Annotated in this window: 48 protein-coding genes and 1 pseudogene (1 of these 49 only partly in view); 38 read left to right on the top strand and 11 right to left on the bottom strand. The window is 62.9% G+C overall.

The window, feature by feature from the left end; genetic code table 11:
* A protein-coding gene (locus tag ASF66_RS22805) for a hypothetical protein (protein WP_082484360.1) crosses the window boundary here: on the top strand, nucleotides 1-477 show its 3' portion. It extends 9 nt beyond the left edge of the window; 477 of the gene's 486 nt are visible here — the last part of the coding sequence; its start codon lies beyond the left edge, outside the window; it ends in the stop codon at nucleotides 475-477.
* A 19-nt stretch (nucleotides 478-496) separates the two neighbouring features.
* Here the strand turns inward: ASF66_RS22805 and ASF66_RS01310 are convergent, their stop codons facing one another.
* Nucleotides 497-1,090, bottom strand: a complete 594-nt coding sequence (locus ASF66_RS01310) for a helix-turn-helix domain-containing protein (RefSeq protein WP_236707057.1) — start codon at nucleotides 1,088-1,090, stop codon at nucleotides 497-499.
* Nucleotides 1,091-1,162: 72 nt separating this feature from the next.
* On the opposite strand from ASF66_RS01310, the gene ASF66_RS22380 reads away from it, so the two are divergent.
* The gene (locus ASF66_RS22380; protein ID WP_156463107.1) at nucleotides 1,163-1,339 is read left to right on the top strand and encodes a hypothetical protein; all 177 of its coding nucleotides are present in this window, start codon (nucleotides 1,163-1,165) and stop codon (nucleotides 1,337-1,339) included.
* Nucleotides 1,340-1,475: 136 nt separating this feature from the next.
* Here ASF66_RS22380 and ASF66_RS01320 read toward each other — a convergent pair whose 3' ends face one another.
* Together ASF66_RS01320 and ASF66_RS01325 are read right to left on the bottom strand one after the other, a co-directional pair.
* Nucleotides 1,476-1,712, bottom strand: a complete 237-nt coding sequence (locus ASF66_RS01320) for a hypothetical protein (RefSeq protein WP_156463108.1) — start codon at nucleotides 1,710-1,712, stop codon at nucleotides 1,476-1,478.
* On the bottom strand, nucleotides 1,702-2,559 hold the full coding sequence (locus ASF66_RS01325) for a LysR substrate-binding domain-containing protein (RefSeq protein WP_056842408.1): 858 nt from the start codon (nucleotides 2,557-2,559) through the stop codon (nucleotides 1,702-1,704). Before ASF66_RS01325 ends, ASF66_RS01320 begins: the two co-directional genes overlap by 11 nt.
* A 238-nt stretch (nucleotides 2,560-2,797) precedes the next feature.
* Here ASF66_RS01325 and ASF66_RS01330 point away from each other — a divergent pair, with 238 nt between their 5' ends.
* The 13 genes from ASF66_RS01330 to ASF66_RS01390 all read left to right on the top strand — a co-directional run bounded on the left by ASF66_RS01330 (nucleotide 2,798) and on the right by ASF66_RS01390 (nucleotide 16,570).
* Complete coding sequence (locus ASF66_RS01330) at nucleotides 2,798-3,637, top strand: transporter substrate-binding domain-containing protein (protein ID WP_056842409.1); 840 nt, start codon at nucleotides 2,798-2,800, stop codon at nucleotides 3,635-3,637.
* Between the two features lie 26 nt (nucleotides 3,638-3,663).
* Nucleotides 3,664-3,936, top strand: a complete 273-nt coding sequence (locus ASF66_RS23125) for a hypothetical protein (protein WP_056842410.1) — start codon at nucleotides 3,664-3,666, stop codon at nucleotides 3,934-3,936.
* Nucleotides 3,933-4,697: an amino acid ABC transporter permease gene (locus tag ASF66_RS01340; protein ID WP_082484363.1), complete on the top strand. Its 765-nt coding sequence runs from the start codon at nucleotides 3,933-3,935 to the stop codon at nucleotides 4,695-4,697. The genes ASF66_RS23125 and ASF66_RS01340 overlap by 4 nt, the downstream gene beginning before the upstream one ends.
* Complete coding sequence (locus ASF66_RS01345) at nucleotides 4,687-5,367, top strand: amino acid ABC transporter permease (RefSeq protein WP_082484365.1); 681 nt, start codon at nucleotides 4,687-4,689, stop codon at nucleotides 5,365-5,367. Before ASF66_RS01340 ends, ASF66_RS01345 begins: the two co-directional genes overlap by 11 nt.
* Nucleotides 5,357-6,175: an amino acid ABC transporter ATP-binding protein gene (locus tag ASF66_RS01350; protein WP_056842412.1), complete on the top strand. Its 819-nt coding sequence runs from the start codon at nucleotides 5,357-5,359 to the stop codon at nucleotides 6,173-6,175. Before ASF66_RS01345 ends, ASF66_RS01350 begins: the two co-directional genes overlap by 11 nt.
* A gap of 41 nt (nucleotides 6,176-6,216) precedes the next feature.
* A complete protein-coding gene (locus ASF66_RS01355) occupies nucleotides 6,217-6,816 on the top strand; it encodes a hypothetical protein (RefSeq protein ID WP_056843391.1) in 600 nt (199 codons plus the stop codon).
* A gap of 47 nt (nucleotides 6,817-6,863) precedes the next feature.
* The gene (gene metC, locus ASF66_RS01360) at nucleotides 6,864-9,572 is read left to right on the top strand and encodes a cystathionine beta-lyase (RefSeq protein WP_056843392.1); all 2,709 of its coding nucleotides are present in this window, start codon (nucleotides 6,864-6,866) and stop codon (nucleotides 9,570-9,572) included.
* 210 nt (nucleotides 9,573-9,782) lie between these two features.
* Nucleotides 9,783-10,700: an ABC transporter substrate-binding protein gene (locus ASF66_RS01365; protein ID WP_056842413.1), complete on the top strand. Its 918-nt coding sequence runs from the start codon at nucleotides 9,783-9,785 to the stop codon at nucleotides 10,698-10,700.
* A complete protein-coding gene (locus ASF66_RS01370; RefSeq protein WP_056842414.1) occupies nucleotides 10,700-11,866 on the top strand; it encodes a phosphotransferase enzyme family protein in 1,167 nt (388 codons plus the stop codon). The genes ASF66_RS01365 and ASF66_RS01370 overlap by 1 nt, the downstream gene beginning before the upstream one ends.
* Nucleotides 11,863-12,735, top strand: a complete 873-nt coding sequence (locus tag ASF66_RS01375) for a sulfurtransferase (RefSeq protein WP_056842415.1) — start codon at nucleotides 11,863-11,865, stop codon at nucleotides 12,733-12,735. Before ASF66_RS01370 ends, ASF66_RS01375 begins: the two co-directional genes overlap by 4 nt.
* A gap of 118 nt (nucleotides 12,736-12,853) precedes the next feature.
* Nucleotides 12,854-15,067 (top strand): TonB-dependent siderophore receptor, encoded by a 2,214-nt coding sequence (locus tag ASF66_RS01380; protein WP_056842416.1) that lies wholly within the window; start codon nucleotides 12,854-12,856, stop codon nucleotides 15,065-15,067.
* Nucleotides 15,068-15,131: 64 nt separating this feature from the next.
* On the top strand, nucleotides 15,132-15,719 hold the full coding sequence (gene pnuC, locus ASF66_RS01385) for a nicotinamide riboside transporter PnuC (RefSeq protein WP_056842417.1): 588 nt from the start codon (nucleotides 15,132-15,134) through the stop codon (nucleotides 15,717-15,719).
* Nucleotides 15,720-15,820: 101 nt separating this feature from the next.
* Complete coding sequence (locus ASF66_RS01390) at nucleotides 15,821-16,570, top strand: UTRA domain-containing protein (RefSeq protein WP_056842418.1); 750 nt, start codon at nucleotides 15,821-15,823, stop codon at nucleotides 16,568-16,570.
* A gap of 51 nt (nucleotides 16,571-16,621) precedes the next feature.
* Here the strand turns inward: ASF66_RS01390 and ASF66_RS01395 are convergent, their stop codons facing one another.
* The 3 genes from ASF66_RS01395 to ASF66_RS01405 all read right to left on the bottom strand — a co-directional run bounded on the left by ASF66_RS01395 (nucleotide 16,622) and on the right by ASF66_RS01405 (nucleotide 21,203).
* A complete protein-coding gene (locus ASF66_RS01395) occupies nucleotides 16,622-18,859 on the bottom strand; it encodes a sensor domain-containing protein (RefSeq protein WP_056842419.1) in 2,238 nt (745 codons plus the stop codon).
* Nucleotides 18,860-19,073: 214 nt separating this feature from the next.
* Complete coding sequence (locus ASF66_RS01400; protein ID WP_177331287.1) at nucleotides 19,074-20,195, bottom strand: DUF1624 domain-containing protein; 1,122 nt, start codon at nucleotides 20,193-20,195, stop codon at nucleotides 19,074-19,076.
* Between the two features lie 315 nt (nucleotides 20,196-20,510).
* On the bottom strand, nucleotides 20,511-21,203 hold the full coding sequence (locus ASF66_RS01405; RefSeq protein ID WP_056842420.1) for a type 1 glutamine amidotransferase domain-containing protein: 693 nt from the start codon (nucleotides 21,201-21,203) through the stop codon (nucleotides 20,511-20,513).
* Between the two features lie 246 nt (nucleotides 21,204-21,449).
* Between ASF66_RS01405 and ASF66_RS01410 the strand changes: the two genes are divergently transcribed.
* A complete protein-coding gene (locus tag ASF66_RS01410) occupies nucleotides 21,450-21,686 on the top strand; it encodes a hypothetical protein (RefSeq protein ID WP_056842421.1) in 237 nt (78 codons plus the stop codon).
* Here the strand turns inward: ASF66_RS01410 and ASF66_RS01415 are convergent.
* Nucleotides 21,683-22,801, bottom strand: coding sequence for an HPP family protein (locus tag ASF66_RS01415; RefSeq protein WP_056842422.1), 1,119 nt, complete (start codon nucleotides 22,799-22,801; stop codon nucleotides 21,683-21,685). The two genes, ASF66_RS01410 and ASF66_RS01415, sit on opposite strands and share 4 nt — an antisense overlap.
* A 217-nt stretch (nucleotides 22,802-23,018) precedes the next feature.
* Nucleotides 23,019-25,016 (bottom strand): peptidase U32 family protein, encoded by a 1,998-nt coding sequence (locus ASF66_RS01420; protein ID WP_056842423.1) that lies wholly within the window; start codon nucleotides 25,014-25,016, stop codon nucleotides 23,019-23,021.
* A gap of 174 nt (nucleotides 25,017-25,190) precedes the next feature.
* On the opposite strand from ASF66_RS01420, the gene ASF66_RS01425 reads away from it, so the two are divergent.
* A complete protein-coding gene (locus ASF66_RS01425; RefSeq protein ID WP_056842424.1) occupies nucleotides 25,191-25,616 on the top strand; it encodes a hypothetical protein in 426 nt (141 codons plus the stop codon).
* Nucleotides 25,617-25,633: 17 nt separating this feature from the next.
* The gene (locus ASF66_RS01430; RefSeq protein WP_236707029.1) at nucleotides 25,634-26,347 is read left to right on the top strand and encodes a DUF72 domain-containing protein; all 714 of its coding nucleotides are present in this window, start codon (nucleotides 25,634-25,636) and stop codon (nucleotides 26,345-26,347) included.
* Between the two features lie 257 nt (nucleotides 26,348-26,604).
* Here the strand turns inward: ASF66_RS01430 and ASF66_RS01435 are convergent, their stop codons facing one another.
* Nucleotides 26,605-27,759, bottom strand: a complete 1,155-nt coding sequence (locus ASF66_RS01435) for a MalY/PatB family protein (RefSeq protein ID WP_056842426.1) — start codon at nucleotides 27,757-27,759, stop codon at nucleotides 26,605-26,607.
* 215 nt (nucleotides 27,760-27,974) lie between these two features.
* Here ASF66_RS01435 and ASF66_RS01440 point away from each other — a divergent pair, with 215 nt between their 5' ends.
* Nucleotides 27,975-29,003 (top strand): hypothetical protein, encoded by a 1,029-nt coding sequence (locus ASF66_RS01440; protein ID WP_049860019.1) that lies wholly within the window; start codon nucleotides 27,975-27,977, stop codon nucleotides 29,001-29,003.
* Here ASF66_RS01440 and ASF66_RS01445 read toward each other — a convergent pair.
* Nucleotides 29,000-29,275: a hypothetical protein gene (locus ASF66_RS01445; RefSeq protein ID WP_056842427.1), complete on the bottom strand. Its 276-nt coding sequence runs from the start codon at nucleotides 29,273-29,275 to the stop codon at nucleotides 29,000-29,002. The two genes, ASF66_RS01440 and ASF66_RS01445, sit on opposite strands and share 4 nt — an antisense overlap.
* Here ASF66_RS01445 and ASF66_RS01450 point away from each other — a divergent pair.
* From ASF66_RS01450 to ASF66_RS22815, 3 genes and pseudogenes are all read left to right on the top strand, one after another.
* Entirely contained in the window at nucleotides 29,274-31,373 is a 2,100-nt protein-coding gene (locus ASF66_RS01450) for a TonB-dependent receptor family protein (protein WP_056842428.1), read from the top strand. The two genes, ASF66_RS01445 and ASF66_RS01450, sit on opposite strands and share 2 nt — an antisense overlap.
* A gap of 166 nt (nucleotides 31,374-31,539) precedes the next feature.
* Nucleotides 31,540-31,965, top strand: a pseudogene (locus tag ASF66_RS22810) (GNAT family N-acetyltransferase); the annotation flags it as partial.
* 72 nt (nucleotides 31,966-32,037) lie between these two features.
* Entirely contained in the window at nucleotides 32,038-32,565 is a 528-nt protein-coding gene (locus ASF66_RS22815) for a GNAT family N-acetyltransferase (protein WP_056843394.1), read from the top strand.
* A gap of 111 nt (nucleotides 32,566-32,676) precedes the next feature.
* On the opposite strand, the gene ASF66_RS01460 is transcribed toward ASF66_RS22815, so the two are convergent.
* Nucleotides 32,677-33,351, bottom strand: a complete 675-nt coding sequence (locus tag ASF66_RS01460) for an MgtC/SapB family protein (protein WP_043190299.1) — start codon at nucleotides 33,349-33,351, stop codon at nucleotides 32,677-32,679.
* 487 nt (nucleotides 33,352-33,838) lie between these two features.
* On the opposite strand from ASF66_RS01460, the gene ASF66_RS01465 reads away from it, so the two are divergent.
* From ASF66_RS01465 to ASF66_RS01540, 16 genes are all read left to right on the top strand, one after another.
* Nucleotides 33,839-36,034, top strand: a complete 2,196-nt coding sequence (locus ASF66_RS01465; protein ID WP_236707030.1) for a TonB-dependent receptor family protein — start codon at nucleotides 33,839-33,841, stop codon at nucleotides 36,032-36,034.
* A 331-nt stretch (nucleotides 36,035-36,365) separates the two neighbouring features.
* Nucleotides 36,366-38,513: a TonB-dependent receptor family protein gene (locus ASF66_RS01470; protein ID WP_236707031.1), complete on the top strand. Its 2,148-nt coding sequence runs from the start codon at nucleotides 36,366-36,368 to the stop codon at nucleotides 38,511-38,513.
* 13 nt (nucleotides 38,514-38,526) lie between these two features.
* Nucleotides 38,527-40,260, top strand: a complete 1,734-nt coding sequence (locus ASF66_RS01475) for an ABC transporter substrate-binding protein (protein ID WP_056842430.1) — start codon at nucleotides 38,527-38,529, stop codon at nucleotides 40,258-40,260.
* Entirely contained in the window at nucleotides 40,257-41,192 is a 936-nt protein-coding gene (locus tag ASF66_RS01480; protein WP_056842431.1) for an ABC transporter permease, read from the top strand. Before ASF66_RS01475 ends, ASF66_RS01480 begins: the two co-directional genes overlap by 4 nt.
* A 48-nt stretch (nucleotides 41,193-41,240) precedes the next feature.
* Entirely contained in the window at nucleotides 41,241-42,527 is a 1,287-nt protein-coding gene (locus ASF66_RS01485; RefSeq protein WP_056842432.1) for an acyl-CoA dehydrogenase family protein, read from the top strand.
* Between the two features lie 20 nt (nucleotides 42,528-42,547).
* Nucleotides 42,548-43,879 (top strand): LLM class flavin-dependent oxidoreductase, encoded by a 1,332-nt coding sequence (locus ASF66_RS01490; protein ID WP_056842433.1) that lies wholly within the window; start codon nucleotides 42,548-42,550, stop codon nucleotides 43,877-43,879.
* A 33-nt stretch (nucleotides 43,880-43,912) separates the two neighbouring features.
* Nucleotides 43,913-44,965 (top strand): NADP(H)-dependent aldo-keto reductase, encoded by a 1,053-nt coding sequence (locus ASF66_RS01495; protein WP_056842434.1) that lies wholly within the window; start codon nucleotides 43,913-43,915, stop codon nucleotides 44,963-44,965.
* 52 nt (nucleotides 44,966-45,017) lie between these two features.
* The gene (locus ASF66_RS01500) at nucleotides 45,018-45,884 is read left to right on the top strand and encodes an ABC transporter permease (protein ID WP_056843396.1); all 867 of its coding nucleotides are present in this window, start codon (nucleotides 45,018-45,020) and stop codon (nucleotides 45,882-45,884) included.
* Nucleotides 45,881-47,539 (top strand): dipeptide ABC transporter ATP-binding protein, encoded by a 1,659-nt coding sequence (locus ASF66_RS01505; RefSeq protein WP_056842435.1) that lies wholly within the window; start codon nucleotides 45,881-45,883, stop codon nucleotides 47,537-47,539. The genes ASF66_RS01500 and ASF66_RS01505 overlap by 4 nt, the downstream gene beginning before the upstream one ends.
* A gap of 200 nt (nucleotides 47,540-47,739) precedes the next feature.
* Nucleotides 47,740-49,563 carry an ABC transporter ATP-binding protein gene (locus ASF66_RS01510; protein ID WP_236707032.1) on the top strand — a complete coding sequence of 608 codons (1,824 nt, stop codon included), beginning with the start codon at nucleotides 47,740-47,742 and terminating at the stop codon, nucleotides 49,561-49,563.
* A 508-nt stretch (nucleotides 49,564-50,071) separates the two neighbouring features.
* Nucleotides 50,072-50,527: an REP-associated tyrosine transposase gene (locus ASF66_RS01515; RefSeq protein WP_056842436.1), complete on the top strand. Its 456-nt coding sequence runs from the start codon at nucleotides 50,072-50,074 to the stop codon at nucleotides 50,525-50,527.
* A 396-nt stretch (nucleotides 50,528-50,923) separates the two neighbouring features.
* Nucleotides 50,924-52,591, top strand: a complete 1,668-nt coding sequence (locus tag ASF66_RS01520) for an ABC transporter substrate-binding protein (protein WP_082484379.1) — start codon at nucleotides 50,924-50,926, stop codon at nucleotides 52,589-52,591.
* Nucleotides 52,588-53,580 carry an ABC transporter permease gene (locus tag ASF66_RS01525; RefSeq protein WP_056842437.1) on the top strand — a complete coding sequence of 331 codons (993 nt, stop codon included), beginning with the start codon at nucleotides 52,588-52,590 and terminating at the stop codon, nucleotides 53,578-53,580. The genes ASF66_RS01520 and ASF66_RS01525 overlap by 4 nt, the downstream gene beginning before the upstream one ends.
* Entirely contained in the window at nucleotides 53,577-54,440 is an 864-nt protein-coding gene (locus tag ASF66_RS01530) for an ABC transporter permease (RefSeq protein WP_056842438.1), read from the top strand. The genes ASF66_RS01525 and ASF66_RS01530 overlap by 4 nt, the downstream gene beginning before the upstream one ends.
* Complete coding sequence (locus ASF66_RS01535) at nucleotides 54,437-56,149, top strand: dipeptide ABC transporter ATP-binding protein (RefSeq protein WP_056842439.1); 1,713 nt, start codon at nucleotides 54,437-54,439, stop codon at nucleotides 56,147-56,149. Before ASF66_RS01530 ends, ASF66_RS01535 begins: the two co-directional genes overlap by 4 nt.
* Before the next feature lie 46 nt (nucleotides 56,150-56,195).
* Complete coding sequence (locus ASF66_RS01540; RefSeq protein WP_056842440.1) at nucleotides 56,196-57,416, top strand: acyl-CoA dehydrogenase family protein; 1,221 nt, start codon at nucleotides 56,196-56,198, stop codon at nucleotides 57,414-57,416.
* Nucleotides 57,417-57,526: the final 110 nt, after the last annotated feature.

The following is a 57,526-nucleotide window of genomic DNA, read 5'->3' on the forward strand; positions in this document are numbered from 1 at the left end:
GCCATGCAAATGCAAATGCCGATGTCGATGAATGCCGCCAACATGCCGATGATGCCAATGATGGGCATGCCGATGATGATGGCGACCATGACCTGCGAGATGATGGAAGAGGGCATGCAGTGCATGATGAAGCCTGCTGCCGGCATGGACATGGCAATGTTCAAGAACAGCTGCGACATGGTTCAGATGATGATGAACTGCGGTATGCCGATGATGATGCAGTGCGGCAACCTGTCGATGATGTGCATGAATCAGATGAGCATGGCTGCACCGATGATGGCCATGCCTATGATGAAGTGCATGATGGAATGCACCATGATGGCAGACGGCATGATGTGCAAGATGATGCCTGTGGCTGGAATGAGCATGGACCTGATGAGCAACTGCTGCATGCTGATGAACAAGATGATGAACGATTGCAGCATGCCGATGATGATGAGCTGCAATGGCATGCCGATGATGTGCTGCACCTGCTGAGCCGGGTGAAGGCGGCGGCTCAATCCAGCCGTTCCGGATACGTCACGACAAGATAGGCCAGCGCTTCGCTGTCGGCTGGGTTGCGATAGCGATGCGGCTGGTCTGCATAGAACAGAATCGAATCTCCCGTGGAAAGCAGAAAGCGTTCTTCGTTGACGCTGACCTCCAGCACACCCTGCGCGACGACCAGGTTTTCCTGGACACCGGGTCCATGGCCGTGGGCCTGCTCCTCGCCCAATGGCGCGATCCGAAGCTCGTAGAATTCGGTCTGCCGGGCCTTTTCGAACGGAAACAGCGCACGGCTGACGAACTCGCCGTTGGCACTGACCAATCGCTTGCTGCGGCGTGCCGACAGCACGGCGACACCCTCGAATTCGCGGCTGTCCAGAAACGCGGCTACCGATACCTTCAATGCCTTGGCAATCTTACTCAGGACCTTGATCGACGGCACGCTGCGGCCCGACTCGATCTGCGCGAGCATTGTCCGACTGACCCCGCTGGCTCGTGCCAGGCCGTCCAGCGAAAGCTGACGTTTGCAGCGCAGGCGTTGCAAATGAATGGCCACGCGTTGCGCAATGGTGTCATCTTCGTCGGCGTCCGCACTGGTTGTCATGTCCACCAAAGGCGACAAGCTGGTTTCCAGGAAACCGGTGGGCGTACTCATGAACTAGGCCTGGCGATGTTCTTGAGCCTGACGAGCAGCCTGCGCCCATTGCTGCGCCGCTACACCAGCCTGCTGCGCGTACAGCGCCCACATCAGGCGTCCTGCCTGCTGCGCCTGTTTGCGTTTTCGGTAGTGGGCGAGGTCGACGACGTGTTCGGTAGGTGGCATGACGGATCCTTGCTGGCGGGTGGTTCGTGAAGCGAGACTACCCAAGCGGCTATAGAACCAGAAATACTTTTTTAGCCTTTGCTAATTCGATTCTGCGATGAAGGATTCGTGACGCGATGCATCCCGACATTGGCCACACCCGCGCGCACCGAAGCGAGTACCGGATTCAGTTCTGCCCCAGCTTGAACTTGATGTTCTCCAGTGGCCGCCACGAGAAAGAAGGAGGCGGCGAATAGCAACCTGGTTGGTTTGCCGGCGTTGCGTCGCAGCGTACCGTGTAGCCATGGTTGCCGATCTCGCGACCGCCTTCACCGGTGCCTCTTTCACTATAGGCGGCACAGCCACCCAGCGTGGCGAAGGCAAGCAGTGCAGTGACTTTTTTCATCGTGGTTTCAGACTCCATGGTTGACCTTGATCAGTTGGTAGGCGCGGTGTACCAGCGGGTTCACTGCGTTGGGTCGGATCCACAGATGATACGTGACATCAGGCAGGCGCGGCAGGCCGTCGCTTTCGCCAAGCACGCGCATGTCCGGGCCGACCATTTCCATGCTGCGCGCGGTGACCCCCAGACCTGCGCGGACAGCGGCCTTGATACCGATCAGATTACTCGCCAGGTACGCCTGTCGCCAGGCGATGTCGTGGGCCTCCAGCGCTTGCAGGGCCATTCGTCGATAGATACTGGGCTCGTCGACCAGTACCAGCGGCAGCGGTTGGGCAGCGTCGTGCTGGTAATGCGCGGCGCAGATCCACCACACCGGTGAGGTGCGCAGTGCGAACCCTTCGAGGGTCGGGTCGGTGCGGGTGGAAATCACCATGTCGACCTTGCCGCGGTGCAGGTCGTCCATCAGGAACGGGCTGCGGCCGACGTCGATCTCCAGACGCAGGTTAGGCGCCGATCGGGCGATGTGGCTGAGCATCGGCGGCAGTATGGTCTCGGCGATGTCATGTGGAGAGCCGATGCGCAACACACCGCTAAGATTGTTGTCGCGCAGTCGATCGAGCGCTTCGTCGTTGAGCGCCAGCATCTGCCGTGCGTGCCTGAGCAGTTGGCGTCCAGCGTCGGTCAGCGCTTTGTGCCTTCCCTGCTTGTGCAGCAGGCTGACGCCCACCTGCTGTTCCAGGCGCTGAAGATGCTGGGTGACCGATGATTGGGTACGGCCAAGGTGCTGTCCGGCTGCGCCGAAACTGCCGTGGTCGGCAACGGCGACGAAGGTTTTCAGCAGTTCGAGATCCAGTGTGCTAGAGCTCATGACAGAGCCGGGCCATCAACTTTCAATGTTAATTGATTAGACATCGTTATGTGTTCTCCAGTAAAGGCTTCTGCTGCAGCGTTTAATGTGCCGTAAATTCGGGATCGCGCACGAATGCGTCATTCGATACAGGCTTTGAGTTATAACAATATGAGATATTTGCATTTCCTTCCCGACCTGCCAATCCCTAGCATGCCCCTTCATCGCGCCGGCTGTTCCGGCTCTAGGGGAGTACTTCATGTCGCCACGTTTCACGTTTCGCCTCCGGGCCGTTCCTGCGCTGGCTGCTGTCGCAGGCTTGACCATTGCCGCTGTCTCGCACGCTGATGCGACTCTGGACAAGATCCATGAACGTAGCCGTCTGGTGGTTGGCGTCATGCTCTCCGGGGGACCATTCGGTGCCATAGACCCGGCAACGCAGCAGCCGGTGGGTTTCAATGTCGACATGGCCAACGACCTCGGTCGCCAATTGGGCGTCAAGGTGGAGCTGGTCTCGGTGCTGCCGGCCAACCGCGTGCAGTTCCTGCAACAGGGCAAGGTCGATCTCCTGATCGCCAACATGGAATGGACACCGGAGCGCGACAAGCTTCTGGGGCATGTGCCGACGCCGTTCTATACCGTGGGCGGCACGGCCGCGGTGTTGGCAGACAGTCCCTACCGCACATGGGCCGACCTCAAGGGCCAGCCGGTGTGCACGTCGCAAGGCAGCAGCTATACCCAAGCCTTGGTGCAGCTGGGTGTGGATCTCAAAGCGTTCAAGAGCTCTGCCGAATCGTTGCTGGCCCTGCGCGGCAACAACTGCGTCGCTGCAGTGCATGACGCCACCCTGATCAACCCACTGCTGGCCCGCGGCGGCGAGTGGCAGGGCTATCGCGCCCTGACGCCGGAACTCAATCCAGCGCCTTCGGTGATCTGGACTCGCCTCGGCGAGGCGGACACCCAGGCGCGCCTGGACCCGATCGTCAAGGGCTGGCACCGCAGCGGCTGGCTGATCGAACGCGAGCGCGACAACCACATCACGCCCGCCTCGCCGACCCTGGTGAAGCTGAACAAAGAGCTGAGCGCAGACGGCGCCTGATCGGCCATCCTTTCAGGAACCCAATAATGAAGAACCGTTTCGCGTGTGCGCAGTACACCGACGAGCGCGTGCATATCCTGGACGACGTGTCGACGTCATGCGCAGAGGTGGGTAGGGCCGCATTGATGCGCAAGAGCGAGGGTTACATCCGGGCGCGCATCGATGCGATCGTGCGCGATTGGCGTCGCTCCGGCTGGCTGCTGGCATGGGGCGAGCGAACCGGCATGCGCCCGTCGGCGGCGCTACGTGCGCTGCATGAAAATGATAAAGGCACGCCTGCCTTGCAGGCGGCGAAATGACCGACTCGACCGTGGTCGCCGCCTTTCAATCGCTGGGTCTGCAGGGGTTAGTCGATGCCGCCCGGAAACTCGGTTTGAACTATCAATTTCTGCTCGACGCCTATCAGCGCGGCAACCTTATCGAAGGCGCGCAGACCACCCTCTACCTGTGCGTGCTGACCATCGTCGGCAGCCTGTTGGCAGGTGTCGGATTAGCTGCAGCAATGAGCAGCGGCAAACGCTGGCTGGCGCTACCGGCGCGGGTCTTCATCGAAGTCACTCGCAATACGCCGACCCTGGTGCAGCTGTACTGCGCTTTTCTAGTGCTGAACATGCTCCTGAACCAGGCGGTAGGTGCGGCCAATCCGCTGACTCCGTTTGCCTGGGTGGTGATCGTGATTTCCCTGCACAAGGGCGCCTTTCATGCCGAGTCCCTGCGTTCGGGTATCGAGGCAGTCCCTGCGGTCACGGTCGAAGCCGCCAGTTCGCTGGCGTTCGACCGGCGTCAGTTGCTGTGGAACGTGCAGTTGCCGCTGGCGGTGCGCTTTGCCTTGCCCGCGCTGGTCAACAACCTGATCGACTTGGTCAAGATGACGGCCGTGGCCTCGGCCATTGCGGTGAACGACATCACTTATGCCTCGATCATGATCTGGACCCAGAGCGACAACGTCATCGAGTTGATGATCCTGATGCTGTCGTTCTTCGGCCTGTTGAGTTTTCTCGTCAACTGCGCCGGTCGCGCCCTGGAAAAACGCTTGAGGATGCCTGGCTATGGTCACTGAAGTGTTGTCGGCGCTGTGGCAGTGGTCGCCAGCCCTGGGCGTCGGGCTGCTGCAGAACATCTTGATCAGCGTCACCGCGATCGCTGTGGGTACCTTTGCCGGACTGTTGGTGGGGGCCTTGGCCATGTCGCCACTGGGGCCGCTGCGCCTGTTGGCCAAGCTTTGGGTTCAGGTGTTTCGCAACGCGCCCTGGCTGGTGTTGATCTACTTCACCACCTACGTGTTCCCTTTCGAGATTCATGTGGGCAGCCACTATTTACCGTTTCCCGATTGGCTGAAGGTGACCGTCGGCCTAGCCCTGCCGGCCAGTGCCAATGTGGCGGAGATCTTTCGCGGAGCGATCGGTTCGATTCCCAGCACCCAGTGGGAGGCGGCACGCTCGCTGGCGTTCGACCGTGGGCAGATCTTCCGCTCGATCATCCTGCCGCAGTGTTTCAAACGCATGCTGCCGCCCTGGATGAACCTCTATGCAGTGGTGACCATGGGCACGGCGCTGTCTTCGCTGGTGGGCGTGCACGATGTGATCGACACCGCGCAGATCGCCAGCAACACGGTCAACCTGACCGGCTTCACGGTGCTGATCTACTTCAGCCTGCTGGCGCTGTTCTTCGCCTACTGCTATCCGATTTCCCGCCTGACCCAACGTCTGGAGCGTCGCTATGCCTTCTGAACCCTTGATCAGCCTGCGAGACGTGCATTTGGCGTTCGCCGATAACCCCGTCCTCAAAGGTATCGACCTTGACGTGCATCGTGGCCAGGCAGTTTCGATCATCGGCCCTTCGGGTTCGGGCAAGTCGACGATCCTGCGCTGTATCACTGGGCTACTCAGACCCCAGGCAGGTACTCTGCGTGTCGCTGACACGGCTGTGCATGCCCTGAGCAGCGAGGCCGAGTTCATTGCCCTGCGCAAGCGTGTGGGTTTCGTGTTCCAGCAGTACAACCTCTTTCCCCATCTTTCGGTGCTGGAAAACCTGGTGATCGCGCCGCGCAAGGTGTTGGGGCGTGCCCGTGCCGATGCCGAGCACGAGGCGCGGCAGCTACTGGCCAAGGTGCGCTTGGATCACAAGGCTGATGCCTACCCGGGCGAGCTGTCGGGCGGGCAGCAGCAGCGCGTGGCGATTGCTCGCGCTCTGGCGATGCGACCGGAGCTGATCCTGTTCGACGAGGTCACCTCCGCACTCGACCCCGAAACCGTAGGCGAAGTACTGACGGTGATCCGCGAACTGACCGAGGAGGGCATGACGTGTGTGTTGGTGACTCACGAGATGCGCTTCGCCGAGGACATCAGCGACGTGGTGTATTTCACCGAGCACGGGCGGATCGCCGAATCCGGCAGCGCCGAGCAAATCTTCCAGCGGCCCCGCAACGAACGTACCCAGGCATTCCTGCGCCATGCCCTGGGTGAGGGAGCGCGCCGATATTACCCGCCAGCCCCGGATGTACTGAGCAACCTACGCAGCTACAGCGTGTCCGTGTGATGACGCAAACCGAACCGATGCCCGACCAGAGAGCCCCGATCATGACCGTGACTACTGCCGATTCCGTAGTACAACCCTTCCTTCAGAAAGTTCGTGCCATCCACCAGCGTGGTGTCGACCGCCCGGCGCTGGAGCAGATCGTTGCCTTGCTCGAAGGCTTGGCCGAGCGCCGCGACCTGTTCAACTTCGAGCGCTTCCCCGCACCCACCGCAGGCGAGGGCAATACCCAGTTTCGCTACCGCCTCAACGACGATGGCGACACACCGACGCTGTACGTCAACTCCTTGCTGCCCGGCAAAAGCACCATTGCCCATAACCACGAGACCTGGGCAGTGATCGTGGCGGTCGAGGGGCAGGAGTCGAACCAGGTGTTCAGCCGTGTCGACGATGGCAGCGATCCGTCGCGCGCCGAGCTGCGGCTGGACCGGGAAGTGATCGTGCAGCCCGGCACGTCCATATCGTTCCTGGGCGACGACCTGCACGGCATCCGGGTCGACGGTGAGCAGGCGACCCTGCATTTCCATTTGTACGGCCGACCGCTGGAAGCGCTGGAAAACCGCTACGGGGTCAAGCCCGATGGGTCCGTTCTGAACTACAACAAATCGCAGATGGCGCCGTCCATCGAGGCTTACGGGCTGTAATGCAGCGTGGCCTCGGCACTTCTTTATCCAGCTTCGACGGTAATGACATGAGCCAGACCCTGACCCCCGCGCAACTCGAAAATTGGCTGTTCGACGGCCAGGAAATCGCCCTGTTCGATGTACGTGAGCATGGCCAATATGGAGAGGCGCATCTGTTTCATGCAGTCAATCTGCCGTACAGCCGTCTGGAAATCGAGGTGCCGCGCCTGGCGCCCAATCCAAGGGTACGGCTGGTGGTCTACGACCGCGACGGCGGCGAACTTGCTCAACGGGCATTGGCACGCCTGGCTGAGCTGGGCTACGGCAATGCCTGGAGCCTGCACGGCGGCGCCGAGCACTGGAAAAGGGCAGGCAAGGAACTGTTCGCAGGCGTGCACCTGCCCTCCAAGGCCTTCGGCGAGATCGTCGAGCATGCCTGCCATACGCCTGCGGTGAGCGCGCCGCAGTTGCTGGCGTGGCAGCAAAGCGAGCAGCCCCCTCTGGTGCTCGATGGACGACCGTTGGACGAGTTTCGCAAGATGAACATCCCTGGCGCCGTGTGTTGCCCCAATGGCGAATTGAGCCTGCGGCTGGAGGATCTCCTGGTCGACGACCACACGCCCATCGTGATCAACTGCGCCGGCCGCACGCGCAGTATCATCGGGGCACAGACCCTGATCAATCTGGGCGTTAAAAACCCGGTGTATGCGCTGGAAAATGGCACTCAAGGCTGGTTTCTGGCCGATCAGCAGCTAGGCCACGGCAGTCAAGCGCAGTACCCGGCGCGCCCGGTAGGGCCGGCCGAAGCCCAGCAGTTGGCACGTGCCCGTGCGCTGGCTCAGCGCGCGGGTGTGGGGTGGGTAACGGCCGAGCAGGTCCGGCAATGGGCAGACGATGCGGGACGCAGCCTGTTTCTGGGCGATGTGCGTACCCCTGAAGAGTTCGCCGCCGGCAGCCTTACTGGTGCCCAGCACACCCCAGGTGGTCAGCTGATTCAAGGCACAGACCTGTATGTCGGTGTGCGCGGTGCGCGGGTCGTCCTGTTCGACGATGACGGCGCGCGTGCGGCCGTGGTGGCCAGTTGGTTGCGACAAATGGGTCATGAGGCCTATGTGCTGGAAGAGGGCACGCACAGCGGCCTGGCGCTGCCGGGCGTCGTCCCGGTGGCAGTCGATCTGCCGCTGGCGACCGCAGCCGACCTCAGACAAGCGGCAATCATTGATGTCCGCTCGAGCACGGCCTATCGCAAAGGTCATCTGCAAAACGCGCAGTGGTCGATTCGACCGCTATTGGCCGATCAGGTGGTCACGGAACGTCGCCCTCTGGTACTGGTGGCCGACGAACCGGCGGTGGCCGAGCTGGCGGCCCGTGAACTGACGTCCGAGCAGCGCTCGCGCACACGCTTGCTGCTCGACTGGCAGGCCTGTGGCGTACCCCAGGTGGACGGCGCCGGTTCGTTGCGCGATGAGCAGTGCATCGACTTCCTGTTCTTCGTGCACGACCGTCACGCTGGCAACAAAGAAGCGGCTCGCCGCTACCTGGCGTGGGAGACGGGTCTCATCGCGCAGATGAGCGAGCGGGAAATCGCCAGTTTCGCTCCGCTGGTCACGGCAGAGCCGTTGCGCACGCGTTTGATCCACGGCGGTCGGGGGCCGCGCACCGCGGGTGCTCAAGGGGTGAATCCGCCAGTGGTGCGCTTGAGCACCGTGCTGTTCGATAACTTGGCGCAGATGCGCGATGCGCGTACGCGACGCGATCAGCAGCGGGTCCTCAGTTACGGCGCCCGAGGCAATCCGACGGCGTTCGCGCTGGAAGACCTGATCACCGATCTGGAAGGCGGTTATCGCACCAAGCTGTTCGCCTCCGGGCTTGCGGCCATTGCGCAGACGTTCCTGGCCTACCTGCGCCCAGGCGACCATGTACTGGTGTGCGACGGTGCCTACGGTCCGGTCCGCCGACTGGTGCGCGAATTCCTCGAACCCTTCGGCATCACTGTGGACTATTTCCAAGCCGACGGCGCCGGTCTTGCGCAGGCATTCAAAACCAATACGCGCATGGTCTATGCAGAAAGCCCGGGTTCGCTGCTGTACGAGATGCTCGATCTGCCGGCCATGGCCGCGCTGTGCAAAGCGCGTAACGCATTGCTGGCTGTGGACAACACTTGGGGCAGCGGCTATCTCTACCGGCCGCTGGCGCTGGGTGCCGATATTTCTATCATGGCCTTGACCAAATACGTGGCCGGTCACAGCGATGTGATGATGGGCAGCGTGTGCACCACAGAAGCGGTGTTTGCGCCACTGTCGCGGATGAACGACACGTTCGGCCAGACGGTCAGCCCCGACGACGCCTGGCTGGTGCTGCGCGGTGCACGCAGCCTCGCCAGTCGCCTGGAGGTGCACGAACGTCAGGGTTTGGAAATCGCCCATTGGTTGCAGGCACGGCCGGAAGTGTCTCGCGTCTTCCATCCGGCCTTGCCGCAGCACTCGGGACATGCCTTGTGGTTGCGCGACTGCAGTGGCAGCAACGGCCTGTTGTCGTTCGAATTTGCCGAACCGGGACTGGCCCGCGCCGAAGTCTTCATCGATGCGTTGCAAGTGTTCGGCCTGGGCGCATCCTGGGGCGGATTCGAAAGTCTCGTGACATTGGCCGATACCAGCGAGCGTCGCTTTGCGCTCGACATCCGAGGCGCCGTCGTGCGGTTGCATGTCGGCCTGGAGGACGTGCGTTCTCTGACCCTCGATCTCCAGCGTGGATTCGATGCCGTGCCAGCGATCTGATCGTTCCCGTTGCTACCTTCAGGTCTCGTTGCCCGTGGCGAACAGCTCAATGACTCGTCGCGCGCCGGATTTCACGCACTTGCAGGAAGACTGATGAAACGGCTATATCCATAGCGACAATCGATATTGGTATATACCAGATTTCACCGTTATAAATCGCCCACTCAAAAACAGCGCTCGCTATCGATGATGGCGAGCAGGAGCGTGGTGATGACTGGTGTACGGGTAATGCTCGAGTACTTCCATCCTTGGCCGAATTCGGCAGGCTTGTATCTGGCTCGCGAGCGGGGCTGGTACGCTGACGCAGGTCTGGATGTCGAGCTGATCGTGCACGACCCCTGGCGCGGCGATACCCTGGAACACCTGCTGGGCAAAGCCGTGCACTTCGGGATCTTTCCAAGCAATCGATTACTGGTGCGGCGTTCGCTGGGCCAGCCATTGCGCGGCCTTGCAGCCATCAATCACCGCGGCCTCGAGGCCATTCAGACCCTTACCGATTCCGGTATTTCCCGCCCCCGCGAGCTTCAAGGACGGCGCGTGGCGCTGAATCCGACTCCACGCGGATTGGCCATGGTTCGCCATCTGGTTAAAGCCGACGGGGGCGATCCTGACGCGGTGATCATTGTCGACAAGGGGGTGCGCGAGCTGCGTCCCGAGCAACTTGCAATGGGTGAAGCCGATGCCAGTTTTGGTGGTTACTGGGCGTGGGAGGCCCTGATGACCAGCGCCGTCGATGAAAGCCGTCGTATTGTCTGGCCAGTTGACGAGATCGGCGCACCGGCCTATCACAGCTACCTGCTGGGTGCCCATGAAGACCTGCTCGACAACGATCCCGACCTGATCAAGGCGTTTCTCAAGGCGACCGCCCGGGGCTTCATGGCAGCCGCGCAGGACCCGTTGAGCGCGTTACAGGCCTACGAGCAAGTGACACCCTACTTCCCCAGCGAGTTGCTGGCCCAGTCGCTACAACGCATTGCTCCGACATGGCTGCATGACGGCGCTTGGGGGACGCAGCGCCGAAGCCTGCTCGAACCCTATTCACACTGGCTGCATGAGCATCAGGTACTCAACAACGCGGACGCTTGGCGCGGCGCCACCACCAACGCTTTTCTGCCGGAAACTGCCTGATGAGTGAAGCACATAATGTAGGCCACGGTGTGGGTCTGGAGCGGGTGCAGGCAGACTGGCCGGCAATCACGATCGAGGATGTCGAGCAGTTGCTCGGGCGCTATGTGGCTCTGGACCAGGTTCGTGAACTGACGTGGCACAGCCCGCGACCCTTTTCCGCAGCCTGCCTGGTCAGCACCGAAGGCCAGCCGCTGTTCATCAAACGCCATCATCGCTCAGTGCGTGAACCGGCCTGGCTGCGCGAGGAGCATCGATTCATGGCGCACTTGCGCCAGCAGGGAACGCCGGTAGCCGAAGTCCTGGCCGACGCGCAGGGCGACACCGCCATTGCGCAGGGGGAGTGGACGTACGAAGTTCACCGGGTCGCGCCAGGGCAGGATATCTACCGCGATGCCTTGTCATGGACGCCGTTTGCAGACTTGAACCATGCCTACACGGCAGGTGCAGCCTTGGCGCGCCTGCATGACGCTGCTGGCGATTATTCGGCCACCCCTCGACAGGCGTCAGTGCTGCTGGCCAATTTCCGCCTGTTCAGCCAGGCTGATCCGATCGCCGCAGTTGAAGCCGCCGCTGCTGCCGATCCGGGGCTCGACGCGTATTTGAGGGGGCGCTGCTGGAAAGCGGATCTGCTCGAGCTGCACATGCCCTACCACCAGGCGTTGTACCCGCTGCTGGCAAACCAGACGCCACTGTGGACTCACAACGACTGGCACGCTTCGAATCTGCTTTGGAGTGGGGATGCGGAAGATGCCCGGATCGCCAGCGTGCTCGACTTCGGATTGTCGGATCAGACGTTCGCGCTGTTTGATGTGGCCACTGCCATAGAGCGAAATGCCATTGCGTGGCTTGAGCAGGAAAAAGGCGAAACGGTGGTCGCGTCGTTGGAAACGGTGGACGCTCTGCTGGCAGGCTATCAAAGCGTGCGGCGCCTGCTCTCCGAGGACCTGCTGACTCTGGCTGCGCTGTTGCCTTTGGTCCATGTCGATTTTGCCCTGTCGGAGGTTGCCTACTACCAAGGTATCGTGGGTTCCAGTGAAAACGCCGACGTTGCCTACGAGCGCTACCTGCTGGGCCACACGCAGTGGTTCGCAAGCAGTCACGGTCGGCAGTTGCTCGAACACCTGCGCCGGCGCGCCGCCGATCTGGAAGGGAGGCGCGATCGGTGAACAACACATCGGTACTCATCACGGCCCAAGAGCTTCTCGGCCGGCTGGCGGATCCCCAACTGCTGATTCTCGATGCCACGGTCGAGCTGCTCGCGCCTCGCTTCGATGGCGATTATCTAGTGGACAGCGGACGTGCAGGCTGGCTGCAGAGCCACCTTCCCGGCGCACTGCACGCCGACCTCTATCAGGCACTGAGCGACACCCAAGCGTCTTTCAGCTTTGCCTTGCCCACGGCTGCTGCGTTGAGCGCGGCCCTGGCGAAACTGGGTGTCAGTGCACAGCGACGCATCGTGGTGTACGACCGAAAGGACGGATTCTGGGCGGCACGCCTGTGGTGGATGCTGCGCAGCCTTGGCGTTCAGGCACAGGTGCTCGACGGCGGGATCCAGGCTTGGCGAAGGGCAGGATTACCCGAAGAGTGCGGACCTGTGCTGGCGCGACCGGCCATGTGGCAGAGCAGATTCGAGAAAGGTTTCTGGATCGATCGTGCCGGGGTAGAGGCGGTCATGGCAGGCGAGCAGCCAGGTACCCTGGTCTGTGCACTGTCGAGTGGGCTGTTCGATGGCACGGCTGTCACTCGATACGCCCGGCGCGGCCATATTCCCGGCAGTCGAAATCTGCCGGTCCGGATGCTCTTCGATGAGCAGGGGTGCTATCGGGCGACCCCCGCGTTGCGCAATGCATTGGAACCATTACTAGCATCCAAAGCGGCGCTGATTCTGTACTGTGGCGGCGGTATTTCCGCCGCCGCACAGGCTTTGGCGCTGACCTTGATCGGCTTCACGGATGTCCTGATCTATGACGGTTCTCTTCAGGAGTGGGCCGCCGACCTCAGCTTGCCAATGACCACCGGAGCAGCTCCGGCCTGACGCCTTCGGGTACTCGACATTCAATTCAGCTGGGCCGGGGCGTTCCTGCGTCTGCGGTTCATGCGCGACTGGCTGTCCGGCAATCGGCCGGAAGCCGGTGGCCAGTCAAGGAGTTTTAATGGTCATTTCGTATCGAACATCCCGGTTGCCTGCCGTCCGGTTTTCTCCAACCGTGCTCAGCGCTGGCCTCTTGATGACCTGTGGTATGAGCGGCAGTCTGTTGTCCACCGCGGCCTGGTCCGACGACTCGGACAATACCGTGGAGCTGCACGCTATCACGGTGGTCGGCGAGCAGGACACGGGATACCAGGCGCGCAAGGCAGCGGTAGGAGGCTTCGACTCTGCGCCCCTGATCGACTCGCCGTCATCGATTGCAGTGATTACCGAGCAGCGACTCAAGGATCAGCAGGCCCGCCTGCTCAGTGAAGTGCTACGCAATGACGCGTCGATAGGCGAAAGTTATGCGCCGGTTGGCTATTACGAAAACTTCGTGGTGCGAGGCTTCTCGCTCAACTCGGCGAGCAGCTACAAAATCAATGGCCGGACCATCACCGGCGAGCAGAACGTAGCGCTGGAAAACAAGCAGCAGGTTGAAGTACTCAAGGGGTTGGCCGGTTTGCAAAGCGGCGTGTCCGAGCCAGGCGGACTGGTGAACTATGTAAGCAAGCGCCCGGAGAACGTGCGCTCGGTGACGGTTTCCACCAACGAGCAGGGCGAGCGTTATCTGGCGACCGATCTGGGCGGCTGGTTCGGCAGCGAACAGCAGCTCGGGGTACGGACCAACCTGGCTCACGAAGACATTCGTTCCTACGTGGATCACGCCGACGGTAAACGCGACTTCGCGTCCCTGGCAGTGGACTGGAGCATCGATCCCAACAGCCTGTTGCAGCTCAACGCCGAGTATCAGAACCGCGAGCAGGGCTCTGTGCCGGGCTATCAATTGCTGGGCGGAACCACGCTGCCCCATGGCGTGAATCCCAAGGACCGATTGGCCTATCAGAGCTGGGCCAATCCGGTCGGTATCGAGTCGCTGAATCTGGATGGGCTGTACGAATACCGCTTCAACGATGCCTGGAAAGCCAGCTTCGGTGCCTCGCGCAGTCGGGTTGTGATCGACGACTACAGCGCCTTCGCCTGGGGCTGCTACGGTTCGGCCAGCTGCGCCAGTGCAACGGTGCCGAACTACTTCAGCCCGGAGGGTGAGTACGACATTTCCGATTATCGCAGCCCTGATGACACCCGCCGCAATGACGAAGCTCAGTTGGCGCTCAACGGCCAGTTCGATACCGGTTCCCTTCAACATGACCTGACCGTGGGCACCAGCGCGTTGCGCCGACTGATCGATCGTCGATCACTGGTCAATGTCACGGTGGGAAGCGGCGTCATCGGCACCACGCCGGTGACGTTCGAACCTTATTCGGGGGAGCTGGGACATACCTATCGGCGGCTGGACAGTCGTCAATATGGTCTCTTCGCCACTGACCGCATCACCTTGAACGAGCAATGGCAGACCGTGCTCGGGGGGCGTCAGACACGACTGGATGAAGAAACCTACGACGCCGACGGCGCAACCACCCGGCATACCCAGCGCTCCGAGTTCCTGCCACAGGCAGCGCTGATCTACAAACCGGCGGCGAACACCTCGTTGTATGTCAGCTACAGCAAAGGTCTGTCGTTGGGTACCGAGGCCTCCTGGTTCAGCACCAATGCCGAAGAAATCCTGCCACCCACCCGGTCCCGACAGATCGAACTGGGCCTCAAACACGACTGGCAAAGCTTGAGCCTGACCGCTGCACTGTTCCAGATCACCCAGGATTTCCAGTACACGCGCCCCAACGACGACGGCACGTTCACCTACGTGCAGCAAGGCAAGCAGAAAAATACCGGGCTGGAGCTATCGGCTAATGGCCATGTGTCGTCCAATCTGCAGATAGCGGCCAGCGTTGCCGCCATCAGGGCGCGAGTGGTCGACAGCGGTACCGACGCTTACGACGGCCACCAAGCCATCAACGTCCCAAAAGTGCGTGCCAGCCTGCAAGGCGATTACAACCTGCCCGGCTTCAATGGCCTGGCGCTGCTGGGTGGCGTGCAGTACAGCGCCAGCAAATATGCCAATCGTGAGGGCAGCGCCAAGGCCGATGGTTACACGGTGTTCAATGTCGGGGGGCGCTACAGCACCAAGGTCGAAGGCTACGACACCGTGCTGCGCCTGACCGTCGATAACCTGTTCGACAAACGCTACTGGCGCGATGTCGGCGAGTTCATGGGCGATGGCTATCTGTTCCCAGGCGCGCCACGCACCGCCCGGCTCTCGGCCACGGTCACTTTCTAAGGATTTTCAGGACACGCATTCAAGGCAGCGCAGATGATGGCTGCCTCTCACCGAGGGATAAACGATGTCAACTTTGGAAATCGTCGCCGTGATCATCAATATCCTCGGCGTATGGCTGACCACTCAGCGTATACGCTGGTGCTGGCCGGTGAGCGTCGTGGCGGTAGTGTTGTACGCGTGGATCTTCTATGACGCAAAGCTGTATTCCGACACACTGTTGCAGGTGGTTTTCGCCTTCCTTCAGGGCTATGGCTGGTGGCGCTGGAGCAAGGGCGGTCTGGATGACGGCAGGGTTCATGTAGCGCGTCTGACGTCTCGCGAGTTGTTGATGAGCCTGTTCGCCGGCGTACTGGGCGCCGTATTTCTGGGTGGCGTCATGTCGAGCTTCACCGACGCTGCCGTGCCGTGGCTGGATGCGTGCCTCACGGCGTTCAGCCTGGTCGCCAGCGTCTGGGCCGCGCGCAAATATGTATCTTCCTGGCTGTTGTGGATTGTCCTGGATAGCCTGTACGTAGCCATGTACCTGCATAAAGGGTTGCATCTGACCGCTGGTCTCTACGCTGGTTTCGTCGTGCTGGCGCTCTACGGGTATCGCGCATGGCGACGCGATCTGCTGAGCCAGGAATCTCGCAGCCCCGCATCGGGTGCCTGAAGATCGCCCAGAAGTACGCTTTACACGTAAGATCGTGACGGTTGGTGTATCCAAGCAGTCGGCCACCCGGCCGTTCGTTCTTACCGCCCATGGATGTGTGAATGCCTTTCGATCCTGTATCGCCTCATTACCTGCGGATTCGAGATGAGATCGCGCGGGATATGGCCGGCGGAGTGCCGCCGGCCGATCACAAGTTCGCGCCGGAGCGCGAGATGGCCGAGCGCTTCGGCTGCACTCGGGTCACCTTGCGCCAGGCGTTGCAGCAGCTTGAAGCCGAAGGTCTGGTGTATCGAGAAAACCGGCGTGGCTGGTTCGTCAGCCCGCAACGAATCCGCTACGACCCCACTCGGATCACTGGATTCATGGAGTACGTGGCGGCCCAGGGCCGTACGCCGTTGACCGAATGCCTGCAGGCCGAACTGCGTCCAGCCGGAAGTTGGCTGGCCAGCCGCATGGGACTGGCCTCGATCCAGGAGCCGGTGTTCCATCTGCAGCGTCGTCGCTGGGTGGATCGGCGTCCTGTCCTTTTGGAATTCAACACGCTGGTGGCCAGTTGGTGCCCAAGGCTGCTCGAAGTCGATCTCAACACGTCTCTGACACGCCTGCTCAAAGAACGCTTCGGGCGTGTTCAGTCACGCTGTGAGTTGGTCATGCAGACGGGCACGGTGAATGAACAGCAGGCGGAGCTGCTGCAGCTGACCGTAGGGTCTGCGAGCTTGTACCTCGAACGCCTCAATTTCGCCGAGCACGATCAGCCGGTCGAATTCGATCAGGAGTTCTGGCGGCCAGACGCGCTTTCTGTAGTGATGGAGACTCGCTACCAGGCTGACGGCCCCGTCGCTGATCAGTGATCAGTCCAGCGGGGCGTGTTCCGGACGTTCCATGGATCCGTCGAACAGTACCTAAACGTTGTTTTTCGTGGCCAGCAAATGCTTCATCTCCTCGCCCCGCAACGGCGGGCTGAGCAGGTAACCCTGGACGAACGGGCAATCCAGCGCTTGCAGCCGGTCCAATTGGTCCTGGGTTTCCACGCCCTCGGCGACGATGTCGACGCCCAGCGCGCTGCCCAGTGACAGGATGCTGGTGACGATGGCGATGGTGCGGCGGTGGGTCATCATGCGCGTGACGAACGAACGGTCGATCTTGATCGAATCGATCGGGTAGCGGTCGATGTAGCCCAGCGAGCTGTAGCCGGTACCGAAGTCGTCCAGTGCGATGTGCACGCCCAGCGTGCGCAAGTCGGCCAGGGCGATGGCCACGGTTTCCGGCTCGTTGAGAAACACCGATTCGGTGATTTCGATTTGCAGGTCGCGTGGGCTCAGCGACGTGCTTTCCAGGATCTGCGCGACCTTCGCCACGAATCCCACATGATTGAGTTCGGCGCCCGAGACGTTGACGTTCAGTCGCAACCCCGCAGCCGGGCTGGCGTCCCAGCGCTTGATCTCGGCACAGGCGGTCTGCATGACCCAGCGGCCCATCTCGTGGATGATGCCGATATCTTCCGCAACAGCGATGAACACGTCGGGCGGTACGTTGCCGAGCACCGGGTGCTGCCAGCGAACCAGTGCTTCGACGCCCGCGATGCGGCGCGAGCCAGCGTGGAAAATGGGTTGGTAGACCAGGTAGAACTCTTCGCGCGCCAGGGCGTGCTTCAGCGCATTGCGCATCAACAGCAGGTCCACCGCCGCTTGGCGCATGGACAGGTCGAACAGCGCCCATTTGCCCGGGCCTTGCTTCTTCGCGGCATACATGGCGACGTCGGCGTCGCGCACCAGATCTTCGGCACCCGTGTGCGCGGCGTCGAGGGTGACGATGCCGACACTGCACGAAGTGAAGATCGCCTGACCCTCGACTTCGACGGCAACGCCGAGTGCCTGGATAACGCGTTTTGCGGTCTCGATGGCCGCCTGCTTGGACGCCTGGCCGGTGTGAAGGATGGCAAACTCGTCGCCACCGATGCGCGCCAGGACAGCGTTGTCGGTGAGGCAGGATTGCAGTCGCTGCGCCACGATCTGCAACAGGATGTCGCCGGCGCGGTGGCCCATGCCGTCGTTGATGTATTTGAAGCGATCCAGGTCCAGGTACAGCACCGCCGCATCACGGTCGGCCTGGGCCAGATTGAAGACCTCCTGGATCTGCGCCATGAAGTAGGCGCGGTTCTTCAGCCGGGTCAGGTCGTCGTGGAAGGCCGCGTAGGTCAGTTCTTCTTCGATCCGCTCGCGCTCCACCAGGCGAGAACGCAATGCTACCTGTTCCTCTCGATCGATCTGCGCTTGTCTGAGGCCTTCTTCGGCTTCCTTGCGCTCGCTGATATCGCGCTGCACCGACACCCAGTGGGTGAACCAGCCTTTTTCGTTGGCCACGGGCACGATGCTCAATTGCACCCAGAAACGCGTGCCATCGCGGCGCGTGTTGATCAGTTCGACCTCGACCGGTTGCCACCGGGTCAGCGCGTTGCGGATCTGATCCAGAGTGCTGCGATCGGTTTCTTCGCATTGCAGGATGCGCGGTGTCTTGCCGACGATCTCTTCGAGGCTGAACCCGGTGGTCGCCAGAAACGCCGGGTTGCAGTAGACGATGCGCGGGCCGGGCAGGTCGATCGGCTCGGCCTCGGTGATCAGGATCGCATCCTTGGCATGCACGACCACCGACTCCAGCAGGCGCAGCCGCTCGATGACCCCGGTGGGGCCATTGCTGACCGACGGGGGCGGAGCGGTATGATACAGGGCGACCGAGTGGGTCTTGAGCGCATAGATCTGCGCAGCGCTGAGCAACTTGAACGGCGGTGTCAGCGCCAGCAGGACGATACCCGCGAGGACATCACTGCTGTCCTTTACAGCGATGCACACGCGGTAGGTGTCTGCGAGCGCCCCGAGGAAATCCGGGACCGAATGGATGAAGGGCGAGCCGTCACCGATATCGACCACATCGCCGTAGGACATCAACATGCGCAGCCAGGACTCAGTAGCCGCATCGACCGGCACGTCCCGGGTCGTGCCGTAGGCGGCGGTCACCCGCCAGGCACCGGGCGGACCCTCGATGAGCAAGCCGCCACAACACTGAGTGATCGCCGCTGCCGCCTGGACCAGACCTTTCAAAGCGTTGTTCGATGTAGCGTTTTCAGGAACAGCTGCAAACATATGAAAGATCCAAGCAAGGAGGGGAGCGGCGACCTCCTGTCACGACATGTCATTTTGACATCATGGTGATATTAGCACTACGCCTACCGGTCGGACCCCCTCTACGCATTTAAATTGCGCGACCGCCTTTTATTTCCCGGCAGGCGGGGACGGGCAGCGATCAACGGTCGTCTACCTGGCGCCAGCGGTTGTGCGTACATGCTCCCTGGTTTGCTCAGAAATACTTCAACCAGCCGATGTCACGGCGGCGTTGCTTGAGTTGCGCGAACCAGCGGGTGGGAAAGTACAGTGCGATGGCCAGTGCCACGGTCCACAGCCAGATCCCGGCCAGGCTGTCGAAGCCGTAGTACTTGCCCTGATTCAGGCCCCAGATCTGCACCGCAATCAGATACATCGCCTTGAGCACGAGCAGGTGCAGCGCATAGAAGAACATCGGCGCGCCGCCATAGCGCGACAGCACTTCGAGCACCGGGCGGCCTTCGAGGCGCTGGAACAAGGCGAGCAGCAGCAGGCCGGCGCCCATGGTGGGCATCAGGTACAGCAGCGACGGTGGGTACTTGGTCAGCGACATAAAACTCATGAAGGTGCGGACGTTGTCATCTAGCACGCTCCACGGCTTCTCGCCGTAGCCGTTCAGGTAGCGGATGGCGATGAATCCCACGAGCAAACCCAGACCCCAGTTCAGCAGCAGACGCAGGCGCCGTGCCGGGTCGGCGTCGCGACCGAACCAGGGGCCGGCACAGTAGCCCAAGGCGATCAGGCCGATCCACGGCAGGATGGGGTAGGTCGTGCGCGCGCGGGTGAACTCGGTGATTTCCAGGAACGCGCGCTGGTGCAGGATCGACCAGATCTCGAAGAAGGGCGAGTCGGCGGTCAGAACGATGCCGTCCAGCAGGTTGTGGCCGGCGACGATGACTACGCCCACGATCGCCAGCGCAGTACGCGGCAGGTAGATGAGCGCGGCCAACGCCATCATGCTCAGGCCGATGGCCCAGATCACTTGCAGCCACAAGGTGGTGGGCACCAGGGTCGCGTTCCAGGCGAAGTTGACCAGCGTCAGTTCCAGAAAGACCAGAAACAGTCCGCGCTTGAGGAGAAATACCGAGACTTCCCGCGGGCTATGGGATTGCCCGTACAACCAGGCCGAGAGGCCGGTAAGGAAAACGAACACCGGAGCGCAGACCATGCTGCTGATACGAGTGAAGAACAGTTCGGGAGGTGTGTTGACCGGATCCATGGGATCGCTGACCTGAACATGCAGAAAAAACGTTTCGCGCACATGGTCGACGAGCATGAACAGCATGACCAATCCACGAAGTGCATCGATCGCCAGCATGCGCGTGCGCGATACCGTTTGGGTCGAGGCCGTGGAAAGCGAGCTGGGAAAGGGTGGTGAAGGGGCAGCGTCGGCCATGGGCAGGCATCCAAAAATAAATCGGGATGCTAATGTTACGATATAACGTGCGAATTTGAAATTGCCGCTGTTCGAGCAGCCCTCGTAGGAGCGGTCACCGGCCGCAAAAAACGCTACGGTGTGTCATGGGAAACCGGTGAGGCCCCTTCGCGGCCACGGACCGCTCCTACGCGGCACTCCTTGTAGGAGCGGTCATCGGCCGCGACAGAGCGCCGCCGTGTGTCAGGCAGTCACCAATCAGGCACTCTCTTCCTGCTGCAGTCGCTTGATCAAGGCTTGAGCCGCAGCTTCGGAGGACGCAGGGTTCTGCCCAGTGATCAGGTGCCCATCCTCGACCACATAGCTGCCCCAGTCCGGACCTTTGGAATACTCGGCGCCATTGCCTTTGAGCATGTCTTCGACCAGGAAGGGCACCACATCCGTCAGCCCGACCGCGTCCTCTTCGGAGTTGGTGAAGCCTGTGACCTTCTTGCCTTTGACGATGGAATCGCCATCGGGCGACTTCACGTTCTTGAACACACCCGGTGCATGGCAGACAGCAGCGACCGGCTTGTTGGCGGCATAGAACGCTTCGATGATGGTCTTCGAATCCGTGTCTTCGGCCAGGTCCCACAGCGGACCGTGCCCACCGGGATAGAACACGGCATCGAAATCGTAGGGGTCGACTTCGCTCAGCGGAAAGGTGTCGGCGAGGGCAGATTTGGCCTGTGCGTCATCGGCGAAGCGGCGGGTGGCGTCGGTCTGCGCATCCGGCTCGTCGCTTTTGGGGTCCAGTGGTGGCTGGCCGCCCTTGGGCGACACCAGCGTCACATCGGCGCCGGCGTCGATGAAGGCATAGTAGGGGGCGGCGAACTCTTCCAGCCAGAAGCCGGTTTTCTTGCCGGTATCGCCCAACTGATCGTGGGACGTGAGAACCATCAAGATCTTCATGCACATTTCTCCTGCAGGTGTGGGGATGCAATGCACGGCATTGCCCGGTTCCATGTTCAGAAAGCAAAGTGTTCAGAAAGCACAGTCTTCATAAAGCACAGTGTTCAGAAAGCACATGGGCGCAGACGTTCAAGACAATCCCCTGGCGCCTCTCGCGCCGAACCGAAGGAACGCTGGCGGATCACCCCAGTCAGTTGCTGCAGGGCCGAGCCCCCGCACACGTCCGCTACCAAGAGGAGATGTCCCATGGCACCCGCATCCGTTCAATACCGCTTCAACGGTGAGCCGCGCACCTGGACGCCACCGGCTCGGATCGAGCCAGGCCTCCACGCTGTGGTGATGCACCTGCTGCAATTGCACTTCGGCGACGGCGAAAACAGCCTGGTGATGCCCACCGCCGAGGACAGCGACGAGCAGGTTCTGGAGCAGGCGGCACGGATGGGGCTGACCGATATCCAGCTTCCCGGCGCTCCCGCCTACTAGGCGCTGACCGCCCGGTACAGCGCGCGGATCAGGTCGGACTGCGTGATGATGCCCACCAGACGGCGCTCGCTGTCGATGATCGGAATGTGCCGATGGCCATTTTCCGAAAACACTGGCACCAGCTCGGTCAGCAGCCGATCGGCGCTGGCGACGCGCACCGAGCGGGTCATTATCTGCCCAACGCTGCTGGTCGTCGGCCGATTGCGTCCGGGTCGCAGCAGGGCGCGCAGGTGCCAGGCCACGCCGTCGTGTGCGTCCAGGTCCAGTTGCCGCATGAAATCGGCCACGGTGACGATGCCTATCAGATGGCGCTGGCGATCGATTACCGGCAAGGCCTTGATCTTGTGCTTGCGCATCAGTGCCCAGGCCTCACGTAGCGGCATCTCCTGGCGTGCGATGATCGGTTCCCGACTCATGACTTCGGCACAGCGCAGCTCGCCCATGTTGCGCTGGTAGGCCGATGCCTCGGCCAGTTCGAGCAATGCCTGCAGGTCGTTGCGATCGACGTCGAGGACCTGGTTGTAGTGCACCAGCGCGGCGTCCAGGTCGGCGCGGCTGAATCTCCCTGTGGCCGATGGTTGGGGCGTCGCAGGCACATGGGGCCAGGGCCGACGCGTCAGGTTGTTGTAGAGCAGGCCGGCGGCCACCAGCAGCAGCGAATCGAGCAGGACTGGATTCACGGCATAGGCGAAGTGTTCGCAACCCATCACGACCATCAACAGTGCCGCCGCGCCACCGGGTGGGTGCAGGCAGCGGGCGGCGAGCATCAGTGCGATTGCCAGGCCTACGGCGAGGGCGGCGGCCAGGGTCGGATCGGGAATCCATTTGGCGCAGGCAATGCCGACCAGCGCGCTCAGGGTATTGCCACCGGTTACTGCCCAGGGTTGGGCCAAGGGGCTGGCGGGGAGGGCGAACACCAGCACGGCGCTGGCACCAATGGGCGCCACGATGGCCAGCCCCAGGGCGCCGTGCTCGGAGGCCCAGTGCCCCTGCAGGCCCAGCGCTGCAAGCACGCCTACCACCAGCACGCCCAGGGCGGCACCGATGCAGGCACGCCATTTTTCCCGGGCATTGATCGGTTGGCGGGTCGGCCAGAGGCGGGTGAAGATATCCATCACAGTTGCTTGAGTTCCGGCTGTGAAACAGAGCCGGCATCAGTATCCGGCCTTACATTTCTCTGTAGCAGCGGCGCGAGCCGCGTCAGGGTCCGACGCGTTCAGCCAGACACACCGCGGGTGCCGCCGACGCAGCTTGCGCAGCTGCTACAGGTATTGGGTGGCCGCGTCGGCCGCCAATGCGACAGCCCTGACACGGCGCGATCAACCCACCGTATCAATGGGGCGCGCGGCGGATGGTCTTCATCAGATCCTGCGGGCTGATCTGACCCACCACATTGACGCCGCTGCCCGGCTGCGGCAGGTCCAGGATATGCCCCTTCATCTTGCCGATCACGTGCATCTCGCACGGCTTGCAGTCGAACTTCAGGGTCAGCACTTCATCGCCATGAATCAACTGCATGGGCGCGACCTTGGTTTTTACCCCGGTTACGCCCTTGGCCTGCTTGGGGCACAGGTTGAACGAGAAACGCAGGCAATGCTTGGTGATCATCACGGGCACTTCGCCCGGCTCTTCATGGGCCTCGTACGCGGCATCGATCAGCTTGACCCCATGGCGATGATAGAAATCGCGAGCCTTCTGGTTGTACACGTTGGCCAGGAACGACAGGTGCGATTCCGGATACACCGGTGGTGGGGTCGTCTCGGCCTTGCGACTGCCACGCGGATGGGCCTGCACGCGCGCGGTGGTTAGCGCTTCGATCGCTTCGCGACGCATCGCCTTGAGCTGCGAGTTGGGAATGAAAAACGCCTGCGGTGCATCCAGTTCGATGGCCGTTGCATGGTACTGGGTGGTGCCCAGTTGCCCCAGCAGGTCACGCAGTTGATCCAGCGCCTGCTCGGGTTTGTTGGCCGGCCCGAACGGGCCTTCCAGCGCAACATCCACGCGCACGCCTTCTTCGCTGGTGGCGGTCAGTTGCAAACGTTGCTCGCTCAACTGTGCATGCCAGGCCACGCACACGCGCCGCTCGGCGGAAGTCTTCTGCAGCGCCTGCTGCCAGTTGTGGTCCAGGTTGCGATTGAGCGGGTGGTTGGGGCGCAACTGGAACAGCCCAGCCGGCATCTCGTTGGGTTCGACGCGATAGCGATAGCGCTTCTGACCGTCTTCGTCGAACTCGCCCTTGAGCTCGGCGATGTTGGCGCGGAAACCCACGACTTCGCGCTTGACCAGCACGTTCAGGCCGTCGCCGTTGGACAGCGGCTGCTCGCTGACGACCAGCATGTCACGCTTGGCGACTTTCTCCACGCGTCCGACCGGCAGGCCGGTGAAGGTGGGCGAATCGAACGCACCGATGTCGATCTTGCGCTCGCTGACGAAATAGTCGGTGCTGCCGCGGTGGAAGGTCTTGTCCGGGTCCGGCACGAAGAAGTGTGCGGTACGACCGCTGGAAGCCCGGGCCAGATCCGGACGATCTTCCAGCACGTCGTCCAGGCGCTGGCGATAGTAGGCGGTGATGTTCTTCACATAGCCCATGTCCTTGTAGCGGCCTTCGATCTTGAACGAACGCACGCCGGCCTCGACCAGCGCGCGAATGTTGGCGCTCTGGTTGTTGTCTTTCATGGACAGCAGGTGTTTTTCATAGGCCACTACGCGGCCCTGGTCATCCTTGAGGGTGTAGGGCAGGCGGCAGGCCTGGGAGCAGTCGCCGCGGTTGGCACTGCGCCCGGTCTGCGCGTGGGAGATGTTGCACTGCCCGGAAAACGCTACGCACAACGCACCGTGAATGAAGAACTCGATCGCTGCATCGGTCTCTGCGGCAATGGCGCGGATCTCGCCCAGATCCAGCTCCCGCGCCAGCACCAGCTGGGAGAAGCCGGCCTGGTCGAGGAATTTGGCCCGCGCCAGGGTGCGGATGTCGGTCTGGGTGCTGGCGTGCAGCTCGATCGGCGGAATATCCAGCTCCATGACCCCCAGGTCCTGCACGATCAAGGCATCCACGCCGGCGTCGTACAACTGGTGGATCAGCTTGCGCGCCGGTTCCAGTTCGTTGTCGTGCAGGATGGTGTTGAGCGTGGTGAACACCCGCGCGTGATAGCGGCGAGCGAAGGTCACCAGCTCGGCGATGTCGCTCAGCTCGTTGCTGGCGTTGTGACGCGCGCCGAAGCTGGGCCCGCCGATGTAGATGGCGTCGGCGCCATGCAGGATGGCCTCGCGGGCGATGGCAACGTCGCGTGCGGGGCTGAGCAGTTCGAGGTGGTGCTTGGGCAGGGACATGTTTTTCTGGTCTGAGTCATCACGGTCAAGGTCGCCATTGTAGCGGCGAATGACCGCAACGGCACGGCCCGCGCGTCGCAGTGCTGTCTGGTGCGGGAAGACGGATCGAACCGCCGAGTGGGGCTGGCGTCTACCGGGCAGCGTCCGTGCCGCAGCCAATCAGGGATACCGCCGATGAGCAAGTCCATCACCGCCCAGGATCTGGGCATCGACATCACCGAGCAGCACGGCCTGTTCAAGTGGTTGCTGGCCAGCTTTCTGATGGGTAAGCGCATTCAGGCCGATATCGCCGTTCAGGCCTATCGGGTGCTGGTCGAAAAACATGGGCGCGATACGCCGCGCAAGCTTGGCCACTGCACGCATCGCGAGTTGGTGGCCATGCTGGGCGAGGCGCATTATGTGCGCTATGACGAGAGCACGGCAACGAGGCTGAGCGCGCTGGCGAAGACATTGACTGCAGAGTACGGCGGCAGTGTCAGCCAGATGCGTGAGGCCAGTGCCGATCGCAGGGATTTTGAGCGCAGGTTGGCACAGTTCGACGGGGTGGGGCCCAAAACCGTGGAGATCTTCATGCGCGAAGCCGGTGGAGCCTTGTTTTGAGCGTGGACCGGGTACGTGTGGGCTGCGCCGGTTGGAGCCTGCCGCGCGAGTACGCTGAGCACTTCACGGGCGACGGCACTCATTTGCAGCGTTACGCCTCGCGGCTGCGCTGCGTGGAGATCAACAGTTCGTTCTATCGCCCGCATCGCCCGCAGACCTATGCCCGCTGGGCCGCGTCGGTGCCGGATGACTTCCGCTTCTCGGTCAAGGTGCCGAAACAGATCACCCATGTGCAGCGCGTGCGCGACTGCGCAGTGGCCCTCGATGAATTCCTGGCGCAATGTGGTGAATTGGGCGACAAACTCGGCTGCCTGCTGGTGCAATTGCCGCCGTCTCTGGCTTTCGAAGTGCAGGTTGCCGAGGATTTCTTCCGTTGTTTGCGCGAGCGATTCGCAGGTCATGTGGTGCTCGAACCGCGCCATGCTTCCTGGGTCGAGGCCGAGCCGATCTTGCAGGCACATCGCATTGCCCAAGCGGCGGTCGATCCTTCACGCATCGCCACCGATATAAGCCCTGGAGGCTGGCGCGGCTTTCGTTATTGGCGACTGCACGGTTCACCGCGCATCTATCACGACGCGTACGGTGCTGAATATCTGGCACACCTGCGCCTGCTCCTGGCCGAAGCCGCCACCGGCGCCGAGGTATGGTGCATATTCGACAACACCGCCTCCGGCGCCGCCACAGGAGACGCGCTCTGCACCACCACGCCATCAGAAAATCCACCCCTGTAGCAGCTGCGCCTGCGGTACCCGCGGTGTATCTGGACGAACGCATCGACCCCAAACACGGCCGCAATCTCTGTAGCAGCTGCGCAAGCTGCGTCGGCGGTACCCGCGGTTTATCTGGATAAACGCGTTGAACCCGGACGCGGGTGCGCCGGTGAGGCCGGATACGGTGCAATCCCTGTAGCAGCTGCGCAAGCTGCGTCGGCGGTACCCGCGGTGTATCTGGATAAACGCATCGAACCCGGACGCGGCTCGCGCCGCTGCTACGGGGTGCGGTGTTGCAGGCTGCGTTCGATGCGGGCTAGGCCTTCGGTCAGCAGTGCGCGCGGGCAGCCGAAATTCAGGCGAACGAATTGCTCCAGCCCTTCGCCGAACTCCGGGCCGGCGCTCAGGCCCACTCGAGCTTGTTCAAGAAAAAACCGCTGCGGATTGTCCAGGCCCAAAGCCGAGCAGTCCAGCCAGGCCAGGTAGGTGCTTTGTGGCGCATGCACCACGATGCCGGGCAGCCGCGTACGAATCGTTTCCAGCAGGTAGTCGCGATTGCCCTGCAGATAGGTTTTCAGCTGTTCCAACCACTCGCCCGGCTGCGCATAGGCGGCATGGGTGGCTTCCATCCCCAGCGGATTGACGCTGTCGACCATGCCCACCCGTGCCGCGTCGAAGCGAGCGCGCAACGAAGGATTCTGGATCACTGCAAAGGCTGTCTTGAGCCCCGCCACGTTGTAGGTCTTGCTTGCGGACATCAGGGTAATGGTGCGCTGCGCCACTTCCGGCGACAGCGACGCGACAGGGATATGCCGACGTCCATCGAACTGCAGGTCCGCGTGGATCTCGTCGCTGATGATCAGCACATCCTGCGCCACGCAAATTTCGGCGATCGTGCGTAGTTCGTCGCGGCTATAGGTCTTGCCGATCGGGTTGTGCGGATTGCTCAGCAGGTACGCCGAACTGTCGGCCAATGCCTGCTGCAGGCGTTGCGGGTCGCACGACCATTCACCTTGCGCGTCGGCCATCAACGGCACCTCGATGCTGCGCATCTTCCAGTGCCCGGCCGCCTGGCGCAACGGCGGATAGTTGGGGGTATGCACCACCACGCCATCGCCTTCGGCCACCAGACCGTGCAGCGCCATGTTGACCCCAGGCACCACACCCGGCAGGACCACGATGTCCTGCTTCTGCACCTGCCAGTCATAGTGCTCGCGCAGGTAATCGACCAGCACCTGACGCAGTTCATCCGAGGGCACGCTGTAGCCCAGAACCGGATGGGTCAGACGCGTCTGCAAGCGTTCGATGACCGCAGGCGGTGCAGCGAAATCCATGTCGGCGACCCACATCGGCAGTACATCTTCGGGGTAGCGGCTCCATTTTGTACTGCCCGTGCCGGTGCGGTCGAACAGCGTGTCCAGGTCTGTACTCATCGTGTGCTCATGGCTGCAATGCATGGAAAATTCAACGGCTTGTATAGGCATAGTAACCAGCCAAGGTGACTGCGGCCAGTCACGCCTATCAAGCCGGTCCATACAGCCGAAAAAAGATATTCAATGTTTTTATAAAACTTTTTCACGAAGCCCTTGGTCATTGCTGTAAGCGAGTTCACCTACTCGTTCTGCCACTGACCCAAAGGACTACAATCATGATCCGCGATGACCGTATCGCTCCAGACGGCTACACCACCCCGGTCTACCATGACCACGCCACAACCGCGCCGTTGCTCAAGCGAATTTCGTGGAGTGCGATTCTCGCCGGTGTGGTACTCGCCATGGTGGTTTCGCTGTTGCTCAACCTGTTGGGTACCGCCATCGGTACAGCCACCATTGATCCAATGCAAGAAGCCAATCCGCTGTCGGGCATCGGCACCGGTGCCGGTATCTGGGTCGTGGTCAGCGCGGTCATCTCGCTGTTCGTGGGCGGTTGGGCTGCTGGCCGTCTGGCACAGCGCGAAGGCGCTTTCCACGGTCTGCTGGTCTGGGCGAGCGTTTCGCTCATCACTGTCTACCTGGTTTCCAGCGCAGTCACCGGCGTTGTCCGTGGCGGTCTGAACCTGGCTGGCAGCGGCATGTCGGCGCTGGGCAGTGGCATTGCTCAAGTCGCTCCCGCACTGGGCGACAAGATTCAGGATCAACTGCGTCAGCAGGGTATCGAATTCAATCTGGACGACATCCAGGGCGAACTCGAGTTGGCCATGCGTCAGACCGGCAAGCCTGAACTGAACCCCGACAACGTCAAGCAGGAAGCTCAGGCGACTCAACAAGACGCGCAGAACACCGCTCAGCGCAGCGCCGAGAACCCTCAGCAAGCCGACAACCAGTTGTCTGGCCTGATGGATCGCATCAAGGCCAAGGGCGACCAGGCTTGGGATGCTGCTGACCGCGAAGCACTGGTCAATCTGATCAAGGCACGTGGCAACAAGACTGATGCTGAAGCCAACCAGATCGTCGATCAGGCCCAGGCCAGCTACCGTCAGGCTTATGCCAAGTATCAGGAACTGAAAGCTCAGGCCGAGCAGAAAGCCCGTGAAGCTGCCGAAGTGGCCGCCAAGCGCGTTTCGCAAGGCGCCTGGATCCTGCTGATCACCCTGGTGATCTCGGGTCTGGTAGCCGCCGGTGCCGGTGTACTGGGTCGTCGTACTCAGCCACCTGCCAAGGTCGTTGCTGCGGTCTAATCGATCCGCACACGTAACACGGTTGTAGAAAAGCCCACGCTGATCAGGTCAGCGTGGGCTTTTTCGTTTCTATATCGTTGCAAGCCTGCAACCAACTGTTCGTCTATCAACACCTGGGCGACAAGTTGCATCACTTTGCAGCGCCAATGCTGCCTGTATGGCCAGTGTTCGGCTTTTTCCGGATTGGCACGATAGCTGCTCAAGCCCCTGCGAGCGCGACTATACGAATAGAGGCTCCTCATCTTTTCGTAGCGTTCAGGAGCTTCATCCATGGGTTCAACATCGGGCCGCAAGCCCAGTGGTTCATATCGCGCTTTCGTATCAAGCAGCGTGGCATTGTTCACCGCCACCAGTTTGGGTCTGGCCCACGCCGAGGATACCCAGCTGTCCACGGTGGTGGTGACGGGCGCGGCGCGCAGCGAAGCGCAAAAGGCCAAGGTCGAACTGGACAAGACCCCCGGTACCACCGCGGTCGTCGACATGAAAGAAGTCGAGAAAGGCCGTGCCTCCAATGCCGAAGACGTACTTGCGCTACAACCGGGGGTGTTCGCGCAGGCCACCAGCGGCACCGGTGCCAACAAGATTTCGATTCGCGGTTCGGGTTTGAATACCTTCTATCAGGGCTATGCCCTGGGCATCAAATTCCTCTACGACGGACTGCCGATCACCGGGCCGGGCGGGACTCAGGAAGACCTGCTGAACATGGCCGCAGTCGATCACACCGAAGTGCTGTACGGCGCCAACGCCTTCAAGCACACGGCGCTGTCGCTGGGTGGCGCGATCAACTTCGTCAGCCGCACCGGACGCACGTCCCCAGGCAACTACGCACGGTTCGAAGTCGGCAGTTTCGGCTATCGCAAACAGCAACTGAGCACCGGTGGCGTGGTCGGCGACAGCGATTACTACGTGAGCGTGCTGCACAACGAACGCGACGGCTATCAGGACAACACGGCCAACAAGGGCCGCGACCTGATCGCCAACTTCGGCCATGTGTTCAGCCCCAAACTGGAAACGCGTTTCTTTCTGCGCTACCGCGAAGAACAGCTCACCAACGGCAACACCTTGACCCGAGCCCAGCTCAAGCATGATCCGCGCAGCAACGACGTCCCCACTGGTCGCAAGAAGGACGGCACCACCTTGCTGGGCAGCAACACCACCTACAGGTTCGACGACGACTCGACCCTGGAAGTGGGCCTGGGGTACAACGACTACCCGTTGCTTAACGGCTGGCGGTATTCGGTTTCGCCACAGGACTGGCGCTCCAAGGACACCAGCGTGGTGCTGCGCTATCGCCGCGCCCACGACGAACTGTTCGGCTTGCCCAGCGACAGCAGCATCACCTTCAGCAATACGCTGGCCTACCTGGGCGATGTCAAATCCCACAGCCGCAGCACCGGGCAACTGTTGCAGTACACAAAGTACACCGGCTCGCGCGACAGCGTGCTGGCGCTGGGCAACGAGCTGCAGCTCAACGACAGAACCTGGCTGTCCACCGGGCTTTCTTTCATCAATATCAAGCGCAAGGCCGAGATCGAATACACCACCGGGGTGAACACCAGCGAGTTTCCCGATGGCGTGAACTACTCCGAATGGGACACCGCGCCGCGGCTGGGCCTGCGGTATGAACTGACGCCGGACATCCAGCTGTTCGGCAACGTCAGCCGCTCCATAGACCCGCCCGTGACCTGGCAGTTGGGCAGCACCGGCTCGCCGTTCATACGCGACGTGAAACCTCAGAAAGCCACCACGGCCGAGCTGGGCGTACGTGCCAGTGCCGGGATTTTCGATGGCAGCCTGACGTTCTATCGCTCTTGGATCGATGACGAGATTCTGTCCGTGGTGGTGCGTCAGGCCTCGGCCAATCAAGACCAACTGGTGGCTTCGTCCAACGCCAGCCCGACCATTCACCAAGGCGTCGAGGCGGGATTGAATGCGCTGTTGTGGGAAGGGGAGAACGGCGACACGCTGAACCTGCGCCAAGCCTACACCTTCAACGATTTCTACTATCGCCACGACAACACCTTCGGCGGCAACGAACTGCCCAGCCTGCCACGCCACGTGTACCAGGCCGAGCTTCAGTACCAGCAGGCCGGAGGCTTCTACGCCCAACTCAACCTGCGTTCGGCCTCCAGTTACTTCATCGACTACGCCAACAGTTTCAGCGCGCCGTCCTACACCATCCTCGGCGCCCGCGTAGGCTTCGAAGCCCCAAGCAAACGCTGGGACGTGTTCCTGGACATGCGCAACTTGACCGACGAACGCTACGCCACCGCAGCCAACACCACCTACGACGCCCGCGGGCAGGATTCGGCCAATTTCTACCCGGGGGATGCGTTCAATGTCACGACTGGCGTTGCGTTTCGGTTTTGAGTGACCGATTCTGTATTACGCATCCCGCACCGAATGGCTAGGGTGCGCCACTCAAAGGAACCTTACAGCTACCGATCCAGGATGAGGCGATTACATGCAGGAAACGGAATTCCGAGCGGTTGAACCACAAGGCAGCCAGAGCAAAGCCATATTCACTGAAGGGCAGATGCCTTTACTGACGGCCCGTGTTCAGATTGTGGCGCCTGAGCCTGCCCTGGCACAGCTCTTGGCGGATGCCTTGAACGCGAGTTACGAAACCCATCGTCTGTTTCTGGTTTGGAGCCGGCCCCGCTGGGAGCTGACCGATACGCTGGACACCCTGCAGCGAGCGCAGAGCGATTTCGTCCGCCACGATGCGGAGAAAAAGTTCTTCCTGCTGACTCGCGAGCACCCGCAGCAACTGGTGGGGTGTATCGGATTCACCCCCAAGCCCGATGGCTCCCACGAGATAGGCTACTGGGCGAACCAATCGTTGCAGGGCCGGGGTTTGATGCGCGAAGCATTGACGGCACTGATTGCCCAGTTGCCTGGAACACATTTGTACCTGACGACGTCTTCGGCCAATACCGCCAGCCGCCAGCTCGCGGAGTCGGTCGGGTTTCGTCTGGTTCGTACCTTGGTCGGCGATCGTCGCTCCGATGTCTTCGGGGTGTGTGACACGCTGGTGTTCAACTGGCCCGTAGTGCGGCCTGCAGCATTCGAAGATGCGGCGCAGATCGCTGATGTGCATATCCGCAGTTGGCAGCAGGCGTACCGTGATTTGATGGATCAAGCTTATCTGGACGGACTGGACCAGACCTTGCTGCAGAGACAGGCAAACTGGGAACAGAGCATCACGGGGCACGATTCGCAAGTGCAGGTCGCCTTGTTGGCGGACGCTGTCGTTGGCTGGATATCGTTCGGGCCCAGCCGCGACCACGATGCAGACCCTCAACAGGTAGGCGAAGTGATGGCCTTGTATGTGCTCGCCGAGCATTGGGGCTCAGGAGTGGGGCGGCGGTTATGGCTGGAAGCCCTGGCCTGGCTGGCCGAGCAGGGCTATGAAAAAGTCACGCTGTGGGTACTGGTCGAAAACGTACGGGCGATCAGGTTTTATCAAGCCGCTGGACTTGCAGAGGAGCCGGAAACACGACGAACGCTCGAACGCGGCGGGATGAAATTGCAAGAAGTCCGGTACAGCAGCCGTCTTTGACTGAGCGAGGTAGGTTTCATGCAGTTGTATGTCGTTCGTCATGGCGAAACATGGGCCAATGCCGAGCATCGGTATGGAGTTCACGCCGTTGCAACTTGACGACCAGGAACATCACTGGCTGGAAGCATCCTCCTGAACCCCATCAATGGTCAGCAGTTGCTCCAGTATCTGCTTGGCCTGCGCGCCTGAAGTGCGTTTGAGTTCGATGGTGATGCTGTCGGTGTCGTCACGATTGCCTTTTTCGACGATGAATTGTCTGACCTTGCCCGCGCGGTTGCCCATCACTTCGTTGACCTTTTTCAGGGACAGCGTCTGCGATGGCGCGATGAGTTTAATGACGTGGACTTGCACGCGGTTGCGGTAGACTCGTTCCATGGGTTTTATGGCGATCAGGATCACCAGAATGATAAAGGTGGCGGCGGTGCTGACCACGTACAGCCCACCGCCTACCGACAGGCCGATGGCGGCGACCGTCCAGAGGCTGGCCGCTGTGGTGAGTCCGCGAATCACTTCGCCCCGCAGCAGGATCGAGCCGGCGCCCAGGAAACCGATACCTGAAACCACCTGCGCCGCCACTCGCGAGGGGTCGAGTTCGGTGTGCGCCATGGCCAGGGCATCCTGAAAGCCGAACGACGATACGATCATGAGCAGGCACGAGCCCACGCACACCAGCATGTGAGTACGCAGGCCTGCGGCCCACAGCAGCCGCTCGCGTTCGAGTCCGATCAGGCTGCCGAGCAGAGCAGCCAACAGCAGGCGGATACACATTTCCCAATCGGTGAGCATGGTTGACCTCCTTGGTAAGGGTGGAACCCGCCGTCGTTGGCTTCGGGTTCCAAATTGACGATAGGCATGCTGACGACTCCAGGCGCTTATTGTTCACGATAAATAGGTGAAGAATTCTTCGCGGACGATGATCACGCCCACCAATGAGTGCGATTGTATTTTTTGTAGGAGCGGTCCCCGGCCGCGAAAGGATCGCTGCGGTGTGTCGGGTAAGTTGCGGTAAAGCCTTCGCGGCTGATGACTGCTCCCACGGATGATTTATATCAGGTGTTTGTTGACAGGGTTGTAGTGAAGTTTCAAGTGTTCGAATCGAGGCAGTCGTTCATCACCAAGTGTGTGCTGGCGGCCACTTGGCCGCTCTAATGTACGGTTTTAACGAGTTTCAGCCGCCCAATAGCTGGCACGCTCTCTGCTATCACCCTGTTGCCAATAAATAAGCACCGTCTTTTTTCAGGGCGGTGTTATATGAGTCAAGCAGGAGCAGGGAATGAACGGGGAAGTCATTGCATCAACGACGGCACGCAGTCGCTTGCCGTCGGCGCTGGGCGCGGGGGCGACATTGCTGTTTATCGGCCAACTTCATGCCGCACCAGTCACCGAATCGGCCGAGCAGAAGCCGACCAGTCAACTCAGTACCGTAGTTGTTCAGGGTGCCAGGTTGGACGAGAACCAACGCGCCGAAACGGCTTTGAAGGAAGTGGCAGGCGGGGTCAACTATGTTGATTCAGCGACCGTAGAAAAGGGGCGCGTGTCGACCAGTACCGATATCTTCGCTCTGCAGCCCGGTGTGATCGCTACGCAGGGCGGCGGCAGCAACGACGGCACACGGATTTCCATTCGTGGGTCGGGTATCAACAAGGGCGTGGGTTATTTCCGCGCTGGCATCTTCTACCTGTTCGACGGCCTGCCGGTGTCCGGGCCTGGCGGTACGCCCTATGAACTGTTCGAGCCGCTGGGCCTGAGCCATACCGAAGTGCTGCGCGGCGGCAATGCTTTCGATATCGGCTCATTGTATCTGGGCGGTGCGATCAACTACGTGACCAAGACCGGCTACAATTCCGCGCCCTTGCAAGTGCGCTATGAGGCCGGTAGTTACGGCTATCAAAAGCGTCAGATCAGTTCAGGGCAAGTGCTGGGCCCGCTCGACTATTACGTCAGCCTCACCGACTCGGCGTCGGACGGCTTTCAGGATCAAACCCAAGGCAAGAGCGCCGGTTTCGCCGGCAATGTCGGCTACCAGTTTTCGCCGCAGTTGAAATCCCGTCTCTACTACCGCTATCGCACCACCGATAACGAGACGCCTGGTTACATCACCCGCGCGCAACTCAAGGACGATCCCGAGCAGGCCAACCCGGCCAGTGTGAACGTACGTGCGCATCGCAAACAGCCAGGTTCGACCTGGGTAGCGAGCAAGACCCAATACACCTTCGATGACGATTCCAACCTGGAAGTGGGATTGGTCTACCACGACTATCCAATCGACGCGCGACAGGGCGTCAACCGCACGACCTGGGGCTTCAGCGATTATTCCGCCAGTTTGAAATACGACCGCCTGGATACGTTGTTCGGCAAGAACAGCATCACTCGATTCAACGCCCTGCGGACCGAGCATTTGAATGCTTACGCCAAGACCAAGGTGCGGATTCCTTCCGGTATCACCGCCAACCTGCCGTCCGGGGCATTGGTGCGCAAGGCTGAGTACGAAGGCTCCGACACCGTGTTGAGTGCCAGCAATGAAACCGAGTGGATCGACAACACGCTGTGGCTCAGTGCAGGGCTTTCCGCCGTGGAGTTCCAGCGCAAGGCCAAGGTGTCGTATCCGGTGGGTGGCGAGGCCGACAACCCCAACAACCCCGTCGAAAAGAACGACTGGGAGTTTGCCCCCAGGGTGGGCGTGCGTTACCAGATCAACCCTAACTGGCAGCTGTTCGGCAACCTCAGTCGCACGGTCGAGGCCCAGCAATCGTGGGCTTATGTATCCGGTGCGCAGGTGTTCACGTCCGGGCCGGCCACCGGGCTCAACTCCGGTGGACAGAAACTTGAACCACAGATTGCCGATACGTTGGAATTCGGTACCCGTGGGCAGATCGGCAACAACAACTGGGACCTGACGTTCTATCGGTCCCACGTGCAGGATGAGCTGCTCTCGGTGATCATCAGAGAGGCCACATCCACCGCCGATGCGCTGACCTCCGAATACAACGCCAGCAAGACCATTCACCAGGGGGTGGAACTGGGTCTGGATTCTCTGCTGTACCAGAACGACGGCGATTCATTGCACCTGCGTCAGTCCTATACCTACAGCGACTTCTTCTACCGCGACGACGAACAGTTCGGCAGCAATCGGTTGCCCGGCATTCCCAAGCACAATTACCAGGCTGAACTGCGTTATGACTTCAGCAATGGCGTTTATGTGGGAGTGAATACGTACTACGCCTCCAAGACACCGGTGGATTTTGCCAACACCAAGGACGCCGGTTCTTACAACCTGTGGGGCGCGATACTGGGCTGGGATTCACCGAAGAAGGACTGGAATGTCTATCTGGACCTGCGCAATTTGACCGACGAGAAGTACGCCGCCTCCATCAGCCCGACGTTCAATGCCAATGGCAGTGATGTCAGGGCGATCATTCCGGGGGATGGTATAGGTGCGTATGCGGGGGTGCAGTACAGCTTCCGGTAATTCAATGCCTACCGTAGGAGCGGTCATTGGCCGCGAAAGGGGCGCTGTGGTGTATCAGGCAGACCGAATCGCGCCCTTCGCGGCCACGGACCGCTCCTACGGGGGGCTATCTCTCACAAGTGTTGCTGGGGCAACAGTCACTAAGCAGTTGCGGCCATTTCAAACATCCAGCCGCTATCTGATATCAAAAAAGTTCCCTGTTCAGGGCACTTGGTGATTGGCACGAACACTGCAATCTCCAACTTTATCGATGAGGTCGCAGACGTCATCACCCGAGTCCGACTATACCAATAGAAGCTCGCCTTATATTCATTGGGTGGGAGCAACACCGTTGAAGTTACATGCCTTTACGCCGTCATTGAACAATCGGCGCAGCAGCGCTTTTCGCTATACCGAACTTGCCTCGGGCCTGAGCGCCTGCCTGTTGTTCAACGTCACGCCGGCGCTGGCCGATACGGCCGAGCAACGCTTGCAAACGGTCACCGTGCAGGCGGCCAAGGCGACACCGGTCGAGCAGGCGCGGGCCAGGCTTGCGGAAGTGCCCGGTAGCACCAGCCTGGTCGACCAGGCCGAGGTCAATAAGGGCCGTTCGGCCAGCCTCGAAGACACCCTGGCCTACCAGCCTGGCGTGTACGCGCAGTCGGCGGGGGGCAATGACGCGATCAAGATTTCCATCCGTGGTTCCGACGCGAATGCTTCGCCTGGCTACTTTCGCGAAGGCACCAAGTTTCTCTTCGACGGCTTGGCCCTGACCGGCGCCGGGGGCACGCCGTACGAGCTGCTGGACGGGCAAGGCCTGCAGTACACCGAGATCCTGCGCGGCGCCAATGCGTTCGAGTACGGCGCCTTGTCGTTGGGCGGTGGCATCAACTTCATCACCCACACCGGCTACAGCGCGCCGGGCAGCCAGATCAAGCTCGAGGGCGGCAGCTTCGGCTGGCAGAAACAGACCCTGCGCACCGGTGGTGTGGTGGGCGATGCGGATTACTTCGTCAGCGTCGACAACGCTCGACGCGATGGTTATCAGGATTACACCTTCAGCAAGTCCCAAGGCGTGGTGGGCAATTTCGGCTACCGCTTCAGCCCGAAGCTGCAGACCCGCCTGATCGTGCGCTATCGCGAGGAGTTCCACGAGAATGCCGGGGCCTTGACCCGTGCCCAGCTCAAACACGACAGCACCCAGACCAATGCGGCCACGCGCACCAGCCGCGGCGATTCCACCAAGCGCGGGTCGACCTGGGTGGCGAGCAAGACCACCTACACCTTCGACGACGACGCGACCCTGGAATTCGGCATCGGCTACCACGACTACCCGCAGATCCTCAATCGGCGCAGCCCGGTCAACCCGAATTACTGGGACTGGAGCGACCTTAACGCCTCGCTCAAATACACCCGCAACGATCAACTGTTCGGGCTGGACAGCACCACCACCCTGGGCTTCACCAGCACCGAGCACCTGAATGCCGGCGCCAAGACCTACCGCGGTGACAAGGACCTCGGCATCCTGCAGAAGAACGTCAAGTACGACGGCTCGTCCGACCGTGTCTTCACCGTGGGCAACGACCTGGGGCTGACCGACCGGTTGTACCTGAGCACCGGCGTTTCGGCGATCCAGATCGAGCGCGACATCGACGTGACGTTCAGCGACCGCGCCAACACCAGCGGCTTCCCCACGCGTTACGACTATGACGATTGGTCCCTGGCACCCCGGGCCGGGCTGCGTTACGAGCTAACGCCGAACCTGCAGGTGTTCGGCAACGTCAGCCGCTCCATCGACCCGCCCAGCTCGTGGTCGATCTCCAATTCCGGGGTGACCAACAACTACATCAAGCCATTGGTGCCGCAGACCGCCAACACCGTGGAGTTCGGTATCCGCGGCCAGTCCGAGCGCTTCGATGGCAGCCTGGTGCTGTACCGCTCCTGGATCAAGAACGAACTGCTGACGACCCAGATTGCCGCCGCCACCGGTACCAGCGCGGCGATCGTCACGACCTCCAACGCCACCCCGACCATTCACCAGGGCATCGAAGCGGGGCTGACCACACGACTCTGGCAGGGCAGCAATGGCGACGTCCTTAGCTGGCGCCAGGCTTACACGCTGAACGACTTCTACTATCGCCACGACCCCTCGTTCAGCAGGAACGAACTCCCCGGTTTGCCCAAGCACATCTACCAGGCCGAGCTGCAATACCAGTACGCCAACGGCTTCTACGCAGGCGTCAACGTCCGGTCCGTGTCCAGCACGGCGGTGGACTACGCCAACACCTTCAATGCGCCGTCCTACACGATTTTCGGTGCACGCCTGGGCTACGACGCACCGAGCAAGCAGTGGCAGGCCTATGTGGACCTGAAGAACCTGGGCGACAAGGACTACGTGACGGCCATCGTGCCCGGCTACAACGCGCAGGGGCAGGACACGGCCGCGCTCTATCCGGGGGATGGCTTCGGCGCGTTCACCGGTGTGACCTATAACTTCTGATGGCTGCCCGCTCATGACACTCGTGTTTCTCAGGACCGCGCTCGTCAGCACGTTGCTAGCGCTGTCGGCCTGTTCGCCCAGTACCGATGTACCCCGCACAGATGCCACCAGTACGCCGGTCACGCGCGCGCCGAGCACCGATGGCGTCGTCGACGGCGACCTGATCAGCTATCCCGCCAGCGACTACCACGAAGCCGGGCCGGGCAAGCGCGGCGGCACCCTGCGGGTGACCACCGCGGCCGACACCGGCACCTTCGATGTGCACTCCATTTCCCATGGCAATGTGCAGTGGCTGGGGCGGGTGCTCTACGACTGCCTGGTCTATCAGGACGAGCAGGGCAACGTCTCGCCCTGGCTGGCCAAATCGTGGGAGGTGTCCGACGACGGCCTGACCTACACGTTCCACCTGCGCGAGGGCGTGACCTTCAGCGATGGCGAGCCCTTCAACGCCCAGGCAGTGAAGATCAACCTCGAGCACATGCGCGATCCGGCCACCAAATCACCGCTGGCTGCGGCCTACATCGCGCCCTACGTGCAGGGGCGTGTGCTCGACGAATACACCTTTGAAGCCACCTTGCGCGAACCCTACTCGCCGTTTCTCGACGTGCTCGCGCAATCCTGGTTGGGGATGATTTCGCCGAAGCAGATTCTCGAAGCGCCGAAATCGATCGCCGAGCATCCAGTCGGCTCCGGACCGTTCGTGCTGCACAGCTACACCCGCGACCAAGGCGCGGTGTTCGTGCGCCGCGAAGGCTATGACTGGTCCCCGCCAGTCACACGCCACCAGGGCGAAGCCTACCTCGACCGCATCGAGCTGAGCTTCGTGCCCGAGGCGATGATCCGCTTCACCTCACTGGAGGCCGGACAGTCCGACCTGACCCTGGATGCGCCGCCGCAGAATGCCAAGGGCATTCGCGAGTCGACGGCGCTGACCCTGCGCAGCCGCATTCGCAAGGGCAATCCGTTTCGCAGCCTGACCTTCAACGTGGAAAAGGCGCCGTTCGACGATGTGCGCGTGCGTCGTGCGGTGGCCAAGGGCATCGACCGCGAGGGCCTGGCCTGGATCATCGGTTTCGGCGAGTTCCGGCCCAAGGCTGATTTCCTCGCCGCCAATACGCGCTATTACGACCCGGCCTACAAGGACGTGCTGGCCTACGACCCCAAGGCGGCCAACGCTGCCCTCGACGAGGCGGGCTGGACCGCGCGCGACCCTGAGGGGTATCGCACCCGCAACGGCCAGCGGCTGGGGGCAACGCTGTTGGCCACCGAGAGCCCGAGCTTCTCCAGCGCCGTGGCGGTGGCGATTCAGGCGGACCTGAAAAAGCTCGGTTTCCAGCTGCGCATCGAACTGCTGCCGGTGGCGCAGGCGACCGACCGCCGCTATGCCGGCGATTTCCAGATGATTGGCGGCGGTTACTGGCACACCAATACACCGGACGGCCTGTACATCCTCTACCACAGCGACTCCATCACGTCGGAAAAACGCATCGGCCAGAACGCCGGTCGCTTTCGCGATCCCGAGCTGGATCGACTGTTGGCCGCGGCACGGCGCAGTCACGATCCAGCGCAGTTGCAACCGCTGTACAGCAAGGCACAGCAGCGTCTGGCCGAGTTAGTGCCGGTGGTGCCGTCGTTCGAGAGCCATGTACTGGTGGCGTATTCCAAACGCCTTTCGGGGGTGATCTTCGACACCTCCCACAACACCGTTTTCCTGCCCAGCCTGTGGCTGCAACCGGAGGCTGAATGAACAGTATCGCAATCAGGATTTTCTGGCGGCTGCTGGCCGGCGTCGGGGTGCTGTGGGGCGCGGCCAGCCTGACCTTTCTGGCCATCAACCTCAGCGGTGGCGACCCCGCACTGGCCATTCTCGGCGGCCCGGAATCCATGCCGACCCCGGAGATGATCGTGCGGGTGCGCGCCGAGTACGGCCTGGATCAGCCGCTGATCGTGCAGTACGGCCACTACATCGCCCGCCTGGTCCAGGGCGATCTGGGCGAGTCCTATCGCCTGCGCATTCCGGTCACGCGGGCGATTGGCGCACAGATCGGCGCCACGGTGCAGCTGTCGATCTGCGCGGCGCTGGTGGCCGTGCTGCTGTCGGTCATCAGCGCGATCACCACGGCCAAGCGCAGCCCGTGGGTGCGCTCGCTGGTGTCGGGAACCGAGCTGGTGCTGTCGTCGGCGCCTTCGTTCGTCATCGGCATCCTGTTGCTGCTGGTGTTCGCTTTTCACTGGCATGTACTGCCGCCTTCCGGATCGGGCAGTTGGCAGTCGCTGATCCTGCCGACCTTGGCTCTGGCCCTACCACTCGCCGCCGTACTGACCCAGGTGCTGCGTCAGGAACTGGAAGACATTCTCGACCAACCCTTCATCGCCATGGCGCGCGCCCGGGGCATGTCCGAAACCGGCGTGCGCCTGCGCCACGCCCTGCGCCATGCGCTAGTGCCACTGGTGACCCTGGCCGGCTTCGTGTTCGCCAGCCTGCTGGGCGGGGCGGTGATCGTGGAGTTGCTGTTTTCCCGCCAAGGCATCGGCCGGCTGATGCTCGATGCCGCCAATGCCAAGGACGTGCCCATGGTCTTGGGCATCACCCTGTTGGCGGCGGCGATCTATGTGGCGGTGAACCTGGTGGTGGACCTGATCAACCACTGGGTCGACCCGCGAGTGAAGTCCGCATGACCCGAATTTTCATGGCTGCTCGGCAGCCCGATGACGCAAGGAATGATCATGAGTGTTGAACAGCGTACCGGCGGTTTTCCGCTGGCTTCCGACTACGCCCGTCTGCGGGCCCCCTTTGCCGAGATCTTCACGCGCATCGAGGACACTGCGCTGGCCCGCGAGCAGCAGCGCGAGCTGGCCTTCGATGCGGTGAACTGGCTGCGTGAGGCCGGCTTCGGGGCGCTGCGCGTGCCTCGCGAGCAGGGCGGCGGTGGCGCCAGCCTGCCGCAATTGTTCGAGCTGCTGATCGAGCTGGCCGAGGCCGACTCGAACCTGCCGCACATCCTGCGCGCGCATTTCGGCTTCGTCGAAGGCCGTCTGTCCCGCGACGAAGCCGAGTCCCAGGCGTACTGGCTGGGCAAGGTGGTTGCCGGTGATCTGTGGGGCGCGGCCATGGCCGAGCGTACCGACACCAGCAAGCAGAGCGTGACGCTGACGGCCGAAGGTGAGCAGCGCTGGCGTCTGGACGGCAAGAAGTTCTACTGCACCGGCACCCTGTACGCCGACTGGATCGCCGTGTCGGCGCTGACCGGTGAGGACTTCGTCAGCGTCTCGGTGCCGACCACCGCGCCCGGCGTGAGCCGCGACGACGACTGGGACGGCTTCGGCCAGCGCCTGTCGGGCAGCGGCACCACGCGTTTCGACAATGTCCCGGTGCCGTCCGAGTACGTGTTGCGCCGCTATGCAGCCGGCGAGCAGCGTCCCGAGTCCTACATTTCGGCGTTCTATCAGCTGTTTCACCTGGCGACCCTGGCCGGGATCGCCCGGGCGGTGCTGCGCGATGCCAGCGAGTTCGTTCAGGGCCGGACCCGCGCCTTTGGCGTGCCGGGCCAGTCCAGCCCCAAGGAAGATCCGCTGGTGCAACGCGTCGTCGGCCGCCTGTCGAGCCTGGCCTATGCCGCGCAGACCCAGGTGCTGGCGGTCGCCCAGGTGTTGCAGAACGTCTACGAGGCCGAACGTGCCGGGCAGGCCAGCGAAGCCCATTACACCGAGGCCGAAGTGCGCGCCTTTCAGGCGCAGCAGATCGTGCTGGAGCAGGTGCTGGAGGCCACCACGCTGTTGTTCGAAGTCGGCGGTGCCTCGGCCACCAGCCAGTCGCGGCGCCTGGACCGGCACTGGCGCAACGCGCGCACGCTGGCCTCGCACAACCCGGCGATCTACCGCGAGCGGGCGCTGGGTAACTACTACCTCAACGGCATCAGCCCGAATGCCGCCTGGCGCGCCTCGCAGGCTGCGCACGACGCCGCCCAGTCCGAACCCGCCACTGCGCTGCACGACGAAGCCAGCGCCGTCTGAACCGTTTCCAAGGAACCGCCATGAGTCCCAAACCGCAAATGAGCATCGGCATGAACATCCTCGGCTTCGGCGCCCACGCAGCCGCCTGGCGGGCGGGGGAGGTGCCGGCCAATGCCTATCTGGACGCCGAGTATTACTGCAACATCGCGCGCATCTCCGAACGCGGCACGCTGGATGCGATCTTCCTCGCCGACGGTCCGGCGCTGGGCGGCGACGTGGCGCAGCACCCGGCCGGTCGCCTGGAGCCCACGGTACTGCTGACCGCCGTGGCGCTGGCCACTCAACGCATCGGGGTGATCGCCACCGCGTCCAGCACCTACAACGATCCGTTCAACCTGGCGCGGCGCTTCTCTTCGCTGGACCACATCAGCGGCGGCCGGGCGGCCTGGAACGTGGTGACCAACGCCGGCGATGCCGCCGCGCAGAACTTCGGCTTGGCCGGCGCGCCGCTGCACGTGGACCGCTACGCCCGCGCCGACGAATTCATCGACATCACCCTCAAGCTGTGGGACAGCTGGGAAGACGACGCGATCATCGGTGATGCCGCCAGCGGCCGTTTCGCCGACCCGGCCAAGGTGCATACACCCAACTTCGTCGGCGAGCACTTTTCGGTCAAGGGCCCGCTCAACCTGCCGCGCTCGCCCCAGGGCCGACCGGTGCTGGTGCAGGCCGGCTCCTCCGAAGGTGGCAAGGCGCTGGGCTCGCGCTACGCCGATGCGATTTTCACCACCCAGACCACCCTGGAAGACGGCCAGGGCTTCTATCAGGAAATGAAACACCGCGCCCGGCAGTGGGGGCGCAATCCGGCGCACCTGAAGATCATGCCGGGCCTGTCGACGGTGATCGGCAGTACCGAGGCTGAAGCCCACGCGCGCTTCGATCGGCTCAACGATTTCCACGGCGAAGAAGGCTTGCTGTATCAGGTGGCGGCCCGCGTCGGCCTGAGCGTGGCCGAGCTGGACCCCGACGCACCATTGCCTTGGGACAAGATCGGCCCGGTGGCCTCGTTCGAACGCGGCTCGCACGGGTTTCTCGAAGCCCAGCTGAACCTGGCGCGTCGGGAAAACCTCAGCATCCGCCAACTGTCGCGGCGCATTCTGGTCGGCCATCGCCTGCTGGTCGGCACCCCGGAGCAGGTCGCCGACACCCTGGAACACTGGTTTCTGGCCGGTGCCGCCGACGGCTTCAACATCATGCCGGACATGTTTCCCTCCGGCGTCGAGATCTTCGTCGATGAAGTGGTGCCGCTGCTGCGCCAGCGCGGCGTGTTCCGCCACGAATACAGCGGCCACACCCTGCGCGATCACCTGGGCCTGCCGTATCCGGCCAGCCAGTACGCACACAGCGCCTGAACCTCTCTCGCCTGCAACGGACCGATTCGAACCATGAAATATCGCACCCTTGGCAACACCGACCTCAACGTCAGCCTGCTCGGCCTGGGCACCATGACCTGGGGGCATCAGAACAGCGAGCAGGACGCCCATCGGCAACTGGACCTGGCCCTGGCGCACGGCGTCAATCTGATCGACACCGCAGAGATGTATCCCACACCGACCCATGCCGATACCTGGGGCAGCACCGAGCGCTTCATCGGCACCTGGCTGCAACGCAGCGGGCGTCGTGCCGACATCGTGCTGGCCAGCAAGATCATCGGCCCACCGCGCCAGCCGGGCACCGGCGGCCACATCCGCGACGGTTTGACCCGCCACGACCGTGCCAACATCACCGCCGCGCTGGAAGGCAGCCTCAAGCGTCTGCACACCGATTACCTGGACCTCTACCAGCTGCATTGGCCCGATCGCACCACCAATATCTTCGGTCAACGTGAATACCCCTATGTCGACGACAGTGGCAGCGTTGCCATCGAAGAAACCCTGGAGGTGCTCGGCGAACTGGTCAAGGCCGGCAAGATCCGTCACATCGGTGTCTCCAACGAGACACCCTGGGGCGTGGCGCGCTTTCTCCAACAGGCCGAGCAACGCGGGCTGCCGCGCATTGCCAGTGTGCAGAACCCCTACAGCCTGTTGAACCGGTTGTACGAAGGCGGGCTGTCGGAGTTCAGCCATCGCGAAGGGGTAGGGTTGCTGGCCTATTCGCCACTGGCGTTCGGCACCCTCACCGGCAAATACCTGAACGGCGCGCGACCGCAGGGTTCGCGTTTGACCTCGGTGTACCGCACCTTCAACCGCTACGACAGCGAGTCGGCCAGCCGCGCCATCGCCGCCTACGTGCAGTTGGCCAAAGACTACGGCTATACGCCTGCGCAACTGGCCCTGGGCTTCGTCGCCCGGCAGCCATTCGTCAGCAGCGTGCTGACCGGGCAAACGAGCGAGGCGCAGTTGCAGGACAACTTCAGTGCGCTGGACATCGAATTCACCCCGACCCTGCTGGACAAGATCGCCGAGATCCATCGCGCGACCCCCAACCCGGCGCCTTGATCGGCGCTCGCCGTACGGAGAATCGTCCATGGCAATCAGTTCATCGCCCACGATGCTGGGCCCGGTCCCGGCGGGCACACTGGACGCCGGCATCGGCCGTCGGCGCACCCGCACCCGGTTGCGCCCAGGCCTGGTGCTGGCCGGCGCCTTCGTGCTGCTGCTGGTGGTGGCGGCCATCGCCCCAGGCCTGTTGACGTCGATCGACCCGCTCGATGCCGTGGCGCGCCAGGCGTATCGCGCGCCCGATGCGTTGCACTGGCTGGGCACCGACGAGAATGGCCGCGATGTACTCAGCCGCCTGATCCACGGCGTGCGGCCTTCGCTGCTGCTGGGCCTGGCGGCCACGGCCATGGGGCTGGCACTGGGCACCTTGCTGGGCCTGGTCGCAGGCTTGGGTCCACGCTGGCTGGACGCGGCGGTCATGCGCAGCGTGGACGTGCTGCTGGCATTCCCCGATCTGCTGCTGGCGCTGGTGATCATCACTTTCTTCGGCCAGGGCACCTTGAACCTGATCATCGCCGTCGGCATCGCCAGCGTGCCGCGCTACGCCCGCCTGGTGCGCGCGCAAACTCAGGTGGTGCGTGGCGCAGGTTACGTGGAAGCGGCGACTACCCTGGGCCTGGGGCGCGCCGCGGTGATCGGGCGACACGTGCTGCCCAATGCGATCAAGCCGGTGTTGATCCTGGCCACCATCGGCATTGGCGGCAACATTACCGCAGGCGCTGCGTTGAGCTTCCTCGGTTTTGGTGCGCCGCCGCCTGCGCCGGAGTGGGGGACCATGCTCGCCATCGGCCGCAACTTCCTCGCCAACGCCTGGTGGCTGGTCGCCTGGCCGGCGCTGGCGATCACCTTCACCGTCATTTCGATCACCGCCATCGGCCGTGAACTGCTGCGTCGCAGCGAAGGAAAACGCTTATGAATGCCATTGTCCAGCCAGCGCTGCCGGTGCTTGATGTACAGGATCTGCACGTCGCTTTCGCCGGCCAGGCGCAGCCGGTGATCCGCGACATCAGCTTTCAGTTGCGCGCCGGTGAATGCCTGGCGCTGGTGGGCGAATCCGGTTCGGGCAAGAGCGTGACCTCGCGTACCCTGGCCGGGCTGACAGGGGCGCACGCTCAGGTCCGCGCCGAGCGCTTGTCATTCGCCGGGCGGGATCTGCGCGCGCTGCGCGAGAAGGACTGGCTGCAACTGCGCGGCGCCCAGTTGGGCTTCGTCATGCAGGATGCGCTGGGTTCCCTGGACCCGCTGCGGCGGGTCGGCCAGGAGATCGCCGAGCCGCTGCGCCTGCACACCGACCTGAAGCGCCAGCAGCGCGATGCGCGGGTCATCGAGCTGTTGCGCTCGGTCGGCGTTCCCGAGCCGGAACTGCGTGCGCGCCAGCACCCGGGCCAGTTGTCGGGTGGCTTGCGCCAGCGTGCCTTGATCGCCTCAGCCATCGCCTGCAACCCGCGCCTGCTGATCGCCGACGAGCCCACCACGGCGCTGGACGCCACCGTTCAGGCGCAAGTCATGAGCCTGCTCGAATCGCTGCGCGGGGCAGACACGGCCATGCTCATTGTCAGCCATGACCTGGCAGTGGTCGCACGCCTGGCCACACGCATTGCGGTGATGCAGCACGGGGTGATCGTGGAGCAGGGCAGTGTCGACCAGATCCTGCGCGATCCTCGCCATCCCTATACCCAGAGCCTGCTGGCAGCCGGTACCGCGGTGCACTTTCGCCGCGCCTACGGTGACGCGGCGGCCAATGCCGAGGTGCCCCAAACCGGCGAAGTTCTGCTTCGCGCCGAACACCTGAGCAAGTCGTTCCCAGGTCCGGACGGGCGGGTGCGCAGGGTGGTCGCGGATGTATCCCTGCGCCTGGAGCGTGGTCGGACCTTGGGTGTCGTCGGCGAATCCGGCTCGGGCAAGACCACACTCACGCGCATGATCCTGGGGCTGGAACGTCCCGACAGCGGCCAGGTGTGGATCAACGGCCAGCGCTGGTCCGATCTCGACAACGCCCAGCAGGCGAAGGCTCGGCACAACATTCAGGTGGTATTCCAGGATCCGCTGAGCTCGTTCGATCCGCGCTACACGGTGCAAAAGGTGCTGTTCGAAGCGTTGCAGGTGGCGGGTCATCCCCGTGCGACGTGGGAGAGCCGGGCCCAGCACTTGCTGGCGCTGGTGAAGATGGACGCTGCGGTAATCGATCGGCGACCCATCGAGTTGTCCGGAGGGCAACGCCAGCGTATCGCGATTGCCCGCGCGCTGGCGGCCGAGCCGCAGATTCTGGTGTGTGACGAGCCGGTGTCGGCGCTGGACGTGTCGGTACAGGCGCAGATTCTGGAATTGCTCGACGATCTCAAGAATCGGCTGGGGCTGGCGTGCCTGTTCATTTCCCACGACCTGGGGGTGATCAACCACGTCAGTGACCATGTACTGGTGATGAAGGATGGCGAGGTGGTGGAGGCGGGCGCGGTGCGACAAGTCCTCGACCGCCCGCAACACCCTTACACCCAAGCCTTGCTCAGCGCCGTACCGACCCTGCAGACCGGCGCCCTGCGTGCGCTGACCTATCTACCCCTGGCGATCTGAGCCGAGCCGCTACACGATCCGCTCGGCACACCGGACGCGGCTTGCGCCGCTGCTACACGGTCCGCTCGCCAAACCGGACGCACGATCCACGCGTTCCTCTGTAGCAGCGGCGCAAGCCGCGTCGGCGGTATACGCGGTGCACCAGTAGAAACGCAACACCCCAACCGCGGCCCGCGCCGCTGACACTTGGAGACTACCGTTTGAAACCCTCGTACAAGGAACGTCAACACGCCCTGCGCAGCTGGAACATCCACTCGCTGCCGGAGACGCCTTTCGCCTTCGCCCGTTTCTTCGTCGGCCATTTCCGCGGTTGGTACCTGGCGATCCTGCTTTTGCAGGTAGTGGCAGTGACCTGCACGGTGCTGGTGCCCTGGGTGCTGGGGCAGATCACCCGCGTGGTCAGCACCGCCAGCGCGGCCAATCTGGACTGGCAAAGTCTGGGCCGGCCGCTGCTGCTGTTCGCCGGCCTGCTGGTGCTCGAAGTGCTGTGTACCCGCGGCGCCACCGGCGCGCATATCCGCGTCTTGCCACTGCAACGGCGCACCGTGACCCACGCGGTCTACGCCTACCTGCAGCGCCACTCCCATCGCTTCGTCAGCAGCGAATTCGCCGGTGCCCTGGCGCACAAGATCTCCGAAGTCTCCATGGGCGTGGGCCAGGCGCTGGCGCTGTTGCTGTTCGACCTGATTCCGCTGCTGGTCACCCTGACCCTGGCCGTGGCGGTATTGGCCACAGCGTCGGTCTGGCTGGCGCTGTTCATGCTCGGCTGGTCGGTGGCGTTCATCACCGTCTGCTATTTCCTGGCCAAGCGCAGTCACCCGCTGTCCCAGCAATACTCGGCGGCGCGCAGCACCAGCAACGGCAAGGTGGTGGATGCGGTGTCCAACCTGACCAACATCCGCCTGTTCGCCCGGCATTCGTTCGAACATCGCTACCTGGGCGATTACCTGGACCGCGAGCTGAAGGCCGCCGGCCGCTCGTTCGGCTACATGGAAAAAATCCGCTGGTTCCAGTCGATCTGCGGAATGTCGCTCAAGGTCGGCATGCTGCTGATCGCGCTGTACCTCTGGCGCCTGGGCAGTATCGACATCGCGACTTTCGTGATGGCCACCAGCCTGTCGCTGTTGATCATCACCGACGTCGCCAACCTGTCGCGGCGCTTCCTGGATTTCTTCGAGGCCACCGGCAACATCGCCAACGGCGTGCGCACCTTGATCCGCCCCCATGAAGTGGTGGACGAGCCCGATGCGCAGCCGCTCGCCGCGGTGCGCGGGGCCATCGAGTTTCGCGATGTAAGCTTTGGTTATTCGCCGCAGAAGCCGGTGTTCGAGCATCTGCAGTTGTCCATCCCGGCGGGACAGCGGGTTGGCCTGGTCGGCACTTCCGGCTCGGGCAAGTCGTCGCTGCTCAACCTGCTGCTGCGTTTGTACGACGTCAATCAAGGGCAGGTGTTGATCGACGGCCAGGATGTGCGCAGGGTGACCCAGCATTCACTGCATCAGCAGATCGGCCTGATCCCTCAGGAGCCAGGCCTGTTTCACCGCAGCATCGCCGAAAACATCAACTACGGTCGCCTGGATGCCAGCCCCCAGGAACTGGCCCAGGCCATCCATCGCGCCGGTGCGAGCGCGTTCATCGACGGCATGGACCAGGGCGCCGAGTCGCTGGTGGGTGAACGTGGCGTGAAGCTTTCCGGTGGCCAACGCCAACGCATCGCCATCGCCCGGGTGTTGCTCAAGAACGCGCCCATTCTGGTGATGGACGAGGCGACTTCGGCGCTGGACTCGATCACCGAACGGTTCATCCAGGAAAAGCTCGACGAAATCATGCAGGACAAGACCGTGATCGTCGTCGCCCACCGGCTGTCGACGGTTGCCCACCTGGACCGCATCCTGGTGTTCGAAGACGGCCGCATCATCGAAGACGGCTCCCACGACGACCTGCTGGCCCAGCAGGGCCAGTACTTCCGCCTCTGGAGCCGCCAGGCCCAGAACCCGTACGACGAGGAGCTGGCGTTGGCGTAGTCCGGTGGGAGCGCGCTAAGCAGGCCAGGCCCCTTCGCGGGCAGAGACCCGCTCCCACAGGGATGAAACTCCCCCGCACCCCTGTGGGAGCGGGTCTCTGCCCGCGAAAGCGCCCTCGGCCACAACACATGCAGTAGTCATTACCCTGCATCCCACAGCCAAACCCCATGCATCGCCCAGCCCATGTGGGAGCGGGTCTCTGCCCGCGAAAGCGTCCTCGGCCACAACACATCCAGTAGCCATTACCTGCATCCCACAGCCATACCGCACCGATCACGCCCRGCCCATGTGGGAGCGGGTCTCTGCCCGCGAAAGCGCCCTCGGCCAAGACACATCCAGTAGCCATTACCTGCATCCCACAGCCATACCGCACCGATCACGCCCGGCCCATGTGGGAGCGGGTCTCTGCCCGCGAAAGCGTCCTCGGCCACGACACATCCAGTGATTATCAACCCGTTCCCGAGCATCACTAACCCTATACATTCCAGGTTTCTTCAAAGAGCCTGGCATGCCGAACTACACCTCGAAAAGCCTGCGTCTTGGCCGATATTCCGAGCCTGGACGTCCGTACCTTCTCACCACCGTCGTGCTCGCACGCCAGCCTGTTTTCCTCGACTGGTCATTGGGTCGGCACGTTGTCACCGAACTACGGCGGGCACAGGCCAGTGGGCGTGTCACCTCGCTGGCCTGGGTACTGATGCCCGACCACTTGCACTGGCTGATCGAGTTGCACTCCAGCTCGCTGGCGAACGTGATCCGCGAGGTGAAATCTCGTTCTGCGAGGTCTTTCAACCGGCACACCGGCCGCGCCGGACCACTCTGGCAAACGAGTTTCCATGACCGCGCATTGCGGCGCGAAGAGAACGTCGTGGCCGCTGCGCGGTATGTGGTGGCCAATCCGCTGCGGGCTGGGCTGGTCGAGCGTTTGGGCGACTATCCGCTCTGGGATGCTGTGTGGGTCTGAGTGAACGCGGCAGGCAGGCCAGGCCCTTTCGCGGGCAGAGACCCGCTCCCACATTGGTATGAGTACGCCCTGCCCAGGTGGGAAGGCCGGGCCCTTCGCGGGCAGAGGGCTCGTCGCCCGCCCTGATCTCACAGGACGAAACTCATCCGCATCACTGTGGGAGCGGGTCTCTGCCCGCGAAGACGGTTTTCGATTCACCGATGAAACCGGATCTGCAACACAGAGACAGCTTCTCCCCGACAACTGTCCGCCAGCCAACACCCCTTCAACAAACTGCCCCGTCAGTCCATCCAGCAAAACCCGCAAAGCCCCGCAACTGCGGGGTGGGGCAGTCGGCATGGCTTGTGCAATCACCCCTTGTGAGCTTCAGCATCGACACAAGGCGCAGCCCGACCCATGCCAGACATTCATCCGCGTTCTTCTGCAACACCCCATGGTGGTATCGCTTGGGCCAGTTTGTTAGCCGTCAGCTTCCTGTTGAGCGGTTGTGACAACCATCCCACCGCTGCGGCACGCACCGAAACCCCGGTCAGCGGCGGCACGCTGATTTATGCCACCGACCGCGAACCGACCTGCCTGGACCCGCACGTCGCCGGCGACATGCCGCAAGTGTTTCTCGCCCAGCAAGTCCTCGACTCGCTGGTGTCGATGGACGCCGAGGGGCGTATCGGACCTTGGCTGGCAAACAGCTGGGACATTTCGCCCGATGGCCTGACCTACACCTTCCACCTGCGCGATGACGTGCGCTTCACCGACGGCACGCCGTTCAACGCCGCAGCGGTCAAGGCCAACCTCGACCATATGGCCAACCCCAAGACCCAGTCGAGCACCGCGGGCGGCTACATCCGTCAGTACCAACGCACCGATGTGCTCGACACCTACACCGCTCAGGTGCACCTGGCCACACCCTACGCGGCGTTTCTGGAAGTGCTGGCCCAGGGCTTCCTCGGTATCGAATCGCCCCAGGCCCTGCTGCGTCCGCGCGACGTCAACTGCGAAAGCCCGGTCGGCACCGGCCCGTTCAAGGTGGCGCGCTGGGACCGGCAAAGCCAGGTGGTGCTCGAACGCAACCCGCACTACAACTCGGCGCCGCCCACGGCCCAGCATCAGGGGCCTGCGTACCTGGATCGCATCGTCTGGAAGTTCATCCAGGAGCCTTCCGTGCGGTTCGCGTCACTGCAGGCCGGTGAAGTGGACGTGATCGAAGTCCTGCCGCCCGAGTCCCACGAAGCGGCCCGCCGCAACCCGGACCTGCAACTGATCATTGCCCAGCGCCCCGGCAACCCTACCAACGGCACGCTGAATATCCGCCGCGCGCCGTTCAACGATATCAAGGTGCGTGAAGCCTTCGTGCGCAGCGCCGACATCGACGGTGCCTTGAAAAGCGTCTACTTCGGCGAGTTTCCTCGCGCCGGTGGTCCGTTGAGCAAAGCCACCCGCTTCTACAGCCCCGACTTCGAACACGCCCAGGATTACGACCCGGCGCGCGCCGCCCAACTGCTCGACGAGGCCGGCTGGACCGGCCGTGACGAGGAGGGCTATCGCCTCAAGGACGGCAAGCGCCTGCAGGTGACGGTGGTGCTGGGCAATCGCACGCCGCCGTCGGAATTCACCCTGTGGGAGCAGGTGCAGGCCACCACGCGGCAAGCCGGCATCGAGCTGATCATGGAGCAGATGAGCGATGTGCAGGCGACCAAGCGCCAGGCCGATTGGGATTACGACATCCGCGTCGGCTACTGGAACACCAACACCGCCGACGTGCTGCGGATCATCTTCAGCAGCGCGTTCATCCAGCCTGCTGGGGTGGGCGGCTATCACCAGAACACCGCAGGCTTCAGCGATCCGCAATTCGACGAGCTGGTGCAACAGGCTCTGGCCACCCAAGACCCCAGCCAACGCCAGGCGTTGTACCACCAGGCGCAGGCCGTCGCCTCCAGCCAGTACCTGCAACTGACCACCTACCCACAAAGCACCCGGCTGGGCATCTACAAGACGACCCAGGGGGTTCGTCTGGAAACCTCGCTGGCGGTGACCTACCTCTATGACGCCTGGGTGAACAAATGACCACCACACCTGTAACCGTTTCGTCGCCGGACCCCCGCCGCCAGCGCTTGATTCGTCTGGGCCGCCGCGCCGCCGTGCGCCTGGGCGGTGGGCTGCTGGTGTTGTGGGCCGTCGCCACGCTGACCTTCTTCGCCCTTCGTTTGATGCCGGGCGATCCGGTACAGGCCATCCTGGGTGGACCCAGCGGCAACCCGACCCCGGAGACCGTCGCCGAGGTCACCCGCGAGTACGGCCTGGATCGGCCCCTGGCGGTCCAGTACGGGCTGTATCTGGTGCGCCTGGTGCAGGGCGACCTGGGGGTTTCTTATTCCCAGCACATGCCGGTTACGCGGGTACTGGCCGAGCAGGCCGGGCCGACCCTGGAGCTGACCTTGAGCGCACTGGTGCTGGCCTGGCTGCTGGTGCTGGCCCTGACCGTGTTCACCGCCGGCCGCCGCAGCTGGGTCGGGCGCCTGGCGTCCCTGGCTGAAACCCTGTGCGCGGCCCTTCCGCATTTCTGGCTGGGCATCGTGCTGCTGGCGGTGTTCGCCTTCGGCTTGCGCCTGTTCCCACCGGCGGGCAGCGACGGCTGGCGGACCCTGGTGCTCCCGACGATCGCGCTGGCGGTGCCGCTGGCCGGCTTCATTGGCCAGGTGACCCGCGAATCCCTGGAACTGACCCTGGATCAGCCCTTCGTGCTGACCGCGCGCACCCGTGGCCTGAGCGACGCGGCGGTACGCTTCAAGCACGCACTGCGGCATGCCGTGCTGCCCGGCGTGTCGTTGTCCGGATGGGCGATCGGCGCGCTGATCAGCGGCGCAGTGGTGATCGAAGTGATCTTTTCCCGCAGGGGGCTGGGCCGTCAGTTGTATCAAGCGGTGCAGTTGCAGGACTTGCCATTGACCATCGGCATCAGCCTGGTGGTCGCGGCCGGTTATGTGCTGGCCAACATTCTGGTCGACCTGGTGTACCAGTGGATCGACCCACGGCAGAAGGAAACCCTGGCATGAGCGATCTGATTCTGGAAAGCCCGGCGCTGCCGCTGCGCACTCAACGTCGACCGCGTCGGATCCGTCTGGGTGCGAGCCTGGCCATCGGTTTCCTGGCGGTGGTGATCGTGGCCGCACTGGCACCGCAGCTGTTCGCGCACGGCGACCCCCTGGCCATCGTTCCGCGCGACGCTTTTCATCCGCCCGGTTGGGCACACTGGTTCGGCACTGACCAGTCCGGTCGCGACATCTACTCACGGGTGATCCACGGCGCGCGCCTGTCGCTGTTCGTCGGCCTGGCGGCGACGGCGCTGGCGATGAGCATCGCCATTGTTCTCGGCCTGCTCGGCGGCCTGGGCGGGCTGCGCACCGACCGCGGTGTGGGCTGGTTGCTGGAAATCCTGTTCGCCTTTCCCAGCCTGGTTCTGGCGTTGCTGTTCGTGGCCATCTTCGGCAGCGGCATCGGCCCGTTGATCATCGCCACCGGCCTGGGCGCCGCGCCGGGGTATGCGCGGATGGTCCGTGGGCAGGTGCTGGCGGTGCGCAACGCCGGTTACATCGAAGCGGCCCGCGCCCTGGGCCACCCGACTCGACGCATCATCTGGCGACAGCTGCTGCCCAACGCCATGCGCCCGCTGATCGTCACCCTGACCATGGGTGTGGGGCAGGCCATCGTCTGGGCCTCGGCGCTGAGCTTCCTCGGCTTGGGAGCGCGGCCGCCCACGCCGGAGTGGGGCACTATGCTGTCCATGGGTCGCGACTTCATTGCCAACGCCTGGTGGCTGACGTTTTTCCCTGGACTGTTCATCGTACTCACCACCTTGTCGACCACCGTCGCCGGTCGCTATCTGCAACAACGCCTGGAGGGCCGCCTGACATGAGCCACAAGACGCTGATCGTCGAAGGCCTGAGCGTGGAGTTCGCCGGGCAAAACGTGGTGCGCAACCTGTCGTTCACCCTGGAACCGGGCAAGACCCTGGCCCTGGTCGGCGAATCCGGCTCGGGAAAGAGCGTTACCGCGCGCAGCCTGATCGGCCTGGCCGGAGAGGGCGCACAGGTGCGGGCGCGGCGCCTGCAATACGGTGATCTCGATTTGCTGGCCTTGAGCGACCGCCAGTGGCGTCGAGTACGCGGCAAGGACATCGGTTTCGTGTTGCAGGATGCCCTGGTTTCGCTCGATCCGCTGCGGCCGGTCGGCAAGGAAATTCTCGAAGTGCTGCAGACCCATGGTTGGGGCGATCGTGCTTCCCGTGCCGCGCGGATGCTGCAATTGCTGGAACGGGTCGGGGTGCCGGAACCCGCCCTGCGCGCCCGACAGCGCTCGGGAGAATTGTCCGGCGGACTGCGTCAGCGCGCGTTGATCGCCAGCGCCCTGGCGCTTGATCCAGGCCTGGTGATCGCTGACGAGCCGACCACCGCATTGGACGCCACCGTGCAAGCGCAGATTCTTGGTGTATTGCAGGGGATCAAGGCCCAGGGCAGTTCGTTGTTGATCATCAGTCACGATCTGGCGGTGGTCGCGCAACTGGCCGACGAGGTGCTGGTGTTGCAGCACGGTGAAGTGGTGGAGCAGGGCAGCATGCACCAGGTGCTGACCGCGCCGCGCCATCCCTACACCCGCAGCCTGCTCGATGCGGTTCCGGCGGAGCATGAGCGCGGTACTCGCCTCAGCCCTGGTCAACCTGCCGCCACGCTTGCCCGCGCGCCACGGCTCGATCAGCCCGTGCTGTTGCACGCCCGTGGCCTGGGCAAGCGCTATGTCGGGCCTGACCAGCAGGTGCGCCAGGTGGTCGACGGCGTCGACTTCGAGCTGCGCGCCGGCCAGACCCTGGGCATCGTCGGTGAATCCGGTTCGGGCAAGACCACCGTGGCGCGCATGGCCTTGGGACTGCTCGAAACGGACGACGGCCAGGTGCGCTTGCTCGATCATCCCTGGAACGGCAGCGCCGACGCACGGGTCGCCGAAAGCCAGCGCCGGGCGCTGCGGCGCGACATCAGCGTGATCTATCAGGACCCGCTCAGTTCGTTCGACCCGCGCTGGAGCGTCGGGCAGATTCTCGCCGATGCGTTGGACGTGGCCGGCGTCGCAGCGCCTGATCAAGCGCCTCGTATTCGTCATTTGCTGCAGCAGGTGCGCTTGCCTGCCGAGCTGGCAACGCGACGGCCCCTGCAACTCTCCGGTGGCCAGCGCCAGCGGGTGGCGATTGCCCGAGCCATTGCCAGCAACCCCAAGGTGATTGTCTGCGACGAGCCGGTATCGGCGTTGGACGTCTCGGTCCAGGCCCAGGTGCTGGACCTGCTCGCCGACCTGCAAGCCGAACTGGGCCTGGCCTACCTGTTCATTTCCCATGACCTGGGCGTCATCCGTCATGTCAGCGACGAGGTGCTGGTGATGCGTCATGGTCAGGTGGTCGAGCATGCGCCGGTCGAGCAGTTGTTCGAGTCGCCGCAGCACCCGTACACCCAACGCCTGCTCGGCGCCGTGCCACGCCTGCCCAGCGCTGGCGTGTCGTTGCAGGTACCCCCATTGGAGCCGGAAAACGCCGTGCTGCTGTTCGATGAATCCCGCTTGTGGAAGATTGCCATTTGAAGGCGTCGCGCTGCTCCTTCCATCCATTTCCAGACAGGAACCCTTCATGACTCATGCTGCCAACGTCACGCCTTCCCCTTCACCCGTAGCGCCGCTGAGCGTGGCGCAATTGCTGGCACGTGCCGAGCAGTTGCTGCCGGCCATCGCGGCAGGCGCCGCTGCGCGCGAGCGCGACCGGCAACTGCCGTACGAGGCCGTCGCACAGATCGCCCAAGCGTTGCTCTATACCCTGCGCATCCCCACCCGCTATGGCGGCCCTGGCGGCTCGGTGAAGGACGTCATCGGCCTGCTGGTGCGCATCGCCTCGGTGGACTCAAATGTCGCCCAGGCCTTGCGTCCCGGCTTCGCGTTCATCGAAGGGCTGCTGGTGTCTCGGGCCGAAGGCGCCGAGCAGGAGCGTCAGCTCTGGTTCGCCCGTTACCTGCAAGGCGCGGTGCTGGGCAACGCCGGTTGGGAAGTAGGCGGTGCCAACGGTGCCATCAGCGCCCGCATCGTGCGCGAAGGTGATCACTACCGGGCCAATGGCAGCAAGTTCTACAGCACCGGTTCGCTGTACGCCGACTGGATCAGCGCGGTGGCGCTGGACGAGCACGACCAGCCGCTGTCGTTCATCCTGCCCCGCGACCGCGAAGGGCTGGTGCTGCTGGATGATTTCGACGCCATGGGCCAGCGCCTCACAGCCAGTGGCACGACGCGGCTGGACAACGTGCAGGTCTATGCCCACGAGGTTCGCACGCGCACGGTGGAGGAGGGCAAGCGTACCCTGGTGACGCCGTTCCTGCAGGTGTTCCTGGCGTCGGTGCAGGCCGGAATCGCCCGCAACGCGTTGAACGATGCGGTGGCGTTCGCACGCCATCATGCGCGTCCGATCAAGCACAGCAGCGCCGAGCAGTCGGTGGATGATCCTTATGTGGCGTTGAGCGTGGGCGAGATTTCGGCGCGCGCCTACACCGCGGAGGCGGTGGTGCTCAAGGCTGCCGAAGCGATCGATCGCGCCTGGGCGGCGGGACTCGATCCGGCAGCGGTGGACGAGGCCGCGATCGAGGTGGCGCAGGCGCAATACATCGCCGCCGAATGCGCGCTCAAGGCGGCGGAACGGGTGTTCGATGTGGGCGGCGCCTCCACGACCGGGCGCGGCCATAACCTGGACCGGCACTGGCGCAACGCCCGCACCGTGGCCAATCACAACCCCCGCGACTGGAAAGCCGCGGCAGTCGGCACCTGGCAGCTCAAGGGCACACCGCCCCCGACCTCCGGGCTTTTTTGAGCGCGTACACACCCCCCTGTGGGAGCGGGTCTCTGCCCGCGAAGAATCCACCGCGGTACTCCTGAACCACCGCAGCGATTTCTTCGCGGGCAGAGACCCGCTCCCACAGG

The sequence above is a fragment of the Pseudomonas sp. Leaf129 genome (assembly GCF_001423465.1).
Taxonomy (GTDB): Bacteria; Pseudomonadota; Gammaproteobacteria; order Pseudomonadales; family Pseudomonadaceae; genus Aquipseudomonas; species Aquipseudomonas coleopterorum.

What these genes read in the sequence shown, in the direction of transcription:
- ASF66_RS01380 (WP_056842416.1), top strand. Translation starts at nt 12,854, where the DNA reads ATGGTCATTTCGTATCGAACATCCCGGTTGCCTGCCGTCCGGTTTTCT.
- ASF66_RS01440 (WP_049860019.1), top strand. Translation starts at nt 27,975, where the DNA reads ATGATCCGCGATGACCGTATCGCTCCAGACGGCTACACCACCCCGGTC.
- ASF66_RS01425 (WP_056842424.1), top strand. Translation starts at nt 25,191, where the DNA reads ATGAGCAAGTCCATCACCGCCCAGGATCTGGGCATCGACATCACCGAG.
- ASF66_RS01460 (WP_043190299.1), bottom strand. Translation starts at nt 33,351, where the DNA reads ATGCTCACCGATTGGGAAATGTGTATCCGCCTGCTGTTGGCTGCTCTG.
- ASF66_RS01490 (WP_056842433.1), top strand. Translation starts at nt 42,548, where the DNA reads ATGAGTCCCAAACCGCAAATGAGCATCGGCATGAACATCCTCGGCTTC.
- ASF66_RS01480 (WP_056842431.1), top strand. Translation starts at nt 40,257, where the DNA reads ATGAACAGTATCGCAATCAGGATTTTCTGGCGGCTGCTGGCCGGCGTC.
- ASF66_RS01395 (WP_056842419.1), bottom strand. Translation starts at nt 18,859, where the DNA reads ATGTTTGCAGCTGTTCCTGAAAACGCTACATCGAACAACGCTTTGAAA.
- ASF66_RS01540 (WP_056842440.1), top strand. Translation starts at nt 56,196, where the DNA reads ATGACTCATGCTGCCAACGTCACGCCTTCCCCTTCACCCGTAGCGCCG.
- ASF66_RS01355 (WP_056843391.1), top strand. Translation starts at nt 6,217, where the DNA reads ATGACCGTGACTACTGCCGATTCCGTAGTACAACCCTTCCTTCAGAAA.
- ASF66_RS23125 (WP_056842410.1), top strand. Translation starts at nt 3,664, where the DNA reads ATGAAGAACCGTTTCGCGTGTGCGCAGTACACCGACGAGCGCGTGCAT.
- ASF66_RS01410 (WP_056842421.1), top strand. Translation starts at nt 21,450, where the DNA reads ATGGCACCCGCATCCGTTCAATACCGCTTCAACGGTGAGCCGCGCACC.
- ASF66_RS01505 (WP_056842435.1), top strand. Translation starts at nt 45,881, where the DNA reads ATGAATGCCATTGTCCAGCCAGCGCTGCCGGTGCTTGATGTACAGGAT.
- ASF66_RS01340 (WP_082484363.1), top strand. Translation starts at nt 3,933, where the DNA reads ATGACCGACTCGACCGTGGTCGCCGCCTTTCAATCGCTGGGTCTGCAG.
- ASF66_RS01325 (WP_056842408.1), bottom strand. Translation starts at nt 2,559, where the DNA reads ATGAGCTCTAGCACACTGGATCTCGAACTGCTGAAAACCTTCGTCGCC.
- ASF66_RS01535 (WP_056842439.1), top strand. Translation starts at nt 54,437, where the DNA reads ATGAGCCACAAGACGCTGATCGTCGAAGGCCTGAGCGTGGAGTTCGCC.
- ASF66_RS01350 (WP_056842412.1), top strand. Translation starts at nt 5,357, where the DNA reads ATGCCTTCTGAACCCTTGATCAGCCTGCGAGACGTGCATTTGGCGTTC.
- ASF66_RS01390 (WP_056842418.1), top strand. Translation starts at nt 15,821, where the DNA reads ATGCCTTTCGATCCTGTATCGCCTCATTACCTGCGGATTCGAGATGAG.
- ASF66_RS01450 (WP_056842428.1), top strand. Translation starts at nt 29,274, where the DNA reads ATGGGTTCAACATCGGGCCGCAAGCCCAGTGGTTCATATCGCGCTTTC.
- ASF66_RS01400 (WP_177331287.1), bottom strand. Translation starts at nt 20,195, where the DNA reads ATGCTGGCGATCGATGCACTTCGTGGATTGGTCATGCTGTTCATGCTC.
- ASF66_RS01310 (WP_236707057.1), bottom strand. Translation starts at nt 1,090, where the DNA reads ATGACAACCAGTGCGGACGCCGACGAAGATGACACCATTGCGCAACGC.
- ASF66_RS01320 (WP_156463108.1), bottom strand. Translation starts at nt 1,712, where the DNA reads ATGGAGTCTGAAACCACGATGAAAAAAGTCACTGCACTGCTTGCCTTC.
- ASF66_RS01330 (WP_056842409.1), top strand. Translation starts at nt 2,798, where the DNA reads ATGTCGCCACGTTTCACGTTTCGCCTCCGGGCCGTTCCTGCGCTGGCT.
- ASF66_RS01525 (WP_056842437.1), top strand. Translation starts at nt 52,588, where the DNA reads ATGACCACCACACCTGTAACCGTTTCGTCGCCGGACCCCCGCCGCCAG.
- ASF66_RS01495 (WP_056842434.1), top strand. Translation starts at nt 43,913, where the DNA reads ATGAAATATCGCACCCTTGGCAACACCGACCTCAACGTCAGCCTGCTC.
- ASF66_RS01465 (WP_236707030.1), top strand. Translation starts at nt 33,839, where the DNA reads ATGAACGGGGAAGTCATTGCATCAACGACGGCACGCAGTCGCTTGCCG.
- ASF66_RS01345 (WP_082484365.1), top strand. Translation starts at nt 4,687, where the DNA reads ATGGTCACTGAAGTGTTGTCGGCGCTGTGGCAGTGGTCGCCAGCCCTG.
- ASF66_RS01500 (WP_056843396.1), top strand. Translation starts at nt 45,018, where the DNA reads ATGCTGGGCCCGGTCCCGGCGGGCACACTGGACGCCGGCATCGGCCGT.
- pnuC (WP_056842417.1), top strand. Translation starts at nt 15,132, where the DNA reads ATGTCAACTTTGGAAATCGTCGCCGTGATCATCAATATCCTCGGCGTA.
- ASF66_RS01415 (WP_056842422.1), bottom strand. Translation starts at nt 22,801, where the DNA reads ATGGATATCTTCACCCGCCTCTGGCCGACCCGCCAACCGATCAATGCC.
- ASF66_RS01370 (WP_056842414.1), top strand. Translation starts at nt 10,700, where the DNA reads ATGAGTGAAGCACATAATGTAGGCCACGGTGTGGGTCTGGAGCGGGTG.
- ASF66_RS01445 (WP_056842427.1), bottom strand. Translation starts at nt 29,275, where the DNA reads ATGGATGAAGCTCCTGAACGCTACGAAAAGATGAGGAGCCTCTATTCG.
- ASF66_RS01520 (WP_082484379.1), top strand. Translation starts at nt 50,924, where the DNA reads ATGCCAGACATTCATCCGCGTTCTTCTGCAACACCCCATGGTGGTATC.
- ASF66_RS01475 (WP_056842430.1), top strand. Translation starts at nt 38,527, where the DNA reads ATGACACTCGTGTTTCTCAGGACCGCGCTCGTCAGCACGTTGCTAGCG.
- ASF66_RS01485 (WP_056842432.1), top strand. Translation starts at nt 41,241, where the DNA reads ATGAGTGTTGAACAGCGTACCGGCGGTTTTCCGCTGGCTTCCGACTAC.
- ASF66_RS01435 (WP_056842426.1), bottom strand. Translation starts at nt 27,759, where the DNA reads ATGAGTACAGACCTGGACACGCTGTTCGACCGCACCGGCACGGGCAGT.
- ASF66_RS01515 (WP_056842436.1), top strand. Translation starts at nt 50,072, where the DNA reads ATGCCGAACTACACCTCGAAAAGCCTGCGTCTTGGCCGATATTCCGAG.
- ASF66_RS01420 (WP_056842423.1), bottom strand. Translation starts at nt 25,016, where the DNA reads ATGTCCCTGCCCAAGCACCACCTCGAACTGCTCAGCCCCGCACGCGAC.
- ASF66_RS01405 (WP_056842420.1), bottom strand. Translation starts at nt 21,203, where the DNA reads ATGAAGATCTTGATGGTTCTCACGTCCCACGATCAGTTGGGCGATACC.
- ASF66_RS01530 (WP_056842438.1), top strand. Translation starts at nt 53,577, where the DNA reads ATGAGCGATCTGATTCTGGAAAGCCCGGCGCTGCCGCTGCGCACTCAA.
- metC (WP_056843392.1), top strand. Translation starts at nt 6,864, where the DNA reads ATGAGCCAGACCCTGACCCCCGCGCAACTCGAAAATTGGCTGTTCGAC.
- ASF66_RS01365 (WP_056842413.1), top strand. Translation starts at nt 9,783, where the DNA reads ATGACTGGTGTACGGGTAATGCTCGAGTACTTCCATCCTTGGCCGAAT.